The following is a 57,671-nucleotide window of genomic DNA, read 5'->3' as shown; positions in this document are numbered from 1 at the left end:
AAGTCGTGTAATATAACCCTTGTTGCTTGTCGAATACTCTTGGTTTGTAAAATATATAAAACATAAAACCACCAGCTCCAGCAAATATTAACCCAAAAAGGATGAGAAACCAATTGATGGAAATGGATTCTGAATTTCCTTTAAATAATGGAACGAGATTAAAAAATAAAACACCTAAACCAACAGCTAAAAATATAAAACTGAAGATGGCGGCTCCAATAGAAGGTTTGTAAATTAATTTTGAAGGAGATGCCTGAATTAAAACATGCGTTTTAAAACTGGCTCCACCAGGTTTCAAAGGAGACGTTGAAACTTTAGATTCTGTACCATGAGTATTACTAAGCGCATTTTCTCTAGCTTCAATAACTTCGTTATGAAAACCTTCGGGTAAATCCATCTTATAATTTTTCTTTTAGATATTTTCCTGTAACCGAATTCTTATTTTTCACAATGTCTTCAGGAGTGCCTGCCGCAACGAGTTGTCCGCCATGTTTTCCTCCTTCAGGACCTAGATCTATAATATAATCGGCACACTTTATTAAATCAATATTATGCTCAATCACTATAATAGAATGACCTTTAGCAATTAAAGCTTGAAATGATTTGAGTAACTTTTTTATATCATGAAAATGAAGCCCAGTTGTAGGTTCATCAAAGATGAAAAGCGCATTATCGCTTTTACTTCCTTTGCCTAAAAACGTCGCCAGTTTTATACGCTGCGCTTCTCCACCAGAAAGGGTAGAAGAGGATTGTCCTAAAGTAACATAGCCTAAACCAACGTCTTGAAGCGGTTGTAACTTGCCTTTAATCTTAGTTTCTTTATGAGTCTCAAAGAAATCGATAGCATCATCTATTGTAAGATTTAAAATGTCATCGATAGATTTGCCTTCAAACTTAACTTCTAAAACTTCTTTTTTAAAGCGTTTACCACCACAGGTATCACAGGTTAAATGCACATCGGCCATAAACTGCATTTCAATAGTAACTTCTCCTTCTCCTTTACAGGTTTCACAACGACCACCATCGACATTAAAGCTAAAATGCTTGGCAGCGTAGTTTCTAATTTTACTTAATTTTTGAGAGGCAAATAATGCACGAATATCATCATAAGCCTTAATGTAAGTCACTGGGTTGGATCGCGATGAACGCCCAATGGGATTCTGATCTACAAATTCTACATGTTGAATATTGCTATGATTGCCTTTTATTTCTGAAACCTGACCAATTTTATCACTAAATCCTGTGAGTTTCTTTTGAATGGCAGGAAATAGAATCTTTTTAACTAAAGTACTTTTCCCACTTCCAGAAACACCTGTAATAACCGTTAGCATTTCTAATGGAAAATTAACCGTTACATTTTTTAAGTTGTTTTCGCGTGCACCAACAATTTCAATATTATATTTTGAAGTTCTTCGTTTTTTAGGTACTTCTATTTCTAAGTCACCATTTAAGTATTTAGCGGTGAGTGTATCTGCAGATAGAATGTCCTCAAAATTACCAACAGCAACGACTTCACCACCTAAAGTTCCGGCTTCTGGACCAATATCAATAATGGCATCTGCTGCTTTCATAATGTCTTCATCATGTTCTACAACGATAACTGTATTACCTAGATCTCGTAAGGATTTTAAAACGTCTATTAAACGCTCGGTATCTTTTGGATGCAAGCCAATACTTGGTTCATCTAAAATATACATAGAACCTACTAAGCTACTTCCTAAAGAAGTGGCTAGGTTTATACGTTGACTTTCACCGCCAGATAAGGTATTCGATTTTCGATTCAGGGTTAAATAACTTAAACCTACATTAGATAAAAACTCTAATCGTGTATTGATTTCTGTTAGAAGGCGTTTTGCGATTTTAGCATCACTTTCGCTTAGCTTTAAGTTTTTAAAAAAGACTGTGAGTTCGTCTATAGGTAAATCTACTAAATCAGTGATAGTTGCATGATTGATTTTTACATAACTGGCTTCTACGCGTAGGCGCTTACCTTTACAAACATTACATTTTGTTTTACCACGATAGCGCGATAACATCACACGATTTTGAATTTTATAGGCTTTCGATTCTAATTCTGCAAAGAAATCATCTAAACCTTCAAAGTATTTATTCCCTTTCCATATAAGTGCTTTGTGAGCATCACTTAATTGAAAGTAAGGCTTGTGAATAGGGAAATCGAAATGGTGAGAGTTGTTTACCAACTGATCTCTGTACCAACTCATACTTTCTCCTCTCCATGGAAAAATAGCGTTTTCAAAAACAGATAAAGCCGTGTTGGGAATCACTAAATCATCATCAATACCAATAACATCACCATAACCTTCACATTTAGGGCAGGCTCCATAAGGATTGTTAAAGCTGAATAAATGTGCATTTGGTTCCAAAAAAGACATGCCATCAAGTTCAAACTTATTGTTGAATATGGTTTGTTTTTTGTCTGAAAGAGATTCTATTATGCAAGTGCCAACACCTTCGTAGAAAGCCGTTCCTACAGCATCTGCTAATCGGTTTAAAAAGTCTTCATCGTTTTTAAAGACAATTCTATCTACAACTAGGAATAAATCATCAGCTGAAGAAATATTTTGTTTTAAGGCATCATCAATTCTAACAACATCATCTTTTACTTTTATACGTGCATAACCTTGTTGTTGTAAGGTTTGAAGTTTGTTTTCTAAAGTTCGGCCTTCTTCTAAGATAATAGGAGCTAAGAGTAATAATTTGGTGCGCTCTTCAAACTGAGAAATAAAGTTTATAACATCAGAAACTGTATGTTTTTTTACTTCCTCACCAGAAATAGGAGAGTAGGTCTTTCCTATTCTAGCAAATAATAATTTAAGATAATCGTAGATTTCAGTTGTGGTACCAACCGTTGATCGTGGATTTGTAGAATTTACTTTTTGCTCAATAGCAATAGCAGGAGCAATACCTTTTATGTAATCTACTTTGGGTTTGTTAAGTCGACCTAAGAACTGACGTGCATAACTACTTAAACTTTCTACATAACGTCTTTGACCTTCTGCATAAAGTGTATCGAATGCTAAACTAGATTTTCCTGAACCAGATAAACCTGTTATAACGACCAATTTATTCCGAGGAATAACCACATCAATATTTTTAAGATTGTGCAGTTTTGCGCCTTTTATAATAATATTTTCCTTTGGGCTAACGTCTAAAACAGTAGTATTCATAGGTTACTTTCGGTGTGTAAGTTTGCAAAGATACTACAATAGCAAGTAAAGATTAAAATATGTGATATAATTCGCTAAGGATGCTATAATCCTAAATAATAACATTCAATTATTACTGATTTAACAGTTATTTTATCCATTAAAGGAACTTTTTATTCGATAAAATGTTAAATTTTAGTGCTATTTTTTGTTTATTCGGAATGATTGTTGTTATATTTGAAACTTATTCATTTAAAAAAAAATCGCGTATAGCATAATATTACTTTAAAAAAAACAGCTTTTTAACCCCAAACTTTAGTAGGCAACTGCTAAGTTTTAAAGTAATTATTATGAAAACAGAACTTATCCAAGACGCGGAATTAGTAACCAACTACATTAATGGTAACGAAAGTGCACTTTCAGTATTAATAGAAAGGCATAAGCAGAAAATTTACAGCTTTATTTATTCTAAGGTGTATGATAGAGATGTTACTGAAGATGTTTTTCAAGACACATTTATTAAAGTAATAAAAACGCTAAAGCGTGGAAAATATAACGAAGAAGGTAAATTTTTACCTTGGGTAATGCGTATTGCTCATAATTTGGTTATAGATCATTTTAGAAAGAATAAGCGTATGCCTAAGTTTCATAACACTGGTGAATTTAGTATTTTTTCTGTGTTAAGCGATTCTACATTAAATGCAGAAAAAGTGCTTATAAAAGATCAGGTAGAAACTGATGTAAGACGTATTATTGAAGAGTTACCAGAAGATCAAAAACAAGTGCTTTTGATGCGTATGTATCAAGATATGAGCTTTAAGGAAATTTCAGAACGAACAGGTGTGAGTATTAATACAGCTTTAGGAAGAATGCGTTATGCACTTATTAATATGCGTAAAGTAATTGAGCAAAATAATATTGTTTTAACTAATTGATACAATATAGTATATAAAGTTGCGTTTTTGCTATATATAAACTCATAAAACAAAAAAATGGCAAAAATTTACTCTAACGCTTCCCCAAAACAACATAACCTAAATCCAAAAGATGAAACTATAAGTTTCCTTTTGAATTATTCTAAGGCTTTAAGTGTTATAAATTATAATAAATTGAAGTTTGAAGCACTTCTTAATTAAATTGGAAAGAAAATCTTGATCTTAAAACGTCAGGATTTTTTTGTAAAAAGTAACTCTTCATAGTTTTGAGTGGTTAGATATTCGTGTTTTAAATCTTTTAAATATTGAATGGTCTTTTCCTTTAAAGGATGCTTATCTCTTAAGCAGTTTGTTATGTTTTCATCATAAATAGTTATGATAAGATACCAATGACCGGTTCTACTGGAATAATGCCCCTCAAACAAGCGAGAATTTCCGTTACTTTCTCTTTTAGCATCGATTAAAGCGAGAGGAAGGTTTACACTTTCGTCTGTGCGTTCTGCTTCATAATACGACAAATAAAGGCTTTGATTATTGAGTTGAAAAGGTACATTAATACCAACATCAATATCATTTAGGTTGTACTTTTTATTAATATAGTTATAGAATTCACCTGCGTCTTTAGGGTCTTTAAATATAAAAGATGTTTCTCTGGGCATTTTGCGCTGAAACTTCTTTGCTTGCATTATTTTGTAATCTTCATTTTTGAATCTTGGTGCAATTTTTACCGGAATACAAGATAGTGTAGCAAAAGCCAAAAGTAACATGGTGAGTTTTTTCATGGATTGATGAATTTAAATTCATACATCAATAACTATTCCATAGCATTCTATTTTTTCTTTTTATAATAGTCATCTAACACCGATTTTCTACCAATAGTCTTGGTGATAATATCTTTATCTAAATCCCAACCACGAGCAGGCGAATATTCTCTACCATACCAAATAATTTGAAGATGTAAATCGTTCCAAAGTTCTTCTGGAAATATACGTTTAGCATCTTTCTCGGTTTGGACAACGTTTTTGCCATTAGTTAAGTTCCAACGGTACATTAAACGATGAATATGTGTGTCTACAGGGAAGGCCGGAATACCAAAAGCTTGTGATAAAACTACAGCTGCCGTTTTATGTCCAACAGCTGGTAATGCTTCAAGTTCCTCGTAAGTTTGAGGCACTTTTCCGTTATGTTTATCAATTAATATATGCGATAGGCCGTGAATACCTTTGCTTTTCATTGGAGATAGACCAACAGGTTTTATGATATCTCGTATTTCTTCAACACTAAGTTTAATCATATCATAAGGATTGTCTGCTTTTTCAAAGAGTAAAGGAGTGATTTTATTGACACGAACATCTGTGCTTTGTGCAGACATTAAAACGGCAATTAGTAATGTGTATGGATCTTTATGATCTAATGGAATTGGAATTTCTGGATAGAGCTGATTTAACGTATTTATAACAAAATCTACCTTTTCTTGCTTAGTCATTCATTGTATTTTTACAGAAATACAAATTTACATAATATGACACACTTAAAGGCAGGAGATAAAGCTCCAGATTTTGCAGCTTTAGATCAAGATGGAAATACAATCACACTTAATGATTATAAAGGAAAGAAGTTAGTTTTGTTTTTTTACCCAAAGGCAAGTACTCCAGGTTGTACAGCAGAAGCTTGTAACTTAAATGATAATTACGAGCGTTTTACAGCAAACGGTTATGAGATTTTAGGAGTTAGTGCAGATAGTGCCAAAAGGCAGTCTAATTTTAAAAATAAATATACATTTCAGTATCCTTTATTAGCAGATGAAGATAAAGCTGTTATTGAAGCTTTTGGAGTTTGGGGACCAAAGAAATTTATGGGGAAAGTGTATGATGGTATTCACCGTACGACATTTGTTATAGATGAAAACGGTATTATTGAAGATGTTATTTCAAAAGTAAAAACAAAGGCTCATTCTGAGCAGATATTAGGAGAATAATACAGAATTAGAATAAAAAAAAAGCGACCATTACACTATGTTTAGTAGGTAAATGGTCGCTTTTTTACTTTATATATAATATCAATTTTTATGCAGTACTTCTTCAGATTCGCATCCAAATAAGCTCTTTTCTTTTATCAATTTAGAAACCCCTTCAGGTAACATTGTTTCCCAACCGTTTTCATTATTTGAAATCATTTTAAGAACAGTTCTAGAGAAAACAGACAAGTTAGAGCTGTCGTAATCTGATATATCTACAACTTTGCCATTGTATTTAAAGAATTTATAGAGTTCTTTCATACGTGGATGTACTTTAAGATTTTCGCTGTTGGTTATGCTACCATCTTTGTTTTCCATAGGATATAGATAAACACGTAAATCCTTGTAAAATAGTTTTCCAAAGGCCTCTAAAATACCACCACTTAAATGGCGGTAATATTTCTCGTCAAAAATGTCTACAAGGTTATTTACTCCCATGGCTAAGCCCATTCTTGCTCTAGAATATTGAGAGAAATATTCAACTAACTTGTAATATTCTTGGAAGTTAGAAATTAATACCGTTTGTCCTAAAGAACATAGTAATTTAGCACGATCCATAAAATCTTGCTCATCAATTTTACCTTCAGCTCTTAAGTTAGATAATGTGATTTCGAAAATAACTTGTGTTTTTTCTTTATCTACTTTATTTTCTTTAATGAACATTTCGTAAGATTTCTCAAACATGTCCATATTTACTTTAGTAACAGGTCTAAAGCTTCCTCTAAGGGTTAGTATATTTTTTTTGTATAACACACGAGCAGGTAATACATTATTACCATCTGGTGCAAACATTACGGCATCTGTCATTCCGTTTTTAACCAGTTGTAAACTCATTAAACGGTTATCTACATCTTCAAATACAGGACCAGAGAAATTAATAGTATCAATTTCTAATTGATCTTTATCTAAATGGTCATATAAATAACGTAATAATTTTCGGGGTTGATTGTATTTATAGAAAGCACCATAAATTAAATTTGTACCTAATTTACCTAAAGTTTCTTGTTGTAAACGTGCATCTGTTTCCTTAAAACGGATATGAAGTACAATCTCATTGTAATCTTCTCCTGGGCCAACTTGATATTTTATACCAACCCAACCATGGCCTTTGTATTTTTTAGCAAAATCTATGGTTGCAACAGTATTAGCGTAAGAGAAAAATATTTTATTTGGATGTTTATCTCTTGTGATACGCTTTTCCATTAAACCAACTTCGTGATTTAACATTTTACGAAGCCTAGCTTCTGTAACATAGCGTTTATCATCTTCAATACCATAAATAGCATCACTAAAATCTTTATCGTAAGCAGACATAGCTTTAGCAATGGTACCAGAAGCACCTCCAGCTCTAAAAAACTGACGCACAGTTTCTTGTCCTGCTCCAATTTCAGAAAAGGTACCATAAATATCTGCATTAAGGTTAATCCGTAAGGCTTTGTCTTTTAGAGACGGAATATTTTCAAAATCCGAGTCGCCTGTATACGTTATGTCCTTCATAGAATTGGGTTTATATCGTTAAAGCAAAGGTACAGTTTTACTATTGTAAACAAAAAAATAAGTTTATTTTTGTTGGACGATATTCGAATTGAAAATACAGTAATTATATTGGGTATTTTTTTTCATTATTCTATTTATAGAAAGTGAAAAAAACGGTTTTTTACGATTATAATAATTTCAATCATATTACTAATATAATAGTTTTGAAAATCACATTTTTAGGTACAGGTACATCGCAAGGAATTCCTATAATAGGAAGTGATCATCCTGTATGTTTGAGCAATAACCCAAAGGACAAAAGACTTCGTGTTTCAGTTTTAGTAGAATGGGAGAAGTATACTTTTGTTATAGATTGTGGTCCAGATTTTAGGCAACAAATGCTCAATGCTAAAGTTTCTAGAATAGATGGTATAATTTTTACACATGAGCATGCAGATCATACCATGGGCTTAGATGATATTCGACCGTTTTTTTTTAGACAAGGTGATATTCCATTGTATGCACATCAACGCGTTTTTAAAGCTTTAGAAAAACGTTTTGATTATATTTTTACAACCGAAAATAAATATCCAGGAGTTCCAAGTGTAACTAAAATTGAAGTTAAGAATGAACCTTTTTTAGCAGGAAACCTTAATGTTACTCCTATTGAGGGCTTACATTATAGGCTTCAGGTTTTTGGATATCGATTTCATAATTTCGCATATTTAACAGATATGAAAACGGTTGAAGATTCCGAAATTGAAAAACTTCAAAATTTAGATGTCTTAGTGGTAAATGCATTACGAATAAAGCCACATATGTCGCATTTTAATTTAGAAGAAGCACTCGAATTTATTAAAAAAGTAAAACCAAAGCGTACTTATCTAACACATATTAGTCATCTGTTAGGTTTTCATGATGACGTGCAACAAAAATTACCAGAAAACGTTTTTTTAGCTTACGATAACTTACAAATTACCATTTAGATATGAAGAACAAAATTTTAATGTACTTATTTATTTTTTCAGTATTGTTACTTATTTTTCAGTATGTAAATTCTAAAAACATCATTGACAAATACGAAAAAGATATTGTTACAATGAAGTCTAAGCTTTCAAAAAGTGAAAAAAAGATAGAAGCTTTAGAAGAACAAAATTTTGAACTCAATTATTTCAATATTGATAAAAATGAAGATGCTTTAACTTATTTTGAAGCTCAAGGTTACGATACAGAACAGTTAATACCTGCAATTTTGGATGGTCTTTATGATATGAACATATATGAAGGCGAAGAACACCCTATTGTACCTTATGTGTCTATGACAGATTCTAAATTATTAATTAATAAAGCTAGAATTTTAAATCATAAATGGATTATAGCCAACTTTACAGATGGCGAATTTTGGGGTGAAATTATTGTGTCTTACACTATTGATGAGAAGCACAATCTTAAATATGAATTGGTAGAGTATTTAATGTACCCTTCAATTAATTAATGTGTTTAGACAGCCAGTCTTTTAGATCATAGAAGTTTTGTGGCGCAACACCATGTCCTACAGGATATTCTGAATACTCACAATTAATATTTAAAGCTTTTAAAAACACTGGTGCTTTTTGAGCCCAATCTACAGGAATCACTTGGTCAACAGTACCGTGAGAACAGAAAAAGTTTAGATGTGAAACATCACTTTCGTTTATAGATTCTGGTAAAATATCTTCATTGATATAACCACTTAAGGCTATAATATTTTTAACTTTCTCAGGATAAGTTAATGCCACAGCATAGCTTAATATAGTACCTTGACTAAAACCTAATAAGGTTACATTTTTAGAATCAACAGCGTATGTGTTACAAGCATAATCAATAAATTCTGCTATTAAATTTACCGATTGTTTTGCCTGTTCATTATCACTCCATTTACCTTTGTCTGCATCAAAATTTATAGCATACCACGCATTTCCATAAGGTTGCATAGCGTAAGGTGCTCGTAAAGAAATAATCATTAATTCTTCTGGCAATTCTGAAGCAAAGGAAAATAAATCATTTTCGTCACTTCCATAGCCATGGCACATTATTAAAAGTGGTGCGTTTTCTTTAAGAGAAGAAGGTCTTGTGATGTAGTGTAATTTCGACATAATTATTGTCCAATGGTATTAAAAATTTTTTGAAAAAAATCACCTAGTAGAGGTATCTTATTTAGCTTGCCTGTTATTGCGCCATATATGGCATAGAGGTATAACACAGAAAAGAAAATCCAAAAGGACATGCTAATCATCATACTGTCTAAACTACTGATAACAAATGCAATTAGAATGTAAGTAAAGCCTAATCCTAAACCTTGTCTAATATGGAAAGCCGTAAATGGATTTCGCTTGTCTTGGTTCATGAAAAAGGCAATTAAAGTACCAAACAACGTTAAATAGGCTACTAAACCTAAAGTTTTTCCTTCGTTTATAGTATTCTGATCCATTATTTTAAAACAATTTTGTTATTGGCAATAATCCCATAGGTTTCGCCTTTAAGTTTTAAGCCTAAAAACATACTATTTTTAGATCGTGACAAAATATGAGTAGTGTTAAATTTGTAAGTTGTATCTGGATTGAACAATGTTAAATCTGCCAATTCTCCTTCGTTTATAGACGTTTCAGAAACGCTAAATCTAGATTTACCTTGTGTTAAAAGACTAACGGCTTTTTTTGTGGTAAAGATGTTTTGTAAAGCTCCAAATGCAGATTCTAAGCCAATAGTTCCGTATTTAGCGTAATCGAATTCAATTTTTTTATGCTCAATGTCAATAGGATTGTGGTCTGTAGTCACCATATCAATTGTACCGTCTTTTAAGCCTTCAATTAAAGCATTGCAATCGGATTGTGTTCTTAGTGGTGGGAGCACTTTATAATTGGTGTCAAACTCTTGTAAAACATCGTCTGTAAATACTAAATTATGAATAGCAACACTACAAGTTACATTTAGTTTCTTTGCTTTAGCTGCTCTAATCAATTCTACCGATTTAGCAGTTGAAATTGTCGGAATATGAAGTTTACCTTCTGTATATTCTAATAAGAATAAATCTCTAGCCACTTGTAGTTCTTCCGCTAAAGCCGGATTTCCTTTTAAGCCTAACTTAGTACTATTAATATGTTCGTTTACGACACCAAGTCCAGAAATTTTGGATTCTTGAGGAAATGAACATACTAAACCATCAAAATTACTTGCGTATTGCAATGCAATTTTCATCAAATTTGGATTAGAAATTGGCTTTTGATAATCATAAAATCCAACAGCTCCAGCATTCGTCATATCAAACAACTCTGCTAAATCTTCACCTTTACTCATTTGCGTTAATGCTCCAATAGGATAGAGGCTAACGGCGTGGTCATTGGCTTTTGATTTTACTAATGTAATATCAGCATAACTATCTATTACAGGATTAGAATTGGCATTTAAAGCCACAGAAGTAAAGCCAGAATTTGCAGCCGTCTTTAAACCGTTGGCAATGGTTTCGCGTTCTTCGTAACCAGGTTCGCCAAAAGAGACACTACTGTCAAACCAACCTTGCGATATATGCAAGTTGTCTCGTTTTATTTCTTTGTAATTGTTGGAGTTGGCGATGTGTTTAGAGATCTTAGAAATACGACCTTTTTCAATTAAAATATCAACCGTTTCATTGTGAAAATCACTTTTAGAATCAACGATGGTTGCAGATTTTATGAGTGCGTTCATTTAAGATATTTTAGAAGTAACATTTCAATTATTAAAAATGCTAGTGCAAAAATAACAAACCATTTCCATAGCGCATTAACATTTGTGCTACTTTTTATATTGTTAATTGTGTTTGCTAAACTGGATTCAATATTTGCGTTAGTTAAAGTATTTAAATCGTAATAACTGAGATTGCTTTCTGATCTGTTATAGTTGAAACTTAAATTTTGAAGTGTATTTTCTTTATTTTTTACACTTAAAATTCCAGCCGTATTCGGGAAGTCTTCCGTTTCTAAAACCACAGACTTACTGTAAGTTTTTTGAAGAGGGATTACAGAAGTATCTTCAGAATCTAAGGTTAAAATATCGTCTTGCCCAATGGTCGTTTGAATAGCAATTGAATTAGACTGACCAATAGTGTAGTATAATTTTGAAAATTTCAAACTCTGCAATCCCATATTATACAATACGGGAATTATTAATTGTGAATTATTAAAGTTTGAATTATCCGAATTTAAGGCAGAAGAAAAGGCATAAGTATTGGTGTTGCCAACTAAAAAAGGACTGCCATCTTCATAGGATAAAACATGATTTGAATTTGAAGAAAAGCGATACGATGTTTCAACTTTAGGATATTGAAAATTTGTAACTTTAGAGTAAAATGCATTTGCTAAAAGGGGATGGTTATAGTTAATGCTTGTAATACGCTTTTCATTTGTATTTTGATTAGAAAAAGAATTAATATTTAAATCTTTAAATGCTTGGTTGTAAGTGTTTATGTCGATTTCGTTTGAAGGAATAATTACTAGTTTTCCACCATCGTTTTTAAAAGCGACTAAAGCTGTTTTTAAGGCATTTGAAATGGTGTTTAACTCATTAAGTATAATAAGGTTTTGATTAGGAATTAAATTAAAATTGAGTGCATTTAGTTTAAAGCTTTTATAGTCAAATTCATCATCTGTATAAATCCGATTTAAGAACGAATCATCGGCAGATTCATTAATGGCTAAAACTTTAATTTTTGGTTTAGAATTAATGTTAAAATAGAATGTGTTGTCATATTGTAAACCAGCATCATCAATCATTAATTTTCCATTAAGCACTTTATTATTAGGAATGGTAAATGTAGCTTCAGCTTCTTTGTCTATATCAATAGCACTTTTAGTTAGTAAAACATCATCATTAAATAAAGAAATAGTAACATTATCAATGGGTTTTGATTCGTTAGATAGTTTTACAATAAGATCTAAAGTTTCGGCTGTTGTATTAGAAACAAAAATACTATCGATGCTAATATTAGACACTAAAGTAGATTTTGGTTGCACCAATTTAAGTTGAATGGTAGAGTCTGTTTCAAAATTTAAAAGATTTTCTTTTTGTTGAAAATCGGAAACCAAAACTAAATTTTTAGTGGCACCACCTTGATTTGAAAATAATTGCTTTCCTTTTAAATAAGCAGCATCATAATTAAGCTGTGTAGGAGAATGTGTTAGCTGGATTAAATCATTTTTTAAGGCTTTAACCGTAGTGTTTCTATAGGTTTTATTATTTGTAAATAAACTTATGGTTTCGTCTTCTGGTAACGTATTTATAACGTCTTGAATTGCTTCATTTAGTAAAGTTCCGTTACTGCCTTTAGCTTCCATGCTAAAAGAGTTGTCTAAATAGATAACGGTTTCTTGGGTTTCGTTAAAATCTTCTGTATTAGGGATAAAAGGTTGTGCGAATGCAAAAATTACACAAGCCAACAAGAGCATCCTCGTTAGCAAAGTTATCCACTTTTTAAGTTGCGAGCTTTTACGAGTTTGAAGTTTAACAGATTTTAAAAACTTAACATTGGTAAACTCAACTTTTTGAAAACGACGAAGTTGAAATAAATGTATAAGGATAGGAATAACCAGCAAAAATAAGGCGTAAAGTAATTCGGGATTTTTAAACTGCATTCTTTATTTTTTACAGACCTGTCAGGTTTTTAAAACCTGGCAGGTCTTTATGCTTCAAATATAGAAAATGCAAAACGATAAAGAGATTTTGATTTTGAGAATTTTAACAGAAAAAGAAATAATCAATCATAGATTGCATGTTTTGTTTTTTAAAATAACGGGTTATCTCTTCTTGAGCTTTAGTATTAGCAACGGTCACAATACTTTGAGGTTGCTTAAGTTTTGATAAATAATCAAAATTATAAAGTTCTTGGTCGTAAATATGTTTGCCTATTTTTTTAGGGTTATCGCAAATCCAATAAAATGGAATATTTTCCTTTAAAAGAATTTTGGCAAGTGTTTTTCCCTTGTGTCCTGCTCCCCAAATTGTTAAAGGACGAGAAGCATCATAATTTAACTCTAAAAAATAGTGTACTTTAAGGTCTAAGAACGAATTTTCGGCATAATGCTCGTGCGTTCTAGATGTTCGTGTACTGTAATCTCGCCAATGGAGTAGGACATCATTACAAGGAATACAAGTATAACCCGCTTTATAAAACCGGAATGCCAAGTCGTAATCTTCTGGATAAATATTCAAATTAAATCCTCCACAAGCATCTAAATCATTACGATGAAGCATCCAACAAGGAGAAGGAATAACACATTCTTTATAAATTTCAGAATAATTATTGCCTGTAACGGTCAATTTATTCAGCCATTGCTCGTAACGTGAAAACCCATCGCTTAATCCATCTGCTCTAAAGTATTTTACTTGTCCAACAGCTAAATGTTTTTTGCCATGCTTTTCAAGATTACTAACCATAACTTCAAGTCGGTTTGGCGTCATTATATCGTCGCTATCCATTCTTGTAATATAATTTCCAGAGCTGTGTTTGTAAGCTGTTCTTAAAGCTTCTATAATGCCGTTACCCTCACTTTTATAAAGTTGTATTCTCGTGTTTTTTTTGGTATAATTTTTAACAATGTTATAAGAGTTATCATTAGAGTTGTCATCAACAAAAATAGCTTCCCAGTTGGAATAGGATTGCTTCAGAATTGTGTCTAAACATTCAGAGATAAATACTTCTGTGTTTTTAAAAGGAACTAAAATGCTAACTAATGGTTTCAACATATTGCGAATTTAACAAAACCTTTAGGTTTTTAACAGTAACAGATAGTAGATTTGTGCGTCTAAAAAAATAAAAGTATAAACATGAAGAATTATTTAGCCATTCTTGGCTTGAGTGTCGTTTTAGTAGGCTGTGGATCTGCAAAACCAACAGTAGATGATTTGGCAATAAGCAATCCTATTGAAACTGTTCTAGATTTAACAGCTGTAAATAATGATAGAGTCCCAGTGACCATTAATCCCGGTCGCTTTACCACTGAAACTGTAACATACAGATTGCCAAGAGTAGTGCAAGGAACCTATTCTGTAAGTGATTTTGGTAAATATGTAGACGATTTTAAAGCTTTAGATTACGACGGAAATGAGTTAACAGTAACTAAAGTTGATGATAACACATGGACAATTGCAGAGGCAACTAAATTAGATAAACTTCAATACTATGTTAACGATACATTTGATATTGAAACCAATGGTGGAATAGGTGGAGAGCAGCCGTTTTCTCCTGCAGGAACAAATATAGAAGAAGATAATTATGTTTTAAATCTTCATGGATTTATAGGTTATTTCGATTCTTTAAAGAACAGTCAATATGCTTTGGATGTTACAGCACCTGCAACTTTTAAAAGAACATCTGCTTTAGAAAATAAAGGGATGAAATCTAGTGCAGATGGTACAGCTATAACGAGTAGTTATTTTGCACAACGTTATTTTGATATTACAGATAACCCAATGATGTATGGTAATTTGGATGTTGAAGAATTTATGGTTGGAGATATTAAAATTGTTTTAAGTCTTTATTCTCCTACAGGTAAACACACTGCGGCTAGTTTAAAAGAGACGGTTTATAAAATGATGGAAGCTCAAAAAAACTATTTAGGAGATGTAAATACGACTCCGCGTTATGATATTTATGTGTATTTATCTAAAGGGGACGAAACATCTCCAAAAGGTTTTGGTGCCTTAGAACATCACACCTCTACAGTTGCTGTTTTTAGTGAAAATAGTTCTTTAGAAGGACTTAAAGCCTCAATCATTGATGTTGTTGCTCACGAGTTCTTTCATATTGTAACACCATTATCTGTACATTCTGAAGATATACATTATTTTGATTATAATAAACCAACATTCTCTAAGCATTTGTGGATGTACGAAGGTGTAACAGAATATTTTGCACAACATTTTCAAGTGTATGAAGGTTTGTCAGATGAAGCTACTTTTTATAATACTATGATGTCAAAAATAGCGACATCTACACAGCATTTAGATGATGCCATGAGTTTTACCATTATGAGTGAAAATGTTTTAGACGAACCTTATGCGTCTCAATATTATAATGTATATATGAAAGGTGCGTTAATAGGAATGTGTATTGATATTTTAATGAGAAAGGAAAGTGATGGAAATAGAAGTATGTTATCTTTAATGAAAGAATTATCTGCAAAATATGGTAAAGAAAAACCTTTTGTAGATGATAACCTTATTGCTGAAATTACTGCAATGACTTATCCAAGCGTTGGTGAATTCTTAAAAACACATGTAGAAGGTGATGTGCCAATTAACTACAATGAATTTTTTGAGATGGTTGGTTTAACAAAAGGTGAAACTCAAGTTGAAACTAATTATATTTTTGCTGGTGGACAGAATATTATTTTTGATGGAGACCAGGAGAAAGGCACTATTTTCTTTTCACCGATGGCATTAAAGAACTCGTTTTGGAAATCGCAAGGAGTTCAGGCAGGCGACGTGATTAAAAAAGTTAATGGAACAGATTTAACTTTAGCTAATGCGCAACAAATTATTGGTGGTATGTTTGGATGGAAAGAAGGTCAGGAAATTACAATGAATTTAGAACGTGATGGTAAGCCTGTTGAAATTAAAACAACCTTGACTAAAGCATATGCTGCAGACGAATCTATTGTTGAAGATGAAAATGCAACAGAGGCTCAAAAAGCATTAAGAGCAGCTTGGTTAAAAGGCTAACTTAGTATAATTAAGATAACAAAAAAGGCTTCCATATTAGGAAGCCTTTTTTTTTGTTTTTTAACTTATTCCGTTTAATACCTTAAACGATTTAATATTTAGCCGATTTGCCTTTAGAAAGTGAATGCTCAATAAACTCACGTAAATCGTCATTAGCTTTAATTAAATCCTCATTTCGCAAATACATCATGTGTCCACTTCTGTAGCCTTTAAATGAAAACCGATCTTTCATTTTTCCACTAGGATCAATTTGCCATTGAGAATATTTAGCGGCAAAATAGGTTGTAGCTCCATCGTAATATCCAGATTGGGTCAACACTTTTAAATAAGGGTTTTGTGCCATAGCTTGACGTAAATCATCTCTAGTGTTATCATTAGAATCATCCCAACGCCCTGTATTGCCAAAAACGTTATATTTTACGTCTGTTTTAAAGCCTAATTCATTCTGAATATAATAATTTATAGCAGGTGTAAAAGAATGTAACCAAGAAGTGAGTTCAGCATTGTAATCAGGACTGGTGCCTGTTTCTACCTTATCTATTCCAATATATCTAGAATCTAGTCGTCCTATGGTTTCTCCGGTTTTATCACGAAGTAGTTCTTTCCAGAAAAAACGTGTTGGGACATCTAAATTTTGTTGTAAGATTACTTTTTCAGATAAACCAGAATACTTACTCATTTGTTTAGCGATGGCTTGTTTTTCTGCATCTAAAATAAAGCCACCTTTTGCAATAGCAGGCATTAAATCATTAATTGCAAAATGTTCTACTTCGGGTAATATTTCTAACAAATCTTTACGCTGAAGCTCAGGGCTAAGCATTTTATGGTACCAAGCAGCTGCTGTGTAATACGGTAAATTTAAACTAGAAGATAATGGTCCTCCAACTCTTAAAACTTTATAGTCTGCAGGAGATACCATGATGACACCATTTAAATACATCCATTGTCTATTTTGAAGTTCTAAGGATAAGCCCATAACACGAGTGCCTCCATAACTTTCACCAATAATATATTTAGGGGATTGCCATCTGTTTTGCCTTGTTGTAAAAGTATTCATCCAACTTGCTAAATATTTTATATCTGCATTAATACCAAAAAACAATTTGTTATCAGGCATTTTACCATCTTTATCTGCTACTTTTCTAGAATAACCTGTATTTACAGGGTTTATAAATACAATATCTGCAACGTCTAAAATAGAATTAGGGTTGTCTTTTACTCCATAAGGTTGTATTGGGTAGCCCTCATCATCAATATTAAGAACTTTTGGTCCCGTATAAGCAATGTGCATCCAAAGTGAAGCAGATCCTGGACCTCCATTAAACGAATAAATGATAGGTCTGTCATTTCCTTTTGGATCATTGGTACGTTTGTAATAGGTGTAGTAAAGTGATGCAATTATTTTACCATTGTTATCCCAAACAGGTTGAAACCCTGTTTCAGCTTTGTAATTAATTTGTTTTCCTTTAATCGTAACAGAATGGTTGGTAACGTATGCAGTATCTGTTGGGATTTTTAAGTCTTGAGAAAAGCTAATGGTAAAACTAAGACACAAAAGGATAATAAGACGGTTTTTCATATGGATTGGAATTTAGTTGAAAAGTTTAAAGATACTAAAATGAACCTTGAATTTGGAATGCTTTTAATATGCCTAAACTAAAAGTGTATCTATGGTATATGTAAAAACAGTTTAACCATTGTAAACCTGGTTTTCTTGCTCAGCAACACGAATAAACGTTGTACGTTTGGTTAACTCTTTTAAACGTTCTGCGCCAACATAGGTGCAAGTACTACGTAAGCCTCCTAAAATATCTTGTAAAGTAGCTTTAACGTCACCTTTGTAAGGAACTTCTACGGTTTTGCCTTCACTAGCTCTGTATTCTGCAACACCTCCAACATATTTATCCATAGCAGTAGAAGAACTCATGCCGTAAAATTGTTTGAATTGCTCACCGTTTCGTGATATAAGTTCACCTCCACTTTCGGTATGGCCAGCAAACATACCTCCAAGCATTACAAAATCGGCTCCAGCTCCAAATGCTTTAGCAACATCACCAGGTGTGGCACAGCCACCATCGCTAATAATTTGTCCGCCTAAGCCATGAGCTGCGTCGGCACATTCAATAATTGCAGATAACTGAGGATAACCAACTCCTGTCTTAACACGTGTGGTGCACACGCTACCAGGACCAATACCAACCTTTACAATATCTGCACCAGAGAGCAGTAATTGTTCTACCATTTCGCCAGTAACAACATTGCCTGCTATAATTACTTTATCAGGATATTGTTCTCGTGTTTGTTGTAAAAATTCCACAAAATGCTCAGAGTAACCATTAGCAACATCTATACATATAAATTTTAACTCTGGGTGATTTTCAAATACTGTTTTCAGTTTTTTAGAATCCTCTTTTCCCGTTCCTGTACTTATAGCGATATAGTTGACAATATCTTTGGGAGCTGTATTTAAAAAAGTATGCCATTGTTGGGTAGAGTAGTGTTTGTGTATTGCTGTGAATAGTTTTTGTTGAGATAAAACTAGAGCCATTTCAAAAGTGCCCACAGTATCCATATTTGCAGCCATTATAGGTATACCAGCCCAAGTTGATTTGCTATTTAAAAAAGTAAAATTGCGCTCTAACGTGACTTGAGATCTGCTTTTTAATGTAGAACGTTTTGGACGAATCATGACATCTTTAAAGCCTAATTTTATATCGTGTTCTATATGCATCTTCGAGGAATATTTGGTTATATCCAAAAATACAAGTTCTTTGAAAAAGGAAGTTTAGAATTGTGTTTGTCTTACAATGTTTTATTAACAATTGTTTATAGTAAGGTCTTGATGTAGAGCACCTGTCAAATGATTTTATAGACGTAATGTTGTATTCTACAGTTGTTTTTTTGAATAGTTTCTAGGTTTAAAAGCCTTCAAAAACCCCTAGACCAAATAAGGCAAAATCATATTTTACAGGATCTTTAGGGTCTAATTTTCGTAAGGCTTTATCCAATTGGGCTAAAGCTTTACCATCATTTTGTTTACGATTAAGAAGTTTTAATTTACGAGCCACGTTACCAGAATGTACGTCTAAAGGACAGCTTAACTGTGAAGGAGATAAGGATTTCCAAATTCCAAAATCTACTCCAGCATTATCGTTTCTTATCATCCAGCGTAAAAACATGTTAATACGTTTTGCGGCTGAGTTTCTAAGAGGATCACTAACATGTTTTTGTGTGCGTTCTAAATGCGGAACTTCGAAGAATACTTTTTTGAACTGATGAATACTGTTTTGAAGCGAATCTTTTTCAGCATACTTCAAAAACAGGGCTTCTAAGCCATTATGGTTTTTGTATATGTGTTGTAAGCTTTCAACAAACTGCATAAAATCATTCCCATTAAATGTACGGTGAACAAAAGGCTTTAAACGCTCTAAATCGGTGTCTTGGTGTTGAGTGATGAACTCAAAAGGGGAGTGATCTAGCAAATCCATCATCTTATTTGCATTTTTAATGATGCTTTTTCTATTTCCCCAAGCAATAGTTGCTGTTAAAAATGCTGCAATTTCAATATCTTCTTTTTTAGAAAATTGATGTGGAATCTGAATAGGGTCGCTATCAATAAATTTAGGATTGTTGTAGAGGACTACCTTTTCATCAAGGAATTCTTTTAGTTCTGATTTTTTAAGCTTCAAGGAGGTGAGTAATTTTAAAATTAAAAATAAAGTAATTAATTTTATATACGTAAAACTACGTATTGTTTTTTTATGTTAGCTTAATTACTTTTGATGACATTTTAAGACTTAATGTTTTCTCGTGACTTTTCGTCTTAATGGTAATTATGTGATTCTATTGTTATTATGTTAAATAAAAAATCGAAGTCTCGAATAGAGTGGGTAGATACAGCTAAAGCCATTGGAATGTTTTTGGTTTTTTATGGACATTTTGTTAAAAACCTATATTCTGAAACTAATGATATTGCTTTTCTGCAGCACAAGTATATTTATGCATTTCATATGCCTTTGTTCTTCTTTATCTCGGGATTTTATTTTAAACCAGTTACGAGTTTTAGTTTAAAATTTAAACAGCTTTTTCTTAGACGATTACTACCAGTATTTGCTTTTGCATTATTGTCATTGCCACTATGGTTGATTTATAATTTTATTAGTTATGATAGTCTAAAGTTAGGAACTATTGTAAAACAAATATTGAGTTACGGTAGAGGTAATCCACAATTAAATATTATTACATGGTTTTTAGTGTGCTTATTTGTTGCAGAGGTTATAATCGCTGCAATTACGACGATATTTAAAAAACCATTTGCTCTATTTATTATTGGGCTTGTGTTTCTTGTGAGTGGTGTTATAATTAGTAATAGAATAGAACAATTTTCGGCTTTAACAGGTGTTGATAAAAATGTGTGGTTTATTCATACTGCAATAATTGCAATTGGTTTTTATCTATTAGGATATGTGGTATACCCATATATAAATAAGCTTGTGAATACGGTTAAATGGGCATTTATACCATTAATATTCGTAGGTTTTGTAGGGTTGTTTTTTACTTATAATATTAATAGTCCTTTTGAGGGGTTTAATGTTAATATGATTTATGCTCAGTATGGAAGTTTATTGTGGTTTTTAGTTTCATCGTTTTTAGGGATACTTGGTATTATTAGTTTATCTATAATATTGAAATCTAATAAAGTATTTGATTTTATTGGAAAAAACACACTTATTTTAATTGGTCTAAATGGTATTTTTTATGCGTTTCTTAATAAATTCTTAGGTAGTTTATATCCAGATAATGGCATATGGTGGCAAATTACAGGTTATGCATTAGTTATTTCAATACTATCTTTATTGGTGTGTTATCCAATAATAAATGCGTTAAATAAGTATGTTCCGCAATTATTTGGAAGACCAAGGCAAGAAGGACCATTACTTCCAAATTTAGAAGCTATAAATTGGAGAGCGTTTTTTAGAAAAAAACTAAGACAATAAGCGCCTCAACAGATACTATCAATTAAAGGAGATTAAATATTATTTAACAGCAATCATGCTAATCTCAACATTAACAAACTTTGGTAAATTAGCTACTTCAACAGTTTCTCTTGCAGGAGCAGTTGCTTCTTCAAAATATTCACCGTAAACCTCATTTATTTGTTTAAAGTTATTCATGTCACTAATAAATATTGATGACTTAATTACGTTTTTAAACGTCATGTCTGCAGCTTCTAAAACGGCTTTCATGTTTTCCATAACTTGTCTGGTTTCGGTTTTAATATCATCTAAAACCAATTCCATAGTATCAGGATCTAAGGCTATTTGACCAGAGGTATATAATGTGTTCCCTGTTAATACGGCTTGATTATATGGTCCTATTGGTGCAGGTGCTTTGGTAGTGTTTATTATTTTTTTCATTTTATACTAAACTTATTTCAATATTTTTTTAGAAACTGAAATCTTATTAAAGGTTGAACAATAATTCAAATTTAATGTTTTTTATAAGAATAAAATTGCTGCGGTTATAAAAAAAAATAAGCTATACAATGGTTAAAAAAATGTAAGAAGCATTTTAATTAAAATGGGTATTATACCTTTTTTTTGTAGCTTAAAATGAGTTGTTTAAGTGTTTAAAGTTGTTGGTCAGGCCTTTTACGTTGGTCGTATTTTAAATCTTTAAGTAGACTAGATTTAATACCTATAAAGAAATTCCATGAGCTACGATCACTAAAAGGGATCCAAGAAAAATTCATACGCCAACTTAATAAGTCACGTTCAAAACGCAATTGAGTATATGTAAATCCTTTGTTTAAGAAATCATAACCAGAAGAGGCTCCAACACTCCAGCGTGGAGATAAATCTACATCGCCAGAAAACATTAACGAATGTGAAGATATTTTGTCTTCACGTCTTGTATTAGTATAGTTGGCAGAGTAGGCTAATCTAAGACTCCATGGCATCTTATAGTTGTAGAATTCATTATCTTCTTCCTTATCGTCTTTGTTTTTATCTCTATCTGAAAGGCGTTGATCTGCAAAATCTTGAGATTTTCCAAATAAATCATCTGTTCGTCCTCCAGAACGAGCAGACTCTTGGGCAGAGGCTTTGTCACTGTCAGACTCAGTACCAGAAAAACTATCATTAGATAAGGTGTAGCTCATGTTTACATTAGCAGAGGTTAGTCTAAATAAACTTCCGCCATTGTCAATATTAAATGTGTTAATAACATTGTTGTTACTGTCTAAAGCATAGGGGTTAAGTGTCATCCCAAAGTTAATACTCATTTTTTTGTTTAAAATTTGAGTACCACCACTTACACGAACCGGACTCCATTTTAGTGAGTCTGCGGCAATGTCATAATCTGTTGAAAAGTTAAGATTATTTAATATAAATATTTTTTCAGGTTCTGTTTTTGTAGAATCCTTAGCACGTATCTTAGCTTCAAGATTATTGCCTAAAGAAAGACCAACACGACTAGAGTAAGTGTTTCCTGGCCTCCCATATAAGGAGTTTTCAAATCTTGTATATTCTACTTGGTCTGTTGTTGTTCCGTCTGCATCTATGACGTCGTAAGTCTCGTAATATTGGTTAAAAGCCGGACTAATAGAGTAGCTTATAGAAGGTCGCATGACATGACGGATTGCTTTTAGCTTTTTATCCTCACCTTCTTCTTCAAAATTATACATACCATAAATCGTAGTTCCAACACTAGCACCAACATTATATGTTAAAAAACGGTCAAAACCATTTTGGTCTATAGATACAGCCTTTTCTAAAGATTGATCGTAGATTTTTTTTACGGTTTTAAGGGTCCAATTTTCTTCGAAATTAGCATTAGCACTAACACTAAAATGATTAAATACTTTAAAATTTGTAGTGACAGGTATGCTATGTTTTATTCCTGTTATGGCATCATCAAACATTTCGCTTTTACCAAATATAGTATCGTTGGTTTTAATACTGTATTCTCCTCTAGTGTTTAATTGAAAGTTAATGTTGTGAATAGCTCCTTTTTTTGTTCCAGTTTTGGGTGCGAAAGGATAAATTCTACCCATAGAAACCTGCATGGTTGGCAATGTTAAATCAATGTCTCCTGTATTAGTGTTTTGTCTATGCGTAGCTGTTAGACTAACGTTTACTTGAGGGTCACCTTGTAGTGTTTTAGAATAAGATACAGAAGAAGCAAGTGTGTTATTTAAAAAACTAGATTGGTTTAATTGATTTATAGATTCTTGGAAATAAGAGCTACTTCCTAAGTTAACAGATGCAGAAAAACGCGAATTCGGGTTTGCTTTTGTGTCTTGACTATGCGACCATCTAATATTGTAAACCGTACTTTTACTAAAGTCTGGGAATCCACGTTCGCTACTTAATAAGTTTTCGTATCTAAAACTTACATTACCTCTGTATTTGTAACGCATTGCATAGTTGTTTTCCACACGCAAACCATAACTACCATTAGTGTAGTAATCTCCAAGAACAGCTAAATCTAAATAATCGCTAATAGCAAAATAATAACCACCATTTTGTAGGTTGTAACCTCTATTATTGTCTTCGCCAAAAGAAGGAAATATAATACCAGAGGTTTGTTTTTTTGTCATCGGAAAAAAGGCAAAAGGCAAGGCTATAGGTGTTGGTACACCATAAATTTCCATGTAAGTAGGACCAACAATTACTTTTTTGTTAGGTACCATTTTCATTTTAGAAGTTACAAACTGGTATTCAGGATCCTCCTCATCTTCGGCTGTTGTAAAGCGTGCATTAGCCATAAAATAAGTAGAGTCATTTTCCTTTTTTGTTTTTGGGGAATAGACTTTAAAACCTTGTTGTTCAGTTCTAGAGTTAAAAACTAGAGCTTTTTTAGATTCGGTATTAAAAACAATGGAGTCTGGTTCAATAATATTTTCTCCTTGCTTAAATACAGGACGTTGTGAATAGCCGGTTGAGTCCTTTATACGACCAGCATACACCAAATTTTTACTATAATCAATTACTATAACGCCAGACTTAATTTCCATGTCTTGGTACAACACTTCGGCTTCATTATATAGATATATTTTTTTTTGCTTTTGATTTAAAGAGACATAGTCCTTAGCTTTATACTTTACCGCATCAGTTAAAAAGCTTTCCTTTTTTGTAGAATCTTTTTTAGTAGAGTCAATCTCTCTTATATTTATAAGTGGCTTAACAATAGAATCTATGACTATTGTTGTAGAGTCCTTGCGTTGCTCAGCAGGAATTGAGCCGTTCTTTTTAGGTAATTCCTGGGCGAAGCTAAAAGTGTTGATAAACACTGTAAAACTCAAGGTAAAAAGTATGTAAAAGCTATTTGTACGCAATCCTTTTAAATGTATTTTTGTAAAAGTATGGCTCGGTTTTTGAAACGCCAAAAGTACAGTTATTTTTTTGTGATTAAATTATTAAAATCATAAAGTTGAAAAATACTCGGTAACAAATAGTAATGTATAATAAACCGAGAAAATAAAACGTTAAAATTAAATATGCAAACGAAGCAAAATCCCCTAATAGTATTTTTAGGCCTTTTATTTATAACTACTTTAACATCTTTCACGGCTTTAAATGCGCAAGATAATAAGTTTGTAGTGGTTTTAGATGCAGGTCATGGAGGGCATGACTCTGGTAATGTTGGAAATGGACATAGTGAAAAAAATATTGCACTAAAAGTAACTTTAGAAGTAGGAAAAGAGTTAGAGAAAAATCCAGATATAAAAGTCATCTATACACGTAAAACTGATGTTTTTGTTGAGTTACACGAACGTGCTAACATCGCCAACAAAGCCGATGCAGACTTATTTGTGTCTATACATTGTAATGCGCATAGCTCACAAGCTAGTGGAACAGAAACATTTGTATTAGGAGAAAAGAATACAGGACGTAATTTTGATGTAGCAAAACGTGAGAACGAAGTAATTTTTCTAGAAGATAACTACGAAGAAAATTATGCGGGGTTTGATCCTAGCTCTCCAGAATCTACTATAGCTATTGGCATTGAACAAGAAGTATATGTAGAGCAGAGTATTGTTTTAGCTCGAAAAATTGAAGATAATTTTATTCATAAAGCTAAGCGTAAGAGTAGAGGGTTAAAGCAAGCAAGTTTATTGGTTATTCGTAATACATATATGCCAAGTGTATTGGTAGAAGTTGGTTTTTTAACCAATAAAAGTGAAGGGAGCTATCTTAATACTAAGGCTGGGCAAACTAAAATGGCAACTGCAATTAAAACTGCTATTCTAGAATATAAAAAAGAACTTGACCAAAATGTTGGTAGCCATATCTTTGTTGGAGAGCAAACCGAAACAAAGGTCGATGAAGTTATTACTCCTAGAGTTATAGAGGGTGTAACATTTAAAGTACAAATAGCTGCAAGTTCTAGAGAATTAGAGGCAAAATCGTATAATTTTAAGGGGCTTGATGAAATTTCGAGAGAAAAAATAGGGAATATTTATAAATATTATAGCGGAAATACTTCCGATTATAATAAGATTATTCAACTACAAGAAGACGCTAAAAAGAGTTATTCAGGCGCATTTATTGTAGCATTCAAAGGAGGTAAAAGAATTAGTATGACAGAAGCCTTAAAATCTGCTTCTAATTAGAAACATTATTAATATATTTATTCCTAATTTTGTTTTAAACCAAAGTAAAGCCCATTGAAAGTCTCAAGAGAAGTTAAAACAGCCATATTAGTCTTATCTGGTATCGCTCTTTTTATATATTTATTTTCATATTTAAAAGGTGAAGATTTATTTTCTAATACCCAAACCTATTATACAGAGTTTAATTATAATGCCTTAAGTGCATCCTCTCCTGTTACTGTTAAGGGAAATAAGATAGGCAAAATTGAAGATATTTCTTATGATTTTGATTCTGGTAAAACCCGTGTGTCTTTTTCGGTTAATCCTAAATTAAAATTTTCTAAAAACAGTAAAATTAGATTGTATCCAACAGGTTTAATGGGCGGCAATGCCTTAGCTATAATTGATGCTGCTGATGGAGAAATTGCACAAGCAGGTGATTTTATTCAGTCAGAGGTAAAAGAAGGCTTAATCACTTCTTTAGGTGATGATTTTTCGGATATTAGTAAAGATTTAGGAACAACACTGCGTTCTACAGATACTTTAGTTGGGAACTTAAATACCTTGGTGACTGATGAGTCTGAAGAGGGTTTAAAACAAACTATAGCAGAACTCAACGCAACATTAAAGTCGTTTAAGAGTGTCGCATTTTCTGCGAACAACCTTATAAAAGCAAATGACGAAAAATTAACGTCAGTATTAGATAATTTTGATAAAACCAGTGCAGAATTAGCTATTTTAATCAAAGATCTTAATGAAGCAAAACTTTCTAATACCATTAAGAATGCAGATGAAATGCTTTTAAAATTTAATCAGTTAGCAGCTGGCTTGGAAGCAGGGAAAGGTTCTATGGGTAAATTGTTAAAAGACGATGCTCTTTATGATAATCTAGAAAAGGCATCTAAAGAATTAGAATTATTACTTTTAGATATTAAATTACATCCTGCGAGATACAGACGTATTTTATCCAAAAAGGAAATTCCTTATGAGGCGCCAACGCAAGAGCAATTAAATAATAATTAGACCTTTCTAAGATATGGAATACTTACCAAATATCATTTTTGCCATAATTTTAATTTCAGGTATCGGCTATTTTGCAAGCAACGTAAAAAAGCTAATTCGTAATATTAAATTAGGACATAAAGTAGATGCTAATGATAATAAATCTGAGCGCTGGAAAAACGTTATTAATATCGCTTTAGGCCAAAGTAAATTGGTAAAAAGACCTGTTTCTGGGTTTCTTCATGCCATTGTTTATGTTGGTTTTATTATTATCAATATTGAAGTTTTAGAAATCATTATCGATGGGCTTTTTGGAACACATAGAATAGGTTTATCTGTTTTACCAGAATCTGTATATGGGTTTTTAATTGGATCGTTTGAAGTTTTAGCGGTTTTAGTTTTAGTGTCTGTAATAGTGTTTTGGATACGAAGAAACGTTATTAAAATAAAACGATTCCTAAGTTCAGAAATGAAAGGTTGGCCAAAGAGTGATGGTAATATTATTCTTTATTTTGAAGTGGTTTTAATGTGTTTATTCTTAATAATGAACGCTACAGATACTACATTTCAGAATATTGAAGCAGGAAATGTAATTTCACAATTCATTGCACCATGGTTCAACGGTCTTTCAGAAGGTACACTTTCTGTTATAGAAAGATCTGCTTGGTGGTTACACGTTGTAGGTATTCTAATATTCTTAAACTATTTATACTTTTCAAAACATTTACATATTCTTTTAGCATTTCCTAATGTGTACTTTGGGAAAGTGGTACCAAAAGGAAAGTTTAATAATTTAGAAGCTGTTACTGCGGAGGTAAAATTAATGATGGATCCAGATGCCGATCCCTACGCCGTACCTCCTGAAACTTCTGAGGATGAAGTACCTGCTAAATTTGGTGCAAGTGATGTCATGGATTTGAGTCAGGTGCAGCTGCTTAATGCATATACATGTACAGAGTGTGGGCGTTGTACAAGTGAGTGTCCTGCAAACCTTACAGGAAAAAAATTATCTCCTCGTAAGATTATGATGGATACGCGAGATCGATTAGAAGAAGTTGGTAAAAATATAGATGCGAATAACGGCGAATTTAAAGACGATGGTAAACAACTTTTAGGAGATTATATTACAAACGAAGAGCTTTGGGCTTGTACAACTTGTAATGCTTGTGTAGAAGCTTGTCCAGTTAGCATAGATCCGTTATCAATTATTATAGAAATGCGTCGCTATTTAGTTATGGAGCAAAGTGCTGCACCAATGGAATTGAATACCATGATGACTAATATAGAAAATAACGGTGCACCTTGGCCTTACAACCAAATGGATCGTTTAAATTGGAAAGACGAAAATTAAAAATAGTTTAAAGGTTTAATACAATTTATGATTGCTAACACTTTTTTTAAGTAAAACCCAAAAACGATTAAATTTAATAGAATGAGCGAGCAACTTAATGTGCCAACTATGGCAGAAATGATGGCAGAAGGCAAGCAACCAGAAATTTTATTTTGGGTTGGTTCTGCTGGAAGTTACGATGATAGAGCAAAGAAAATAACAAGAGCTTTCGTGAAAATTCTAAATAAAGCAAACGTAAATTTTGCTGTATTAGGAACTGAAGAAAGTAATACTGGTGATGTCGCTAAGCGTGCGGGCAATGAATTTTTATTTCAGATGCAAGCGGTTATGAATATTGAAGTTTTAAACGCTTACGACGTAAAACGTATTGTGACATGTGATCCTCATTCCTTTAATTGTATCAAAAACGAATATCCAGGTCTTGGTGGTAACTATGAGGTTATTCATCATACACAATATATAGAAGAACTTATTAAATCCGGTCGCTTAACATTAGATGGCAATACCTATAAAGGTAAGCGTATTACTTTTCACGACCCTTGTTATTTAGGAAGAGCTAATAGTGTTTATGACGCACCAAGAGATGTACTAAAAAAAACCAATGCAACTTTAATAGAAATGAAGCGACATAAAGGAACTGCTTTATGTTGTGGAGCAGGAGGGGCGCAAATGTTTAAAGATGCAGAACCAGGAAATAAGGAAATTAATATTCTTAGAACAGAAGATGCTTTAGAAACCCAACCAGAAATTATTGCCACTGGTTGTCCGTATTGTAATACCATGATGACAGATGGTGTAAAGTTTAAAGAAAAAGAAGCTGACATAAAGGTGATGGATATTGCTGAGTTAATTGCTAATGCATAAAACAATAAAGTTGTGGAAAACAATATTGAAAAACTACCGTTAAAAAAGAGGGTTATTTCAGGTATTGGCACTGGTTTGTTATATGCTTCATTAATGGCAGGTTTAGATTATTTTACAGACCAACCATTTTCTTTGCTAAAGTTTCTATTTAATGCTTTCTTTTTTGGACTTGTAATGAGTTATGCCTTTAGGTATAAAATCACAAAAAAGAAAGATTAATAATATGTTTAAACAATGAACTTCACAAATCTTCAAATTCAAACAGAGCAATTACCTAAAGTTGAGGATGTCGTTTTAAAACCCATTTCAAAATCATACCTAAAGATTATTCTGCTAAACAAATTAGCTCTTTATACAGGGTTAATAGGATTAGTATTTGGGTTAAAATACATTATTGAGAAAAAAGAAGAGGTTCAACTTAATTTATGGTACATGCTATCTGCTGTAGTGGTGTTCTGTATTTTTAATTTCATAGTTAGTTTATTAGCATTTAAAAAGCGAAAATACGCTATGCGAGAACACGATGTTGTATATGCTAAAGGATTGCTGGTGCATTCTATAACTACAGTTCCTATATCTAGAATCCAACACGTAGAAGAATCTCGAAGTTGGTTAGCAAGACATTTTGGTTTAGCTACACTTAAAATATTTACAGCAGGAGAAGCTGGTAGCGACTTAAGCATTAAAGGGTTACCGTATATTGAAGCCAAGCAGATAAAAGAAATAATTAGCGACAAGGTTAATGGAAACAACTGATTTTTCGCAACCGATAAGGCAGTCTTCTAAAGGTATTATTATCATTTTTGCATTTAATGCTTTTTCATTTTTTAAAAAGTTTTTTGTGCTTTTTATAGCATTTGGTGTTTCTATAATGCGTAGAAAATCTTTTGGTGGTATAACACCAACAATGATGCTATTAGCTTTGTTGGGAGTTCTAATTATTATATTAGTTATTGCCATTTTAAAATATCTTAATTTCAAGTTTCATCTTAGTAAAGATGATTTTCATTTGGCTACCGGAATTATAAATAAAGACAATACTATTATTCCAAAGTCTAAAATCCAGAATGTATACATAAAACAAAATTTTCTACAACAAATTATAAATGTGGTCTCTGTTAAAATTGAGACAGCAGGCGATAAAAAGTCTGAAATTGAAATTAGCGCCCTAGATAAGCCAACAGCGTTATTGTTAAAGAAAAAGTTATTCAATAAAGCCAATGTTGAAAATGAACATGCAGAGCAAATAGACACTATTGAAGCATCAGAAGTATTCTTTAAAGTTACACCTAAACGTTTGTTATTAGAAGGTATATCTCAAAATCACTTTAAGAGCTTTTTACTGATACTAACTTTTGCTTATGGGATATATAGTGAATTCAAAGACTTTTTAAAAGATTTAGAATTAGAAAAACACGTTGAAGGTTTAGTGAAATTAGACGAAGACACAATTTTAAATCTAATAATCACTAATGTCGTAATTATTCTTGTGGTTGTATTGTTTTCATTTTTATTCTCAATAGTTACAACGTTTATCATCAATTTTAATCTCGAAGTTGTTGAGCATCAAAAAACGATAGAAATTAACAAAGGACTTTTTAATAAAGTATCCCTGAGTTTAACACCAAGCCGTATTCAGAATTTGGTTATTAAAACCAATCGTGTAAAGCAATATTTTAACTTGCATAGCTTATCTGTAAAACAAGCGATGGTAAATGCTAAGCAACAAAAGAATTTTAAAATTGTTGCTTTAGAAAAAGAACAGCTTAATCATCTTATAAATAAACTATTAATAAATTATAATAACGAAGGAGAAGTTGCCAAACCAAGACCTTACTTTATACGAATTTCTGTACTAGAAATGTTAGCTTTTGGAATTGTAATTAATGCTTTGTCTCTATTTTTATTTGGTATAGAGATGTTGTGGATTAATGTTGTCTTTGTGCCTTTTGCAGTGTTATATGTTTATTTTGCGTACAAGAAAGCCTATTATAAAATTTCAGATAATTTTTTAACTATAGGAAGTGGTGTAATTGATACGACCACAAATATTCTTGAAATTCATAAAATACAAGAAGTTGAATTAAAACAAACACTGTTTCAGCAGCGAAGTGACATTGCTTCTCTGGTTATTTCAACAGCATCAAAATCGGTTACTATTCCTTATGTTTCAAAACTAGAGGCTTTATCTATTTATAATTTCTTGTTATATAAGGTCGAATCTCAGGATAGAGATTGGATGTAAAATCGTATTTTTGCATTCAGAAATAAGAGAAATTTATGCTAGTCGATTTTAATACCTTACCAGAAGAATCCAGAGTTTGGATTTACCAAGCTAATCGTTCGTTTTCAGAAGAAGAACTAGAGCAATTAAAAAGCCAATTAGATACATTTATTGAAGCTTGGACAGCACATGGAAAAGATCTAAAAGCAGGTTATAAATTAGTTTATAAACGATTTATCGTTATTGCTATGGACCAAAGTTTAAATAGTGCAACAGGTTGTTCAATTGATGCGTCTGTCAATTTTATTCAACAATTAGAGCAGCAATACAATGTAGATTTAATGGATAAAATGAATGTATCTTACAAACAAGGAGAATTCATTGCGTATAAACCATTAACGGACTTCAAAAAAATGGCACAGCAAAAAGCCGTGTCTAAGAATACTATTGTTTTTAATAATCTAGTAACTAATATTGCTGAGTTTAATGAAAACTGGGAAGTTCCAGCAAGTGAAAGTTGGCATAATAGATTTATTAAATAACACTTTGTCTAAAAAACTTTTATATTTCAGATAGAATAGTCACTTTTACGTTCTACAAAAACGACAAACTTTAAATTGTGGCTACAGACATTTTTTTATTAAATATTTCAGGACAAGATAAACCGGGTTTAACATCATCTCTTACTAGTGTTTTAGCAGAATATGATGCTAAAATTTTAGATATTGGTCAAGCTAATATTCATGATACCTTATCCTTAGGAATCATGTTTGAAATAAAATCAGGTAAAAAATCGTCAGCAGTTCTTAAAGATTTATTGTTTAAGGCCTACGAACTAGGCATCAAAGCGAAATTCAAACCAATATCGCTTGAAGATTATGAGAACTGGGTAAATCAACAAGGTAAAGATCGTTACATCATAACTATTTTAGGCGAAAAATTGGCTGCAGAACAAATCTCTGAAGTCACTAAAATAATTTCTGAAAAGAATTTAAATATCGATTCGATAAAACGATTAACAGGGCGTTTATCTCTCGTTAAAAAAGAAGAATACCCAAGAGCATCCATTCAGCTATCCATTAGAGGAAAAATAGGAGATAAGACCGATTTTACTCAGAAATTTATGGAAATTTCAAGAGAATTAGATGCTGATATAGCTTTCCAAGAAGATAATATTTTTAGAAGAAACAGACGTTTGGTTTGTTTTGATATGGATTCAACTTTAATTCAAACCGAAGTTATTGATGAACTAGCAGAATTAGCAGGAGTAGGTGACGAGGTAAAAGCCATTACCGAATCTGCGATGCAAGGCGAAATAGATTTTAACGAAAGCTTTAAAAGACGAATGAAACTCTTAGAAGGTTTAAGTGAAACTGTTTTGCAAGAAGTTGCCGAACGTTTACCAATTACAAAAGGAGCTAAACGTCTAATAGACACATTACACTATTACGGTTTTAAAACCGCTATATTATCAGGTGGTTTTACTTATTTTGGACACTACCTTCAGAAAAAATTAGATATCGATTATGTGTTTGCTAACCAGTTAGAAATTAAAGATGGAGTTTTAACAGGAGGGTATTTAGGCGACATTGTTGATGGAAGCAAAAAAGCGGAATATTTACAACAATTAGCAGATGAAATGGGAATTGATATTAGTCAAACTATAGCTGTTGGTGATGGAGCAAATGATTTGCAAATGCTTAACCTTGCAGGTTTAGGAATTGCGTTTCATGCCAAACCAAAAGTAAAAGACAGTGCACAAAGTTCTATTTCTAGTATAGGATTAGATGGTGTGTTGTATTTGTTGGGTTATCATGATCGTCAAATTGATTTGCTTTCTTAATTTTTAAAAATTAAAATGTTTATCGCCTAGTTTATAAAACTATCTTAAAGTCTTTTTACTTACTGCTAAATATGCTATTTTGGCATAATATTCGTTATCACTTTGTGTACTTAACCTAAAACGATAAAAGATTGCTAATGCGTTATTTTGCCCTTATTCTTATATGTGCTTGTTTTCAAATAAACTTTGCACAAGACCTTTCTGCTAATCCACTTCAGTCTCAAGATGTTGTTCAGCAACAGAAATGGGTTGATAGTCTTTACGGTTCTATGTCTATAGAAGAAAAAATAGGACAATTATTTATGGTACAAGTGTTTTCAGACAAGGGAAAAGCACACGAAAATAGTATAGCAAAATTAATTACAGGTCATCATATAGGAGGTTTAATTTATTCTAATGGCGGACCAATACGCCAAGCCAAATTAAACAACGAATTACAAGCCGCTTCTAAAATCCCTCTATTAGTAGGAATGGATGCAGAATGGGGTTTAAGTATGCGTTTAGATTCTACTTATGCGTTCCCATGGAATATGACACTTGGAGCAATTACTGATAATAAATTAGTAGAGCAAACAGGAAGACAAATAGGTGAACATTGTAAACGATTGGGCGTGCATTTTAATTTTGCGCCTGCTGTAGACATTAACACCAATCCTAAAAATCCAATTATTGGAAATCGTTCTTTTGGGGAAGATAGAGACAATGTTACAGAAAAAGGCTTAGCATTTATGAAAGGTATGCAAAGTGCAGGAACTTTAGCCAATGCCAAACATTTTCCAGGTCACGGAGATACTGAAGATGATTCTCATTTAAAATTACCAACCATTAATTTTAGTGCTAAACGAATCGATTCTATAGAGTTGTATCCTTATAAGAAATTAATAAAACAAGGTTTGGCAAGTGTTATGGTAGCACACTTAAATGTACCAAGTTTAGAATCGCGAAGAGATTTTCCTTCATCATTATCTAAGCATATTGTAACAGATATTTTAAAAGAACAATTAGGCTTTAATGGCTTAATTTTTACAGATGCCTTAACCATGAAAGGTGCTGCAGATTATGTAGAGAAAGGTGTAGATGGAACTAGAACAAAAAGTTTAATCAAAGGAGGAGAAATTGATTTAATGGCATTTTTAGCAGGTAATGATGTGATGCTTATGTCTGAAGATCCAGCTAAGGGAATTGCTAAATTTGTTGAAGCTTATAATAATGGCACTATAACAGAGGAACGATTAGCACATTCTGTTAAGAAAATTTTAATGGCTAAATACAAAGTAGGACTCAATAATTATTCGCCTATTGGAATCTACGATTTAGAAAAAGACTTAAACAGACTTAAAGACGACGCCCTCTATGAAGAACTCATGGAAAATGCCATTACAGTGGTTAAAAATACCAATGATATATTACCATTAAGAGATTTAGAAACTAAGAAAATTGCCTATGTATCACTTGGTGATGATGATGGTTCTGCTTTTTTAGATGAATTAAAAAAATACACAAAAGTTCACGAGATAACAGCAGATAAATTAGATGGAGTTATAACGAAGCTTCATAATTATAATACGGTTGTTATTGGTTTTCATAAGTCTAATGCCAATCCATGGAAGGGCTTTAAATTCTCTCAAAAAGAAATGGCATGGCTCTATGAAATTGCGAGGACCAACACTGTAATCTTAGATATCTTTGCAAGACCTTATACCTTAAATGATTTACTATCAATAGAAAATATTGAAGGCATTGTAATGAGCTATCAAAACAGTAAAATCGCTCAAGAAAAATCAGCACAACTTATTTTTGGAGCGATTCCAGCAAAAGGAAAATTACCAGTAAGTACAGGTCAGTTTTTTCCAGTTGGTACAGGTATAACTTATAATAGTTTACTGAGCTTAAGTTATGGACTGCCAGAACGTGTTGGGATGGATTCTAAGTTATTAAGCCGAATAGATTCTGTAGCAAATCACGCTGTAAACGGGAAAATGACACCAGGAATTCAACTTTTGGTAGCACGAAAAGGTAAGGTAATTTACAATAAGAATTTTGGGTATCACACTTATGATAAAAAAAATAAAGTAGATTTTGACGATATCTATGATGTAGCGTCATTAACTAAAATACTAGCCACACTTCCTGTTTTAATGGAGTTAGAAGAACAAGGTTCTTTATCTTTAGATGATAAGCTAGGGGATTTAATGGTAGAATATAAAAATACAAATAAGAAAAATGTAACCTTAAAGAAAATGTTGTCACATTATGCGCAACTTAAACCTTGGATTCCTTTTTATTATGCCACTTTAGATACGGTTACAAAAAAACCAGACCCTAAGTATTACAGAAAAACTAAAACCGCAGGATTTGAAGTAGAGGTAACCAATACGCTTTTTATGCGAAATGATTACAAAGACTCTATTCAAAAAATTATTAGAGAAAGTGATTTGCTATCTAGTTTGCGTTATAGATATAGTGATTTACCTTATTATATTCTTAAAGATTACCTCGAAGGATTTTACGATAAGCCTTTAAATGAAATTACAGAAGATAGGTTTTATAAATCTCTTGGTGCGAATTACACAACTTATAATCCACGAAAAAAATTCAGTTTAAAAGATATTGTACCAACAGAAATAGATAATTATTATCGCTATAAAAAAGTACATGGTTATGTACATGATATGGGAGCTGCTATGCAAGACGGAGTAGGTGGTCATGCAGGTGTTTTTAGTAATGCTAATGATGTTGCTAAAATAATGCAGATGTATTTGCAGAAAGGGTTTTATGGTGGAAAACGTTATCTAAAAAGTGAAACCATAGATAAATTTAATTACTGCTATTATTGTGGTAATAATAATCGTCGTGGTATTGGGTTTGATAAACCACAATTAGGAGAAGAAGGCCCAACTTGCGGTTGTTTATCTATGACCAGTTTTGGTCATTCCGGTTTTACAGGGACTTATGCTTGGGCAGATCCAGAAGAAGAAATTATATATGTCTTTTTGGCAAATAGAACGTATCCTCAAGCAGGTAAGAATTTGTTACTTAGAGAGAATATTAGAACTGAAATTCAGCGTTTAATTTATGAGGCGATTATTGAATAATTTAATCGTTTAAAAAATGTAAGGATTTTAGAATGTATGAGACTTTATTTTAATTAGAATCATAGATTATGCATAATCGGAATTAACTTCGTTTTAAATTTTAAAAGTTTTCCGACTGTACTCAAGAAAACATCATTAATAATAGTTTTTATACACATGAAAATAGGAATAGTTTGTTACCCAACATTTGGCGGAAGTGGAGTTGTTGCTACGGAATTAGGTTTAGAGCTTTCAAAACGTGGTCACGAGATTCACTTTATTACTTACAGTCAGCCTGTTCGTTTAGAATTGTTGAGTAGTAATGTACATTTTCACGAAGTTCATGTGCCAGAATATCCCTTATTTCATTACCAGCCTTATGAATTAGCTCTATCTAGTAAACTGGTAGATATGGTAAAGTTGTATGGTATAGAATTGTTGCACGTACATTACGCTATTCCTCATGCTTATGCAGCTTATATGGCTCAGCAAATGCTTAAAGACGAAGGGATTTATATTCCTATTGTAACGACACTACATGGTACAGATATTACTTTAGTAGGAAGCCATCCGTTTTACAAACCTGCAGTAACTTTTAGTATAAATAAATCTAATGCTGTAACTTCTGTGTCTGAAAGCTTAAAGAAAGATACGATGCGTTTGTTTGATATAAAGAAAGACATTTATGTTGTGCCTAACTTTATAGATTTAGAAAAACATGAACACAATTTTACAGATTGTCAACGTGGTATGATGGCAGATGATGATGAGCGCATTATAACACACATCAGTAATTTTAGAGAAGTTAAACGTATTCCAGATGTAATTAAGATTTTCTATAACCTTCAAAAGGAATTACCAGCTAAGTTAATGTTGGTTGGTGAAGGACCAGAAAAAGAAGGTGCAGAACGCTTGGTTGAAGAATTAGGGATTTCTGATCGTGTAATTTTCTTCGGAAATAGCCATGAAATCGATAGAATTCTATGTTTTAGTGATTTGTTCTTGTTGCCATCTAAAACAGAAAGCTTTGGCTTAGCAGCTTTAGAGGCTATGGCAAGTGGAGTTCCTGTAATTTCAACTAATACTGGTGGTTTGTCAGAGGTTAACGAAGATGGTTTTTCTGGCTATTTAAGCGATGTTGGAGCTGTAAAAGATATGTCGGCAAATGCCATAAAAATCTTATCAGACGTAGAAACCTTAAAGCAGTTTAAAGCCAACGCAAAAGCACAGTCTCAAAAATTTGACTTGAGAAATATTGTACCTATGTACGAAAGTGTATATGAAAAAACGTTAAAGCAATTTATGGTTCATTAAGTTGTCTTTAAACTTAACAAATAATAACCTACCACATTTCACTAACTTCTTCTTTAATAAAAGCCAGTGCTGCATTACTAGGCGCAGGTTTATCCATAAGATCTGTTAAAATGACTTCGCGAAGCTTGTTTGCCGTATCTGTTTGCTCTTGTATAGTAGCCTTTCTAATCAACTGTATCGTTGCGTTTTTTGCGGCTTGAGTAATAGACCAACATTGGTCACTAACATAAATTTGTTGTGATAAATTGTGCTCAAACTCTTGCTCAATCGTGGCTATAAGTAAACTTTCGTAATCTTCTTTGTTAGAAGAGGTTGGGAGTACTCTAGTAAGCAGTTTAGAAGGAGATGTGCGTTCTAAAAAAAGAGTCATACGTTCATAAGCTTGTAAGCGTAAAGGAAAGCTTTCTTTTTGTAAATCTTTTTGTAATAAGAAGCGTCTCATACGGTTTTCATTTTCAATATGTTGCTTAAAAAAGTAATAGGCAATAGTACCAACAATTACTGCAGGAGCAATACTAAAAAGAAGTTCTATAATATTATCAATATCCATTAAAATTGATTTTTTTGAGTTAAGATTAATTTGTTATTGGTTAAGAATGACATAGTCTTATATGTAAATTCAATATCCAATCTGTAAAGTTAATTTATTTTAAAGATTTTGAAAATTTATCACTAAAACTATGAGTCGTAAACAAAAAAAAATAGGAATTATTATTGCCATTGTTTTATTGGTAATTGTAGCATCAACCTTTGCATTGAATTTAATTATTGAAAACAAAATAGCAACAGTTATTGATGACTTACCTAAATCTGTAAAGGTAGAGTACCAATCAATAGACGTTAATGTTTGGACAGGAAATTTAGAATTAGCATCGCCAAAAGTAGTTGTTTCAGGAAAAACTACTAATAAGACCATTTTAGACGCAACGCTTAAAACTATTGAAATTAATAATTTGGGATATTGGGATTACCTTTTTAATGATAAGATTTCAGTAGAAACGTTAATTATTAATCGGCTAGTGGCAACATATAAACACAATCCAAAGGTGAATAACGACGACTATGAAAAGGGGTTTCTAAATCAAATAAAACAAATTATTGCTGTTGAAAAAATAGCCATCACTAATGCAGATGTGTTAATAACCGAATATGATACAGATAGTACGCTTTTAAGTATGCCTAAATTTAATTTTGAATTAAACGATGTTCAAATTAATCCTAAAGCCTCAAAAAAGGATAAGAAAATTAGGTATGGCAATTTTACCTTGGCAGCTAAGAACCTAAAATGGACAATAAATGAGTTTGATGATTTATGGGTAAATTCAATTCAGATTACTAATGATAATGCGACTTTTAGTGATTTTAAGCTCAAAACAAAATATGATAAAGCGGAATATTCAGAAATTCTTAAAACGGAACGCGATCATTTCGACCTTCATATAAACGAAGTGAAATTTTTAGACATGAATTTTGGGTTTAATGATGATAAAACGTTTTATTTTAAATCGGGAAAAGTACTTTTAAATTCACTTAAAGCAGAAATTTATAGAGATAAGTTAGTTGCAGATGATGAGACTTATAAAAAATTATACGGCACCTTGCTCAGGGATTTAGATTTTGAATTGGGATTAAATTCAGTTGAAATTCGAAACGGTAAAGTTTCATATTTAGAAAAAGTAAACGTAGACGAAAAGGCAGGACGACTAGATTTTACAGCTATGAATGCAATAATGACTAATGTCGGTAATACATATCTTAATGAAAGTACTTTAATAAAAGTGAATTCAACTTTTATGGAAAATTCATCAATCGAAGTCAATTGGAATTTCAAAGTCGCTGATACTACAGATCAATTTGTATTTAAAGCCGATTTAGGATTGTTTGAAGCTGTAACTATGGATCAGTTTACAAAACCTAACCTTAATGTAGATCTTAATGGAGAGTTACAACAAACTTATTTCACAATTAGCGGCAACCCAAGTACATCTAGAATAGATATGAAAATGAAATATGATGATTTTGAAGTTTTGATCTTAAAAAAAGATGGAAAAGAGAAAAATAAATTTCTATCAACTATCGTTAATTTGTTTATATCAAAAGACAGTGACGACGAAAAAAAAGTATTTCGTTATGGGCAAGCAGAAGGTGTAGAGCGCGATGTTACCAAATCTGTATTTAATTATGTTTGGTTAAATATAAGAAGCGGTTTACTTTCTGTAATGACAGGAGATGGAAAGAAGGAAAACTAATTAATATATAGCCATTAAAATATTGTTTGTAATTTATCGGATTTAGATGCGGAAAACTATAAGAGTATCCGTAATTTTACTCCTTCAAAAATTTTTAGTTTGGAAAAGTATCTCAGTCAACTTAATGACGCACAATTAGAACCTACAATTCAGGTCGATGGACCAATGATTATCATTGCTGGTGCAGGTTCTGGTAAAACACGTGTGCTTACGTATCGTATCGCTTATTTAATGAGTAAGGGTATTGATTCTTTCAATATTTTAGCCTTAACCTTTACTAATAAAGCGGCCAAAGAAATGAAAAGTAGAATTGCTGATATCGTTGGCGAAAGTGAAGCAAAAAACTTGTGGATGGGAACATTTCACTCTGTTTTCGCTAAGATATTACGTTTTGAAGGTCATCACCTTGGTTATCCAAGTAATTTTACAATATACGATACTCAAGATTGCCAAAAGTTAATCGGTGCCATTATTAAAGAAATGGGACTCGACAAAGATATCTACAAAACGAAGCAAGTGTTTAGTAGAATTTCATCGTATAAAAACAGTTTAGTTACTGTTAAGGCTTATTTTAAAAACCCTGAACTTATGGAAGCCGATGCCATGGCAAGGAGACCTAGAATGGGTGAAATTTACAAAGAATATGTAGACCGCTGTTTTAAAGCAGGTGCCATGGATTTTGACGATTTGTTATTGAGAACAAATGAGTTATTAACGCGTTTTCCTAATGTATTGGCACAATACCAAGATAAGTTTAGATATATTTTAGTGGATGAGTATCAAGATACCAATCATTCGCAATATTTAATTGTTAGAGCCTTAGCAGACCGTTTTCAAAATATTTGTGTGGTAGGAGATGATGCTCAGAGTATCTATGCCTTCCGTGGTGCGAATATTAATAATATTTTAAATTTCCAAAAGGATTACGATGGTGTAAAAATGTTCCGATTAGAACAAAATTACCGTTCTACTAAAAATATTGTTGGTGCCGCCAATTCGGTTATAGAGCACAATAAAACCAAATTAGATAAAATTGTTTGGACAGCAAATGACGAAGGAGAGAAAGTAATAGTTCACCGAGCATTAACTGATGGTGATGAAGGGAGATATGTCGCTAGTACTATTTGGGAAACTAAAATGAACGAACAATTACACAATAGCGATTTTGCTGTGTTGTATCGTACCAATGCACAATCTAGAGCCATTGAAGATGCTTTGAGAAAACGTGATATTCCATATCGAATATACGGAGGTTTATCGTTTTACCAACGTAAAGAGATTAAAGACGTTACGGCTTATTTGCGTTTAATTTTAAATTCTGCAGATGAAGAAGCTCTAAAGCGTGTTATCAATTATCCGGCAAGAGGAATTGGTCAGACGACAGTAGATCGTTTGGTTGTTGCGGCCAATGCTACAGGAAAAACCATGTATGATGTAATGAAGGATATTGATTCGGTTAATATCAACATTAATAATGGTACAAAAAATAAATTACGCGATTTTGTAACACTTATAGAGAGTTATAAGGTGATGAATCAGACCGCAAATGCATTCGATTTAGCCGAGCATGTCTCTAAAACCAGTGGACTAATTAGAGAGCTTGGCAAAGATGGAACACCAGAAGGTGTAACAAAAACAGATAACGTTCAAGAATTATTAAACGGTATTAAAGATTTTGTTGAAGGACAAATGGAATTAGCTGATGCAGGTGATTCTCTAGCCGAATTTTTAGAGGATGTGGCATTGGCAACAGACTTAGATGGCGACAAAGGAGATCCAGACCATGTGGCTTTAATGACGATTCACTTAGCAAAAGGTCTAGAATTTGGACATGTATTTATTGTTGGTATGGAAGAAGATTTATTTCCAAGTGGCATGAGTATGAATACAAGAAGCGAGCTTGAAGAAGAACGTCGATTATTTTATGTAGCTTTGACAAGAGCCGAAAAACAAGCGTATTTAACTTATACATTATCTAGATATCGTTGGGGAAAATTGATAGATGCAGAACCAAGTCGATTTATCGAAGAAATTGATGATGAATTTATAAATATTACAACACCTTTAAAAGAACGACATAATCCAATGTTAGATGCCTCCATATTTGGAGATATAGAGCCGAATCGTGTTAGATTTGCAAAACCAAAAACTGCAAAAATGCCAAAAAAGAAGACAAAAACGAAACCAGAAAATTTTGAAATCAGTGCACCTAAAAAAATGGTTCCAGTAAGTGAAGCAGAAAGCGACACTGATTCTTTTGATAAAAAATTAGAAGTTGGTAATAAAGTAAATCACCAACGTTTTGGTAGAGGAGAAGTAATTAAAATTGAAGGTAAAGGTGCAGACGCCAAAGCCGAAATTAAATTTCAAAAAGGAGATACAAAAAAGCTATTATTGCGTTTTGCTAAGCTCCAAATAATGCGATAATTTATGGACACTCATTATGGCAGAATTTATTAAAATATATCCTGAGAATCCGAATCCTAAAGAGATTCAGAAAGTTGTTAAAGTACTTAAAAGTGGTGGTTTAGTCATATATCCAACAGATACTGTTTACGGATTAGGTTGTGATATTACTAATATAAAAGCCTTAGAACGTATTGCTCAAATTAAGGGTGTAAAGTTAGAAAAATCTAATTTTTCATTTGTTTGTGAGGATTTAAGTAATCTAAGTGATTACGTAAAACAGATTGATACAACAACATTTAAGATTCTGAAGCGCGCATTGCCAGGGCCCTATACCTTTATTTTACCAGGTTCTAAAAACTTACCAAATCCTTTCAAAAAACGAAAAACGGTTGGTATTAGGGTCCCAGATAACTCTATAGCTTTAGCCATAGTAGCTGCTTTAGGTAATCCTATTGTTTCAACATCTATAAGAGATGATGATGATGTTTTAGAGTACACAACAGATCCTGAATTAATCCTTGAAAAATGGGATAATTTAGTAGATATTGTTATCGACGGCGGTTATGGAGACAATGAAGCATCAACCATTGTAGATTTATCTGTAGATCCTCCAGAGGTTGTTAGAGAGGGTAAAGGTGGTTTAGAAATTTTTTAAACCTTGTTCAGGTTTTCTCTTACAGGTTTCTTTACACTGTAAAATAAAATTAGACCTATAACACCTGTTACTAAAAAACCTATAAATAGAGGTAATACAGAAGTTTTTATAAAACTACCAATAAAGTTCGCTATTGGTACAGCCATAACGGTAGAAATAAATCCGTTTAGGGCAGCTCCAACTCCTGCAATATGTCCCATAGGTTCCATAGCTAAAGCTCTATAATTTCCAAATAAGAACGCAACACTTGCAAATTGAAGCATTAAGAACACCATTAAAATTTCTATAGGAGGGTTTACACCAGACCAGAATAATATCACATATATAAGAGCGTTAACAACAAATGCGATTAAAGCAATGTTAACCAAATTCCACATACCAAACCGAATTACTATTGCGCTATTTAAAAACGTAGCAAGACCAATAGTAATAGCCAAACTAGCAAAAATATAAGGAAACAAATCTCCTAGATTGTACTGCACTTGAAAGATGTGTTGCGATGTACTTAAATACACCATAAAAGAACCCGTAATTAAACCAGAAAGCAATGTGTAAACAATGGCAGACTTTATTCTAAAAAAGGTGGTTACACCAGATTTAAAATTTGATAATTTAAATGTCTTTTGATATTTTTCATGAAGTGTTTCTGGTTGTCGCCTCCAAAACCATAGCATTACTAACAATCCAAAAGCTAAGTTTACTGTAAAAATTGAGTGCCATCCAAAATGGTTCAATAAAAACTGACCTAACATGGGAGCAATTACTGGTACTAAAATAAAGGTCATGGTAACGATAGACAAAATTTTTGCCATATGGTCACCACTATAAGAATCTCTAACTATAGCAGTACTCATGGTTCTTGGTGATGATAAACCTACACCTTGTAAAACTCGTCCAAAAAGCATCATTTCAAAGTTTCTTGTCGTGATACATATAATAGAGGCAATAACAAATACACCAAAGCCAAAATAAACCATGGGTTTACGTCCAAAACTATCAGACAGTGGACCAAAAATAAGCTGACCAAAACCTAAGCCTAAAAAAATAGCTGTGATAAGCTTCTGATTTTCTGTTTCATTTACACTGCTTAAATATTCACCAATTTTAGGTAAAGCAGGTAAAACTGCATCTATTGAAAGTGCGACAATAGACATTAACGCGGCCATTAATACCACAAACTCTAATTGAGACCTTTTTTGATTTTGCATTGGGCAAAAGTAAGTGAATTATTATCTACTTTTGATGAGAAATAATACTAATATTTAATAAATGTATAGATGCTTACAGATACACTAATAACGTTATTTAAAAGAGATCTTAGTAAATTAATTGAAGAGATTAATCAATATAAGGATGCGTCTAATCTATGGAAAATAGATGGTTTAGTGAGCAATTCTGCTGGAAGTTTATGTGTGCATCTTATAGGAAACTTAAATCACTTTATAGGTTCTGTTTTAGGGCATTCAGGATATATAAGACAACGCAATTTAGAATTCTCATTAACAGAAGTTTCTAAATCTGAATTGATAAAACAACTTGAAGATACTATTAGTATTGTAGAGAATACTTTACAAAATTTAACTGTTGAAGATTTACAAAGTGCATATAAACTTCAGGTTTTTAATGCACCTATGACTACAGAGTATTTTCTAGTTCATTTAAGTACGCATCTTGCATATCATTTAGGACAGGTGAATTATCATAGACGGTTAATTGAAAAATAGCAGATAAAAAAAAGACTTCACAGATTTTATAACCTGTGAAGTCTATAGAATAAGTGTGCCTTATTGCTTACAAAGGGATGTTCCCGTGCTTACGATTAGGCCTTACAATATCTTTATTTTCAAGCATGCTAAAGGCTTTAATTAATTTACGTCTTGTGTTTTGTGGTAAAATGACATCGTCTACAAAACCACGTTCGGCTGCGCTATAAGGGTTGGCGAATAACTCAGCATATTCAGCTTCTTTTTCTTTCCATTTGGCTTCTTTATCTTCAGCTTTAGAAATCTCACGTTTAAAAATAATTTCGGCAGCACCTTTTGCACCCATAACTGCAATCTCTGCATTTGGCCATGCAAAATTCATGTCAGCTCCAATGTGTTTAGAATTCATTACATCGTAAGCTCCTCCATAAGCTTTACGCGTAATAACGGTTATTCTAGGCACTGTAGCTTCACTAAATGCATATAATAATTTTGCTCCGTTTACTATAATTCCATTCCATTCCTGATCTGTTCCTGGTAAAAATCCTGGGACATCTTCTAAGACCAGTAGCGGAATATTAAAACAATCACAGAAACGTACAAAACGTGCTGCTTTTTTAGAACTATCTACATCTAAAACACCAGCCAAAAACATTGGTTGATTGGCAACAATACCTATAGATTTTCCACCTAAACGCGCAAAACCTACAATAATATTTTCTGCGTAGTCTTTATGAATTTCATAAAAAGAGTCGTTATCTATAATGCCTTCAATAACTTGATGCATATCGTACGGCTTATTAGGATTGTCAGGAACAATAGTTGCTAACGATTCTCTAACTTCTTCTTTAAGTTCAAAAGGAAGATCATCTGCTTTTTCTTTATTGCTTTGTGGTAAATAGCTTAGTAGTTTTTTGATGTCTTCTAAGCATTCTACATCATTAGTTGCTGTCTTGTGGGCTACGCCAGATTTAGAAGAATGTACACTTGCGCCTCCAAGTTCTTCACTTGTTACTTCTTCATTAGTTACTGTTTTAACAACGTTAGGGCCCGTAACAAACATATAGCTTGTATCTTGAACCATAAGTGTAAAATCTGTCATAGCAGGCGAATAAACGGCTCCACCTGCACAAGGTCCCATAATTGCAGAAATCTGAGGGATTACACCAGAGGCCTGAACATTTCTATAAAATATATCTGCATAACCCGCTAAAGAACGGACACCTTCTTGAATTCGTGCTCCACCAGAGTCGTTTAATCCAATTATAGGAGCACCAACGTTAACGGCCATGTCCATAATTTTACAGATTTTTTCGGCATGAGTTTCTGATAATGAACCACCAAAAACAGTAAAATCTTGAGCGAAAACGTAAATTAGTTTACCGTTAACCGTTCCGTAACCTGTAACTACACCATCGCCATAAAATTGTTGGTCAGCCATGCCAAAATCTTTAGTTCTATGGGTAACTAAAGCACCAATCTCTTCAAAGGAACCTTCATCTAAAAGGTAAAGAACACGTTCTCTTGCTGTTAATTTTTTATTTTGGTGTTGTTTGTCTATTCTAGCTTGTCCACCTCCTAATTTGGCTAAGGCTAGTTTTTCATTAAGTGTTTTTATTTTAGAATCCATAATTTTTTTGTTTTGTCATTCAGTATTTGATTCAGAATCTAATTGGTAATGTGGATTAGTTTATGCTGAATCTTTAATTTATATATACGGTTTAGAATGACAGTGTTAATTCGGTACTCGTAATAATTTTTGTGCCTTTAAGTAATGCTTTAAGGCAATTTTTGCAGCAATCTCTGCTTCTAACTTTTGCTGTTCTTCTAAAAGGCTAGGTGAGTAGTACTTTTTTACAAAATGTGTATCAAAGTTTCCGCTTTTAAAAGCATCATGTTCAAAAACAAAACGACCAAAGGCTAAAGTAGTTTGTACTCCTTTTATATGGTAATTGTCAATTGCATTTACCATTACTTCAATTGCTTCTTCACGTGTTTTACCGTAAGTAATTAGTTTTGATAGCATTGGGTCATAGTAAATTGGGATGTCCATACCTTCTTCAAAGCCATTATCTACTCTAATATTATTACCTTCAGGTAGTTGGTATATTTCTAAATTTCCTACGCTTGGAAGAAAATCGTTCATAGGATCTTCGGCATAAACTCTGAGTTCTAAAGCATGACCATTAATTTTTAGATCCTCTTGCTTTAGATCTAATTTTTCGCCTCTAGCAACGCGTATTTGAAGTTCTACCAAATCTACTCCAGCAATCCATTCAGAAACAGGATGCTCAACTTGTAACCTTGTATTCATTTCTAGGAAATAGAAATTCAAATTTTCATCTAGAAGGAATTCTACAGTTCCAGCACCTATATAATCACAAGAACGCGCAACATTAATAGCTGCTTGCCCCATTTTTTCTCTCAATTCTGGTGTTAAAACCGCTGATGGTGCTTCTTCAACTACTTTTTGATGACGTCGTTGAATAGAACATTCACGCTCAAATAAATGGATGACATTACCTTGTGTGTCTGCCATGATTTGGATTTCGATGTGTCTTGGCGATGCAACATACTTTTCAATAAACACAGAGCCATCTCCAAAAGCATTAGTAGCTTCACTAATTGCTCTGTCCATTTGTGATTCAAATTCGGCTTCTTTTTCAACAATACGCATACCTTTTCCACCTCCGCCAGCAGAGGCTTTAATAAGAATAGGAAAACCGATATCTTCGGCTATTTTTTTAGCTTCAGGAATATCGGTAATGGCTTCATCTGTACCAGGAACCATAGGAATATCATAAGCTTTAACGGTTTCTTTTGCCGCTAATTTGCTTCCCATTACTTTTATGGCTTTAGAACGTGGACCAATAAATATAATGTTATTTGCTTCACATAATTCTGCAAAATCGGCATTTTCACTTAAAAAGCCATAACCAGGATGTATAGCATCTACGTTAAGCGATTTAGAAACTTCTATAATTTTATCTCCTCTTAAGTACGATTCGTTAGAAGGTGCTGGGCCAATACAAACAGCTTGATCTGCATATTTTACATGAAGAGCGTTTCTATCAGCTTCTGAAAAAACGGCCACTGTTTTGATGCCCATTTTTTTTGCTGTTTGCATTACTCTTATGGCTATTTCACCTCTGTTTGCTACTAGTAGTTTTTTCATATTATTCAAATTCTATTAAGAGTGCATTTTTATCGACAGTTTCACCTTGTTTAACTTCAATAGCTTTTATAACGCCTTCTCTTGGTGAGGTTAATACATTTTCCATTTTCATAGCTTCTAAAATTAGAAGATCATCATTTTCTTTAACTTCATCGCCAACATTAACATTGATTTCTAAAATTAATCCAGGCATTGGTGCTTTTACATCATTAACTTGTTTTGAAGCGCCTATTTCAAAACCTAGAGCTTCAATTTGTTGATCTAACGCATCATAAATATCGACGTCATAAGCCGTGTTATTTACTTTTATAGTATAGGTTTTCTGATTAAAATCAGTATTTAAAATTTCTGCTTTTATCGTTGTATTATCTTGAAGTATATGGTATTTATTGGTTGATGTTTCTATAACATCTAGTTTTTCCATGCTTTCTTTAGTGACATCAAAAGTATGAGAAGTATTTACTTTTATTTTATACATAAAATTGAGTTTGTTAATGATTAGCAGTTTGTAATTTTCCTGCAAAATATGAAATTATTAAGGTTTATTTTATCTATTATCTGAATTTTATAAAGATTTAAAGTTTGAATTTTCCTGATGTTTTTTTATCGCTTTTTTCGAAAGAATGATACCAACAGCTAAAGAAACAAATGCTCCGATTGAAATGCCTGGAACGAAATTAATAAACAAGAAAAAGTCATAGGCGCCATGAAATAAAACGGCTAATAATAAGCCTGTTAAATTGAATAAGGTGCGGTTTTTTGAAAATTTTGCTTTTCCCATATAGAAGCCCATCAATACACCAAAAGTTGCATGAGCAGGTATTGCCGTAAATGCTCTTAAAATAGCAGTTTGATAACCTCCTTCTATGACATACATGATGTTTTCTGTACACGCAAACCCCATAGATACCATAACGGCATAGATGATCCCATCATAAGGTTCGTTGAATGCTTTTTTGGGTTGTGCGTAGTATTTTACAATGACATATTTGCTAAATTCTTCTGACAAGGCAACGACTATAAATGCTTGGATAAATTGTTGCCAAATGCTATAATTATCAGTAATAGGAATAAATCTTCCGGTGAAAAAGTATAGAATAAAGACAATAATTATACTAACAATAGCTCCAAATAGAAAACTAGAAATTAGTATGCTTTTGGGTTCCTTTTCATACTTATCTTGAATATAAATATATAGAAGAATGGCAAAGACAGGAGCAACAGCTAGTAAGAGTAGATTCATTCAAAAATTTGATTATAGATTTCCCCAGCTATGTAATGGTAGTAATCGCTATTACTTTCAACAAAATGCATGTTTTTAGAACTATTAAAAACTAATTCTGAAAATACGTCTAATGATACCAATTTAAGCGCTTCAACTTCATTTGGTTGTGGAGCTAAGTTTTTAAGAGGTACTTTTAATTCTGAGATAAAAATGTGATGAAACTCATTATCTTGAATAGCTCCGTTATTATAAGACCCTTCATGAAAATGTGTGGCAATCCGTCTTAAGTCGTTGGCATGAATATTTAAACCAATTTCCTCTTTCGTTTCTCTAACAGCTGCTTCTTCTATGGCTTCACCAGCATCAACGTGTCCAGCAACAGATACATCCCAAAGTAGTGGACAAATGAGTTTTTTGTGTGAGCGTTGTTGTAAAAGAATTTCGCCTTCTAAAGTATAAAACCACACATGAATAGTATTATGTAGCCAACCCTTTTTATGCACTTCAGATTTTAAAGCTGTTTTTCCTGTTGGTCTCCCTTTTTTATCTACTATGTCAAGATATTCGTCCATATATAAATAGACCTGCTAGTTTTTATGCTAACAGGTCTTTTTGGTTTTTATTTAAAATAACTAAATGTTTCTCCGTCTTCTATTTTAAGTAATGTTTCGTAAATTAACTTAATAACGTTTTCTACATCGTCTTTATGAACCATTTCTACCGTTGTATGCATGTAACGCAACGGTAATGAGATTAAAGCAGAAGCAACACCGCCATTACTATATGCAAAAGCATCTGTATCTGTTCCTGTAGCTCTAGATAATGCGGCACGCTGAAAAGGAATTTTCTTTTCTTCGGCTGTATCTGTAATTAAATCTCGTAGTTTTTGCTGTACAGCTGGTGCATAGGCAACAACAGGACCTTTTCCAATTTCGGCATAGCCTTGTGTTTTTTGCTCTATCATTGGTGTGGTTGTATCGTGTGTTACATCAGTAACAATAGCCACATTTGGTTTAATGGTTTGTGTAATCATTTCGGCACCACGTAAGCCTATTTCTTCTTGTACCGAATTGGTAACATAAAGTCCAAATGGTAATGTTTTTTTGTTTTCGTGTAGTAATCTTGCTACTTCAGCAATCATAAAACCACCCATTCTGTTATCTAAAGCGCGACATACAAATTTGTCTTTATTAAGAATGTGGAATTCATCTGGGTATGTTATAACACAACCAACATGCACTCCCATTTTTTCAACTTCAGCTTTATCTTTAGCTCCAACATCAATACATATATTATCGGGTTTTGGTGCTTGTTCTTTAGCTTTACTTCTTGTATGTATTGCAGGCCAACCAAAAACACCTTTTACAATGCCTTTTTTGGTGTGAATGTTTACAATTTTACTAGGAGCAATTTGGTGATCGCTACCTCCATTTCTAACGACATAAATTAAACCATTGTCAGAAATATAGTTGACATACCAAGAAATCTCATCAGCATGCCCTTCAATCACTACTTTAAACTTTGCTTTTGGGTTAATTACAGCAACAGCAGTTCCATATGTGTCAGTTATAAATTCATCAACATAAGGTTTAAGGTAATTCATCCAAATTTTTTGCCCTTCCCATTCATAACCTGTAGGAGAAGCGTTATTTAAATATTTTTCTAAAAAGTCCATAGACTTTTTGTTCAGTAATTGTTTTTTTGCCATCTGTTTAAATTTTCAATAAAAATAATAATATTAATACGATTTTAAGGTTATAGGCTTTAATATTATTAATTTTGGAATGGTTTTGGTACAGTTGTAATAGATGAAATATATTATTTACATAGCCTTGTTTTTTTCAGTGGCAATTTTTGCTCAAGAAAACCCTATTAAACAAGATTCTACAGAAGTACATTACATGTATATTGAAGGAGATTCTATACCTGTAACCTCTGTAGAGTTAAACGAAGTTTTGGTACTACCTAATTTAAAATTTGAAACTAAAGAGGCACGAATTAGATATCTAATTTTAAGACGAAAAACCTTAAAAGTATATCCTTACGCAAAACTTGCGGCAGAACGTTTAGAAGCCTTACAAAAACGACTCGATGGCTTAGAGCGTAAACGTGATAAAAAACGTTATGCTAAGATTATTCAGAATTATATTGAAGATGAATTTTCAGCGGAACTAAAGAAGCTAACTAAAACCGAAGGTCAGATTTTGGTGAAGTTAATTCATAGGCAAACGGGAAAAACAACTTTTGATCTTATTAAGGAGTTACGGAATGGTTGGCGAGCTTTTTGGTTTAATAGTACAGCCAGTTTGTTTGATATTTCTTTGAAGAAGGAGTTTAGTCCTATTGATGATGAAGAAGACTATTTAATTGAAGATATTTTGCAGCGTGCGTTTCAGAATGAACGTTTAAAACGGCAAGAACCTGCTTTTGAAATCGATTTTTATGAAAGCTTAAATAAATGGTCCAAACCCAAAACACCAAAGAATTCAAAAGGTTAAACAATGCGCGCTCAAACAAAATTAGAAGAACAATTAAATGCTTGGACACATGGTTTTGGTGCACTCTTAGGAGTCATAGCTTTAGTGTTATTGATTGTAGATGCCAATCACTTAAAACCTTGGAGTTTATTTAGTGTTATTGTTTACGGACTATCTATAATTATTCTTTTTTTAGCCTCAACATTTTACCATGCAGTAGAAGGGGAGAAGCGTAAGCATTATTTTAGAATTGTAGATCATATCAGTATTTATTTACTTATTGCAGGTACTTATACGCCTGTTTTACTCATTTCACTAACTGACAGTTTAGGCTGGCTTTTGTTTTGGGTTGTATGGGGAATTGCGGGTTTTGGTGTGGTGTTAAAACTCTTTTTTACAGGAAGGTTTGAAGTTTTTTCAACATTATTATATTTGGTAATGGGTTGGCTTATCGTGTTTGACTTTACAAATGTGTCTGAAGCTCTTGGATCAAATGGAATATTGTGGTTATACGCAGGAGGTTTATTTTATACTGTCGGAATTGTTTTTTATGCCATTCGTAGAATTCCTTACAATCATGTGATTTGGCATTTATTTGTTTTAGGCGGAGCCATTTGCCATTTTTTTATGATTTATCTTCATGTGATATAATGTCATTTAAGACATTATTAGATTTTATTTTGTAGTCGCACAGAAACAACATATTAGGATTGTTTCTAATTGTTTAATCTATTTTATTGTTAATCGTTGCCATAGACAAGATCTATAAAATCAGACTTTTCTAATGTGCCAAAATAATTTTCTATGGCAACATTTTGTAGCGCTTTATTAATTTCATGCTTATCATAAGGAATGCCAATAAGTAAGTCTTCTAGATCTGAGATGGGCTGTCTTCCAAAAAAATCACCAAAGACTTTAAAGTCTGAAATATGACCTTTTTCTACAAAAATACGAAGGTCTATTTCGCCAATAGCGAATCGTTTATTGCGTTGGATATTAAATTTAGGTGAACGTCCAAAATTCCAATCCCATAAATCATATTTTTCGGCTTTTAAATCGTGTACAGCTTTCCATTCAGCTTCCGTTAATTTATAGGTTTCAAAAGGCTCGCTAGCTTCGTATAAACCTGTGAGTAATTGCTTTTTAAAATGTGCCATTGAAATAGGTTGTTCTAAAAATTCACTAATATTTGCGACACGACTTCTAACAGATTTATGACCTTTAGATTGTATTTTACTCATTTTTACTTGTAGGGCTTTAGCAACTTCACCCATATCTGTATCAAATAATAAAGTCCCATGACTTATCATGCGTTTTCCTGTAGAAAATTGAGCTGTTCCAGAAATTTTCTTCTCATCAACCAAAATATCATTTCTCCCTTTTAATTCGGCAGAAACACCCATAGCGTTTAATACTCTAATCACAGGCGCTGTAAACTTCTTAAAGTTGCTAATGCTTTTTCCATCGTGATTAGTAATAAAACTAAAATTTAAATTCCCTAGGTCATGATAAACAGCTCCTCCGCCAGAAACCCGACGTACGACATGAATATTGTTAGCTTCTATATATTCTTGGTTAATTTCCTCTAAGGTATTTTGATTGCGTCCTATAATAATAGAGGGCTCATTAATGTAAAACAGTAAATAATCTGTAGAAGCATCAAAATGTCTTAAAACATATTCCTCTAAAGCTAAATTTAATTTCGGATTTGTGTGGCCTTCATTATCAATAAAAATCATAGAAACTCTAGTATTTGTTGTTTACAAAGGTAACGAAATTGAGTATAATGCTGTCGTTGTCAAACCATCATTATTCTAAATATAGTAGGTGTGATGCTGTTATATATGTAGCTACAAGCCTTAAATTCATATCAATAAATTAAAAATTAGCAATGTGTTTTTTTTGGGCTTGATTTGTGAAAATTGATGTAAAAGTATAGCTGCCAGAGTTCTATAAAAATAATGATAAATTATTATTATTTTTATTTGGAATAAATATAAATAAGAATAATTTTGTCAAAAATTTAGACGTGTTCCAATTCAAACTATTTTTTATTTACGTATTTCTATTTTTTAGCATTTTAGGCTTTGGCCAAAGTGGAAATTTTTACGGAAAGGTGAAATATGATTCTAATGAACCTGCGGTTTCTACATTCATTGTATTAAAGGGGAATGCTATAACTAAAGAAACCAACTCCAATATAAATGGAGCTTATAACTTTAAAGATCTTCCTTACGGGACATATACAATAGCATTTTATTCATTAAATGACCTTCCTAAAACCGTTACAGTTCAGTTAGAAGAAAAGAACAAAGAGGTCAATGTTACTCTGGAAGTTGCAGCATTAGACGAAGTTTTTGTGAAATCTAAAACGGTGCAGCAAAAAATTGAAGAAAAAGGATTTGCGGTTAATGTTATAGAAACGAAAGAAGCTGCAATTCAATCGATACAAGTTAATGAATTACTAGACCAATCTGCTGGAGTTAGAGTTCGTCAATCAGGTGGTTTGGGCTCGCATGCACATTATAACCTTAATGGGATGACAGGTAATTCTGTTAAGATTTTTATTGATGGTGTGCCTATTCGGAATTTTGGACCTTCTTTTTCATTAAACAGTATTCCTCCATCTTTAATTAAACGGATTGAAGTTTATAAAGGTGTTGTACCTCCGCATTTATCTGATGATGCTATGGGTGGAGCGATTAATATTGTGTTAAACGACATTACTAAAAATGAATTAAAAGTGTCTGTTTCTGCAGGATCTTTTGGAACCTACAGAACGGACGTTAATGGTGGTTATAGAAATAACAAAAACGGTTTTACGGCAAGAGGTTCTGCTTTTGTGAATTATGCCGATAACGATTATGAAGTTTGGGGAGACCAGGTGGCTGTAGCGCTTTCTGCAGGAACACCAGATGTGTATATCAAAGCCAAACGCTTTCATGATCGCTATAGATCGCAAGGAGGAAAGGCCGAGTTTGGTTATACTCATGTATCTTGGGCAGATAAATTATTGGCTGGTGTTTTACTCTCTAATATGGATCAACAGATTCAAACAGGTGCTACTATGGAAATTGTATATGGTAACCGATTTACAGAGCAAAGCACTAATATGTATAGTTTAGAGTATGCAAAAAAAGGTATTGCTAAGAACTTAGATGTGAGTGCATTTGCGTCTTATTCTCGTCTTAACAGAAAAACCATAGATACTATTGCGACACAATACAGTTGGTTAGGTCATCCTACAAGTTACTATAACGATCCCGATGTTTGGGCTACAGGCGCAGAAGCAAGTGTCCCAACACTTCAAAAAGATATTGATCAAACTATTAATATGCGCTCTAATGTCGCATACCATATTAATGATAATAATACCATTCAGCTAAATCATTTACTAAACACATTTACACGAGATTCTGATGACCCAATGCTTCCTGCTGCAGAAAACGCATTAAGAGAAGAACGCGGCTATTTAAAATCTATATTAACACTTTCATATGAAAATAGTGCTTTTGATGAAAAGTTGAGGACTTCAATTTTTGGTAAATCGTATTATATGGACAGAACTTCAAAATTACGCACGCGAAGTTCAAACACTTCAGAGTCAACTATATTTATTGAGGAGAATAACATCAACTCTAACGATTTTGGTTTTGGCGGATCAATTTCGTATTCCTTCTCTCCTAAATTTTCTGTATTTGGTTCTGCAGAAAAAGCGATTCGTTTACCAGAGGCCAATGAGGTTTTTGGTAATGTCGCAGCTAATTTAAATGCTTCAGTTAATTTAAAACCAGAGCACAGTAATAACTACAACTTAGGGTTTACGTACGATAATTTACAGTTTAAAGAACATACGTTTGGCGTGACTACCAATGTGTTTATTAGAGATACAGAAGATTTAATTATGCCTTTTCCTACAGGTAGCAATGAAGAGTTTTTTGAGAACTCTAACGTCGGTAAAATTTATACAGAAGGTATCGATTTTACATTAAATTATAATTATAAAGAGCGTTTGTTTTTTAGTGCAAACACATCCTTTTTTAATGCTAGAGATCACAATGTTACGTATGATGTGAATGGAAATCCTATTACACCAACCTATGAAAGATTAGCCAACACTCCTTATTTTACGATGAACTATAATCTAAAATATAAGGTACAGGATTTTATTCAGAAAGGAGCACGTTTATCAACTTATACCAACTTATTATATGTCCACGAGTTTTTTAGACACAGTAGTGTCCTTGGTGGCTCAGGAAAAACAGTCATTCCTGCTCAAGTTTCTTTAGATGCAGGTTTTGCTTTTACATTTCCAAAAAACAAGGTATCACTAAGCTTTGATGTAAAAAACATATTAAATAATCAGTTATTCGATAATTATGCCCTTCAAAAACCAGGAAGAGGGTTTTATGGGAAACTTACTTTTTCAATTTTATAAATCAATTAATTTAATACTTATGAATTTTAAATATTTATCTCGTATTGCTTGTTTATCAGCTTTATCTTTAATGACGTTTTCATGTAGTGAAGACGATACACCGTCATCAGATCCATCAAATACATCTGATTACAGACCATATCATTTGGTAATAGGTTCTAGCCCAACTGGTGAGTCTGAAACGTACATACAAGGGACTACAGTAGAAGAACTTAATGACCCAAATAAAACGTTTACTTTTAATGGGTATGGCCGAGAAGTTCCGTCAACTCGTACAGCACGTTTATATACCTCTGATGATGGTGAAACGGTTTACAATTTAAATTATGGAGGTGGTGATATTGCTAAATATAATTATATCAGTGGACAAAATTACGACTTAGTTTTAACAACAGATATCCAAGCAGTGATGGGAACAGCCTATCCACGTTGGACAAAGATTGATGATAATTATGCTATGTTACACAATGTAACTACAGAAAATATCTATGAAAATCCAGATGAAGAAACATCGCCTTACGTAAGAACTAAAGCCACTGTTACTTTAGCTCGTGTAGATTTAAATACAATGAGTGTATTAGAAAATACTTCTTTTGAATTTCCTTATAACGAAGATAATTCTGGCGATGGTATTCATACTTTTCGTATTGATGCCCCAGTAATTGCTAACGGAAAACTTTACTACGGAGTTGCAAAGCGTTTTTATGATGCTTTAACAGGAGAAAATGGTACTATGGTTTATGATAATGTAGAAACTCTAGTTGTAGATTACCCTTCTTTAGAAAATGAAACTACAATTGTGTCAACCTTAGCACAAGGTTCTACAAATGGTTATAGAACACCTGTTGCACATAAAGATGAATTAGGTGATACTTACCAATTAATAACATCTGGTGATGCTTCAATTATGAAAATTAGCAATGGTGCTTATGATACAGCTTATGGTAAATTTGATATTAAATCGCTTTTAGGTCATAATGCCGAAGCAAATACAGGTTGGTTTTATGTAGGTAACGGTATTGGTTATGTACCTGTTTTAAATACAGATTTAGGGGACAGTGCAAGTTCTAATTGGTATATTGTAAGAGTTGATGTTTACAATAAAACAGCAGTGAAAATGAATATTCCTATAGATTTATGGTTGCGTCAATACCAGTGGGCAAGTGTTATTGATGGTAAATTATATATGGCTTTAGCTTCTTTAGGAGGTGTAGGTAATGTTTATATTTTTGATCCTAGTTCTACTAGTGCAGATGGTTACACTACAGGTGCTACATTACAAACAGGAACAACTGATGCTTCTTACATTGGGTTATTTTAAAATTTAAAAGAACCTAAGCCTATCAGCTTAAAATAATAGGTTAAATATTTCAATAAAAAACCAGAATATATCTATGTTCTGGTTTTTTTTTGTGTCTATATACATAATAGCGTTGCTGTAATAGGTGTTTTTTTGAAACCTACTTTATAAACGTATTTATTGTTTCAATTTTATTTCATACATCTCATTATCTAAAGGCTTGTATGGATTGTATTTTAATATTTTAAATTTTAAATCATCATCTGATATTTCTAAGCTGACTTTTCTGGTGTCAATCGTAACATCTTTAATTTCTTTAGACCCTAATAAAGCCTTTTGTATGGTTATATTGGTAGATGCTTTATTTTTAAAATCGATTAAAATTTTGTTGTTTTTAAAATCTATTCTGATTTCAATAGTGTTAATGGGTAACGCTTTAAACTCA

51 protein-coding genes (2 of these 51 running past the window's edge) are annotated in these 57,671 nt (G+C 32.5%); 26 read left to right on the top strand and 25 right to left on the bottom strand.

Annotated features, from left to right (window positions below; genetic code table 11):
• Together VDP25_RS02370 and uvrA are read right to left on the bottom strand one after the other, a co-directional pair.
• Window positions 1-397, bottom strand: partial view of a hypothetical protein gene (locus VDP25_RS02370; RefSeq protein WP_334466383.1) — the 5' portion only. Its footprint begins 266 nt before the window's first position; the window shows 397 of its 663 coding nt (coding positions 1-397); its start codon is at window positions 395-397; the stop codon falls past the left edge of the window.
• Between the two features lies 1 nt (window position 398).
• Complete coding sequence (uvrA, locus tag VDP25_RS02365) at window positions 399-3,188, bottom strand: excinuclease ABC subunit UvrA (protein ID WP_334466380.1); 2,790 nt, start codon at window positions 3,186-3,188, stop codon at window positions 399-401.
• Window positions 3,189-3,517: 329 nt separating this feature from the next.
• Here uvrA and VDP25_RS02360 point away from each other — a divergent pair, with 329 nt between their 5' ends.
• Window positions 3,518-4,102, top strand: coding sequence for an RNA polymerase sigma factor (locus VDP25_RS02360; protein WP_215925879.1), 585 nt, complete (start codon window positions 3,518-3,520; stop codon window positions 4,100-4,102).
• A gap of 57 nt (window positions 4,103-4,159) precedes the next feature.
• Window positions 4,160-4,303, top strand: a complete 144-nt coding sequence (locus VDP25_RS02355; protein WP_334466376.1) for a hypothetical protein — start codon at window positions 4,160-4,162, stop codon at window positions 4,301-4,303.
• A 29-nt stretch (window positions 4,304-4,332) separates the two neighbouring features.
• Here VDP25_RS02355 and VDP25_RS02350 read toward each other — a convergent pair whose 3' ends face one another.
• Together VDP25_RS02350 and VDP25_RS02345 are read right to left on the bottom strand one after the other, a co-directional pair.
• A complete protein-coding gene (locus tag VDP25_RS02350; RefSeq protein ID WP_334466373.1) occupies window positions 4,333-4,884 on the bottom strand; it encodes a hypothetical protein in 552 nt (183 codons plus the stop codon).
• Window positions 4,885-4,931: 47 nt separating this feature from the next.
• Window positions 4,932-5,588 (bottom strand): endonuclease III domain-containing protein, encoded by a 657-nt coding sequence (locus VDP25_RS02345; protein ID WP_334466370.1) that lies wholly within the window; start codon window positions 5,586-5,588, stop codon window positions 4,932-4,934.
• A gap of 36 nt (window positions 5,589-5,624) precedes the next feature.
• Between VDP25_RS02345 and bcp the strand changes: the two genes are divergently transcribed.
• Entirely contained in the window at window positions 5,625-6,080 is a 456-nt protein-coding gene (bcp, locus tag VDP25_RS02340) for a thioredoxin-dependent thiol peroxidase (RefSeq protein WP_334466367.1), read from the top strand.
• Window positions 6,081-6,161: 81 nt separating this feature from the next.
• Here the strand turns inward: bcp and VDP25_RS02335 are convergent, their stop codons facing one another.
• The gene (locus VDP25_RS02335) at window positions 6,162-7,616 is read right to left on the bottom strand and encodes a TonB-dependent receptor (RefSeq protein ID WP_334466364.1); all 1,455 of its coding nucleotides are present in this window, start codon (window positions 7,614-7,616) and stop codon (window positions 6,162-6,164) included.
• Window positions 7,617-7,819: 203 nt separating this feature from the next.
• Between VDP25_RS02335 and VDP25_RS02330 the strand changes: the two genes are divergently transcribed.
• Window positions 7,820-8,581, top strand: a complete 762-nt coding sequence (locus tag VDP25_RS02330) for an MBL fold metallo-hydrolase (protein WP_334466361.1) — start codon at window positions 7,820-7,822, stop codon at window positions 8,579-8,581.
• Between the two features lie 2 nt (window positions 8,582-8,583).
• Entirely contained in the window at window positions 8,584-9,090 is a 507-nt protein-coding gene (locus VDP25_RS02325; RefSeq protein WP_252723646.1) for a hydrolase, read from the top strand.
• On the opposite strand, the gene VDP25_RS02320 is transcribed toward VDP25_RS02325, so the two are convergent.
• The 5 genes from VDP25_RS02320 to VDP25_RS02300 form a co-directional block, all read right to left on the bottom strand.
• Window positions 9,083-9,730 carry an alpha/beta hydrolase gene (locus VDP25_RS02320; protein WP_334466358.1) on the bottom strand — a complete coding sequence of 216 codons (648 nt, stop codon included), beginning with the start codon at window positions 9,728-9,730 and terminating at the stop codon, window positions 9,083-9,085. The genes VDP25_RS02325 and VDP25_RS02320 overlap by 8 nt on opposite strands.
• A 2-nt stretch (window positions 9,731-9,732) precedes the next feature.
• Window positions 9,733-10,065 carry a hypothetical protein gene (locus VDP25_RS02315; protein WP_215925871.1) on the bottom strand — a complete coding sequence of 111 codons (333 nt, stop codon included), beginning with the start codon at window positions 10,063-10,065 and terminating at the stop codon, window positions 9,733-9,735.
• A complete protein-coding gene (locus VDP25_RS02310) occupies window positions 10,065-11,318 on the bottom strand; it encodes a dihydroorotase (RefSeq protein ID WP_334466355.1) in 1,254 nt (417 codons plus the stop codon). The genes VDP25_RS02315 and VDP25_RS02310 overlap by 1 nt, the downstream gene beginning before the upstream one ends.
• Window positions 11,315-13,240 carry a BatA domain-containing protein gene (locus tag VDP25_RS02305; RefSeq protein ID WP_334466351.1) on the bottom strand — a complete coding sequence of 642 codons (1,926 nt, stop codon included), beginning with the start codon at window positions 13,238-13,240 and terminating at the stop codon, window positions 11,315-11,317. Before VDP25_RS02305 ends, VDP25_RS02310 begins: the two co-directional genes overlap by 4 nt.
• A 103-nt stretch (window positions 13,241-13,343) precedes the next feature.
• The gene (locus VDP25_RS02300) at window positions 13,344-14,351 is read right to left on the bottom strand and encodes a glycosyltransferase family 2 protein (protein ID WP_334466349.1); all 1,008 of its coding nucleotides are present in this window, start codon (window positions 14,349-14,351) and stop codon (window positions 13,344-13,346) included.
• Between the two features lie 81 nt (window positions 14,352-14,432).
• On the opposite strand from VDP25_RS02300, the gene VDP25_RS02295 reads away from it, so the two are divergent.
• Window positions 14,433-16,328: a M61 family metallopeptidase gene (locus tag VDP25_RS02295; RefSeq protein ID WP_334466346.1), complete on the top strand. Its 1,896-nt coding sequence runs from the start codon at window positions 14,433-14,435 to the stop codon at window positions 16,326-16,328.
• Window positions 16,329-16,419: 91 nt separating this feature from the next.
• Here the strand turns inward: VDP25_RS02295 and VDP25_RS02290 are convergent, their stop codons facing one another.
• The 3 genes from VDP25_RS02290 to VDP25_RS02280 form a co-directional block, all read right to left on the bottom strand.
• A complete protein-coding gene (locus VDP25_RS02290) occupies window positions 16,420-17,907 on the bottom strand; it encodes a S10 family peptidase (RefSeq protein WP_334466344.1) in 1,488 nt (495 codons plus the stop codon).
• A 111-nt stretch (window positions 17,908-18,018) separates the two neighbouring features.
• Complete coding sequence (locus tag VDP25_RS02285) at window positions 18,019-19,059, bottom strand: GMP reductase (RefSeq protein WP_334466342.1); 1,041 nt, start codon at window positions 19,057-19,059, stop codon at window positions 18,019-18,021.
• Window positions 19,060-19,246: 187 nt separating this feature from the next.
• Entirely contained in the window at window positions 19,247-20,017 is a 771-nt protein-coding gene (locus VDP25_RS02280) for a TIGR02757 family protein (protein WP_334466338.1), read from the bottom strand.
• A gap of 165 nt (window positions 20,018-20,182) precedes the next feature.
• Between VDP25_RS02280 and VDP25_RS02275 the strand changes: the two genes are divergently transcribed.
• Window positions 20,183-21,325 (top strand): acyltransferase family protein, encoded by a 1,143-nt coding sequence (locus VDP25_RS02275; protein WP_334466335.1) that lies wholly within the window; start codon window positions 20,183-20,185, stop codon window positions 21,323-21,325.
• A 39-nt stretch (window positions 21,326-21,364) separates the two neighbouring features.
• Here VDP25_RS02275 and VDP25_RS02270 read toward each other — a convergent pair whose 3' ends face one another.
• Together VDP25_RS02270 and VDP25_RS02265 are read right to left on the bottom strand one after the other, a co-directional pair.
• Window positions 21,365-21,745, bottom strand: coding sequence for a RidA family protein (locus VDP25_RS02270; RefSeq protein WP_334466332.1), 381 nt, complete (start codon window positions 21,743-21,745; stop codon window positions 21,365-21,367).
• Between the two features lie 212 nt (window positions 21,746-21,957).
• The gene (locus tag VDP25_RS02265) at window positions 21,958-24,717 is read right to left on the bottom strand and encodes a putative LPS assembly protein LptD (protein ID WP_334466329.1); all 2,760 of its coding nucleotides are present in this window, start codon (window positions 24,715-24,717) and stop codon (window positions 21,958-21,960) included.
• A 111-nt stretch (window positions 24,718-24,828) separates the two neighbouring features.
• On the opposite strand from VDP25_RS02265, the gene VDP25_RS02260 reads away from it, so the two are divergent.
• The 11 genes from VDP25_RS02260 to bshA all read left to right on the top strand — a co-directional run bounded on the left by VDP25_RS02260 (window position 24,829) and on the right by bshA (window position 37,595).
• Window positions 24,829-25,944 carry an N-acetylmuramoyl-L-alanine amidase gene (locus tag VDP25_RS02260; protein WP_334466326.1) on the top strand — a complete coding sequence of 372 codons (1,116 nt, stop codon included), beginning with the start codon at window positions 24,829-24,831 and terminating at the stop codon, window positions 25,942-25,944.
• A gap of 54 nt (window positions 25,945-25,998) precedes the next feature.
• Window positions 25,999-26,946 carry an MlaD family protein gene (locus VDP25_RS02255; protein WP_334466323.1) on the top strand — a complete coding sequence of 316 codons (948 nt, stop codon included), beginning with the start codon at window positions 25,999-26,001 and terminating at the stop codon, window positions 26,944-26,946.
• A 13-nt stretch (window positions 26,947-26,959) separates the two neighbouring features.
• A complete protein-coding gene (locus VDP25_RS02250; protein WP_334466320.1) occupies window positions 26,960-28,276 on the top strand; it encodes a (Fe-S)-binding protein in 1,317 nt (438 codons plus the stop codon).
• Between the two features lie 81 nt (window positions 28,277-28,357).
• Window positions 28,358-29,140: a (Fe-S)-binding protein gene (locus tag VDP25_RS02245; RefSeq protein ID WP_215925856.1), complete on the top strand. Its 783-nt coding sequence runs from the start codon at window positions 28,358-28,360 to the stop codon at window positions 29,138-29,140.
• A 12-nt stretch (window positions 29,141-29,152) separates the two neighbouring features.
• Complete coding sequence (locus VDP25_RS02240; protein ID WP_334466316.1) at window positions 29,153-29,359, top strand: hypothetical protein; 207 nt, start codon at window positions 29,153-29,155, stop codon at window positions 29,357-29,359.
• Window positions 29,360-29,374: 15 nt separating this feature from the next.
• On the top strand, window positions 29,375-29,896 hold the full coding sequence (locus tag VDP25_RS02235; protein WP_334466313.1) for a PH domain-containing protein: 522 nt from the start codon (window positions 29,375-29,377) through the stop codon (window positions 29,894-29,896).
• On the top strand, window positions 29,883-31,385 hold the full coding sequence (locus VDP25_RS02230; RefSeq protein ID WP_334466311.1) for a PH domain-containing protein: 1,503 nt from the start codon (window positions 29,883-29,885) through the stop codon (window positions 31,383-31,385). The genes VDP25_RS02235 and VDP25_RS02230 overlap by 14 nt, the downstream gene beginning before the upstream one ends.
• A 35-nt stretch (window positions 31,386-31,420) precedes the next feature.
• A complete protein-coding gene (locus VDP25_RS02225; RefSeq protein WP_215925852.1) occupies window positions 31,421-31,906 on the top strand; it encodes an ABC transporter ATPase in 486 nt (161 codons plus the stop codon).
• 77 nt (window positions 31,907-31,983) lie between these two features.
• Complete coding sequence (gene serB, locus VDP25_RS02220; RefSeq protein ID WP_334466306.1) at window positions 31,984-33,207, top strand: phosphoserine phosphatase SerB; 1,224 nt, start codon at window positions 31,984-31,986, stop codon at window positions 33,205-33,207.
• A 137-nt stretch (window positions 33,208-33,344) separates the two neighbouring features.
• On the top strand, window positions 33,345-36,302 hold the full coding sequence (locus tag VDP25_RS02215) for a glycoside hydrolase family 3 N-terminal domain-containing protein (protein ID WP_334466305.1): 2,958 nt from the start codon (window positions 33,345-33,347) through the stop codon (window positions 36,300-36,302).
• A gap of 156 nt (window positions 36,303-36,458) precedes the next feature.
• Window positions 36,459-37,595, top strand: a complete 1,137-nt coding sequence (gene bshA / locus VDP25_RS02210; RefSeq protein WP_334466303.1) for an N-acetyl-alpha-D-glucosaminyl L-malate synthase BshA — start codon at window positions 36,459-36,461, stop codon at window positions 37,593-37,595.
• Between the two features lie 28 nt (window positions 37,596-37,623).
• Here the strand turns inward: bshA and VDP25_RS02205 are convergent, their stop codons facing one another.
• On the bottom strand, window positions 37,624-38,145 hold the full coding sequence (locus VDP25_RS02205) for a DUF7935 family protein (protein WP_334466301.1): 522 nt from the start codon (window positions 38,143-38,145) through the stop codon (window positions 37,624-37,626).
• Window positions 38,146-38,275: 130 nt separating this feature from the next.
• Here VDP25_RS02205 and VDP25_RS02200 point away from each other — a divergent pair, with 130 nt between their 5' ends.
• From VDP25_RS02200 to VDP25_RS02190, 3 genes are all read left to right on the top strand, one after another.
• Window positions 38,276-39,844, top strand: a complete 1,569-nt coding sequence (locus VDP25_RS02200; protein WP_334466299.1) for a hypothetical protein — start codon at window positions 38,276-38,278, stop codon at window positions 39,842-39,844.
• 99 nt (window positions 39,845-39,943) lie between these two features.
• Window positions 39,944-42,271: an ATP-dependent helicase gene (locus VDP25_RS02195; RefSeq protein WP_334466297.1), complete on the top strand. Its 2,328-nt coding sequence runs from the start codon at window positions 39,944-39,946 to the stop codon at window positions 42,269-42,271.
• Window positions 42,272-42,287: 16 nt separating this feature from the next.
• Complete coding sequence (locus VDP25_RS02190; protein WP_334466295.1) at window positions 42,288-42,908, top strand: L-threonylcarbamoyladenylate synthase; 621 nt, start codon at window positions 42,288-42,290, stop codon at window positions 42,906-42,908.
• Here the strand turns inward: VDP25_RS02190 and VDP25_RS02185 are convergent.
• On the bottom strand, window positions 42,905-44,116 hold the full coding sequence (locus VDP25_RS02185) for a multidrug effflux MFS transporter (protein ID WP_334466293.1): 1,212 nt from the start codon (window positions 44,114-44,116) through the stop codon (window positions 42,905-42,907). The genes VDP25_RS02190 and VDP25_RS02185 overlap by 4 nt on opposite strands.
• Window positions 44,117-44,185: 69 nt before the next feature.
• On the opposite strand from VDP25_RS02185, the gene VDP25_RS02180 reads away from it, so the two are divergent.
• Window positions 44,186-44,632 carry a DinB family protein gene (locus VDP25_RS02180; RefSeq protein WP_334466291.1) on the top strand — a complete coding sequence of 149 codons (447 nt, stop codon included), beginning with the start codon at window positions 44,186-44,188 and terminating at the stop codon, window positions 44,630-44,632.
• Window positions 44,633-44,699: 67 nt separating this feature from the next.
• Here VDP25_RS02180 and VDP25_RS02175 read toward each other — a convergent pair whose 3' ends face one another.
• The 6 genes from VDP25_RS02175 to VDP25_RS02150 all read right to left on the bottom strand — a co-directional run bounded on the left by VDP25_RS02175 (window position 44,700) and on the right by VDP25_RS02150 (window position 50,719).
• Entirely contained in the window at window positions 44,700-46,241 is a 1,542-nt protein-coding gene (locus tag VDP25_RS02175; protein ID WP_334466290.1) for an acyl-CoA carboxylase subunit beta, read from the bottom strand.
• Between the two features lie 105 nt (window positions 46,242-46,346).
• Window positions 46,347-47,786, bottom strand: coding sequence for an acetyl-CoA carboxylase biotin carboxylase subunit (gene accC, locus VDP25_RS02170; RefSeq protein ID WP_334466288.1), 1,440 nt, complete (start codon window positions 47,784-47,786; stop codon window positions 46,347-46,349).
• A gap of 1 nt (window position 47,787) precedes the next feature.
• Window positions 47,788-48,264 carry an acetyl-CoA carboxylase biotin carboxyl carrier protein subunit gene (locus VDP25_RS02165; protein WP_334466287.1) on the bottom strand — a complete coding sequence of 159 codons (477 nt, stop codon included), beginning with the start codon at window positions 48,262-48,264 and terminating at the stop codon, window positions 47,788-47,790.
• A gap of 87 nt (window positions 48,265-48,351) precedes the next feature.
• Window positions 48,352-49,029 (bottom strand): PrsW family intramembrane metalloprotease, encoded by a 678-nt coding sequence (locus VDP25_RS02160; RefSeq protein ID WP_215925839.1) that lies wholly within the window; start codon window positions 49,027-49,029, stop codon window positions 48,352-48,354.
• Complete coding sequence (locus tag VDP25_RS02155) at window positions 49,026-49,583, bottom strand: NUDIX hydrolase (protein WP_334466286.1); 558 nt, start codon at window positions 49,581-49,583, stop codon at window positions 49,026-49,028. The genes VDP25_RS02160 and VDP25_RS02155 overlap by 4 nt, the downstream gene beginning before the upstream one ends.
• A gap of 47 nt (window positions 49,584-49,630) precedes the next feature.
• Window positions 49,631-50,719, bottom strand: a complete 1,089-nt coding sequence (locus VDP25_RS02150) for a M42 family metallopeptidase (RefSeq protein ID WP_215925837.1) — start codon at window positions 50,717-50,719, stop codon at window positions 49,631-49,633.
• Between the two features lie 100 nt (window positions 50,720-50,819).
• Between VDP25_RS02150 and VDP25_RS02145 the strand changes: the two genes are divergently transcribed.
• Window positions 50,820-51,509 (top strand): DUF4294 domain-containing protein, encoded by a 690-nt coding sequence (locus tag VDP25_RS02145; RefSeq protein WP_215925836.1) that lies wholly within the window; start codon window positions 50,820-50,822, stop codon window positions 51,507-51,509.
• 3 nt (window positions 51,510-51,512) lie between these two features.
• Window positions 51,513-52,139, top strand: a complete 627-nt coding sequence (trhA, locus tag VDP25_RS02140) for a PAQR family membrane homeostasis protein TrhA (RefSeq protein WP_334466281.1) — start codon at window positions 51,513-51,515, stop codon at window positions 52,137-52,139.
• Window positions 52,140-52,228: 89 nt separating this feature from the next.
• Here the strand turns inward: trhA and VDP25_RS02135 are convergent, their stop codons facing one another.
• Window positions 52,229-53,227 carry a lipoate--protein ligase gene (locus VDP25_RS02135; RefSeq protein ID WP_334466280.1) on the bottom strand — a complete coding sequence of 333 codons (999 nt, stop codon included), beginning with the start codon at window positions 53,225-53,227 and terminating at the stop codon, window positions 52,229-52,231.
• A 290-nt stretch (window positions 53,228-53,517) separates the two neighbouring features.
• Here VDP25_RS02135 and VDP25_RS02130 point away from each other — a divergent pair, with 290 nt between their 5' ends.
• Complete coding sequence (locus VDP25_RS02130) at window positions 53,518-55,926, top strand: TonB-dependent receptor (protein WP_334466279.1); 2,409 nt, start codon at window positions 53,518-53,520, stop codon at window positions 55,924-55,926.
• Window positions 55,927-55,945: 19 nt separating this feature from the next.
• A complete protein-coding gene (locus VDP25_RS02125; RefSeq protein ID WP_334466278.1) occupies window positions 55,946-57,247 on the top strand; it encodes a hypothetical protein in 1,302 nt (433 codons plus the stop codon).
• A 156-nt stretch (window positions 57,248-57,403) separates the two neighbouring features.
• Here VDP25_RS02125 and VDP25_RS02120 read toward each other — a convergent pair whose 3' ends face one another.
• Window positions 57,404-57,671: the 3' portion of a hypothetical protein gene (locus VDP25_RS02120; protein WP_334466276.1), read on the bottom strand. It continues 848 nt past the right edge of the window; only the last 268 of its 1,116 coding nucleotides appear in the window; the start codon falls outside the window, past its right edge; the stop codon is at window positions 57,404-57,406.

Origin of the sequence: Winogradskyella sp. ECml5-4 (assembly GCF_036903175.1) — a bacterium.
Lineage (GTDB): Bacteria > Bacteroidota > Bacteroidia > Flavobacteriales > Flavobacteriaceae > Winogradskyella > Winogradskyella damuponensis.
This window is presented reverse-complemented; position numbering and strand designations above follow the sequence as displayed.

Excerpts from the sequence above, each read along its gene's own strand:
- VDP25_RS02310 (WP_334466355.1), bottom strand. The coding sequence starts at position 11,318 with ATGAACGCACTCATAAAATCTGCAACCATCGTTGATTCTAAAAGTGAT.
- VDP25_RS02205 (WP_334466301.1), bottom strand. The coding sequence starts at position 38,145 with ATGGATATTGATAATATTATAGAACTTCTTTTTAGTATTGCTCCTGCA.
- VDP25_RS02235 (WP_334466313.1), top strand. The coding sequence starts at position 29,375 with ATGAACTTCACAAATCTTCAAATTCAAACAGAGCAATTACCTAAAGTT.
- VDP25_RS02345 (WP_334466370.1), bottom strand. The coding sequence starts at position 5,588 with ATGACTAAGCAAGAAAAGGTAGATTTTGTTATAAATACGTTAAATCAG.
- VDP25_RS02360 (WP_215925879.1), top strand. The coding sequence starts at position 3,518 with ATGAAAACAGAACTTATCCAAGACGCGGAATTAGTAACCAACTACATT.
- bcp (WP_334466367.1), top strand. The coding sequence starts at position 5,625 with ATGACACACTTAAAGGCAGGAGATAAAGCTCCAGATTTTGCAGCTTTA.
- VDP25_RS02145 (WP_215925836.1), top strand. The coding sequence starts at position 50,820 with ATGAAATATATTATTTACATAGCCTTGTTTTTTTCAGTGGCAATTTTT.
- VDP25_RS02225 (WP_215925852.1), top strand. The coding sequence starts at position 31,421 with ATGCTAGTCGATTTTAATACCTTACCAGAAGAATCCAGAGTTTGGATT.
- VDP25_RS02295 (WP_334466346.1), top strand. The coding sequence starts at position 14,433 with ATGAAGAATTATTTAGCCATTCTTGGCTTGAGTGTCGTTTTAGTAGGC.
- VDP25_RS02165 (WP_334466287.1), bottom strand. The coding sequence starts at position 48,264 with ATGTATAAAATAAAAGTAAATACTTCTCATACTTTTGATGTCACTAAA.
- VDP25_RS02300 (WP_334466349.1), bottom strand. The coding sequence starts at position 14,351 with ATGTTGAAACCATTAGTTAGCATTTTAGTTCCTTTTAAAAACACAGAA.
- VDP25_RS02185 (WP_334466293.1), bottom strand. The coding sequence starts at position 44,116 with ATGCAAAATCAAAAAAGGTCTCAATTAGAGTTTGTGGTATTAATGGCC.
- VDP25_RS02215 (WP_334466305.1), top strand. The coding sequence starts at position 33,345 with ATGCGTTATTTTGCCCTTATTCTTATATGTGCTTGTTTTCAAATAAAC.
- VDP25_RS02245 (WP_215925856.1), top strand. The coding sequence starts at position 28,358 with ATGAGCGAGCAACTTAATGTGCCAACTATGGCAGAAATGATGGCAGAA.
- VDP25_RS02305 (WP_334466351.1), bottom strand. The coding sequence starts at position 13,240 with ATGCAGTTTAAAAATCCCGAATTACTTTACGCCTTATTTTTGCTGGTT.
- VDP25_RS02355 (WP_334466376.1), top strand. The coding sequence starts at position 4,160 with ATGGCAAAAATTTACTCTAACGCTTCCCCAAAACAACATAACCTAAAT.
- VDP25_RS02150 (WP_215925837.1), bottom strand. The coding sequence starts at position 50,719 with ATGGCAAAAAAACAATTACTGAACAAAAAGTCTATGGACTTTTTAGAA.
- bshA (WP_334466303.1), top strand. The coding sequence starts at position 36,459 with ATGAAAATAGGAATAGTTTGTTACCCAACATTTGGCGGAAGTGGAGTT.
- accC (WP_334466288.1), bottom strand. The coding sequence starts at position 47,786 with ATGAAAAAACTACTAGTAGCAAACAGAGGTGAAATAGCCATAAGAGTA.
- VDP25_RS02270 (WP_334466332.1), bottom strand. The coding sequence starts at position 21,745 with ATGAAAAAAATAATAAACACTACCAAAGCACCTGCACCAATAGGACCA.
- VDP25_RS02290 (WP_334466344.1), bottom strand. The coding sequence starts at position 17,907 with ATGAAAAACCGTCTTATTATCCTTTTGTGTCTTAGTTTTACCATTAGC.
- VDP25_RS02325 (WP_252723646.1), top strand. The coding sequence starts at position 8,584 with ATGAAGAACAAAATTTTAATGTACTTATTTATTTTTTCAGTATTGTTA.
- VDP25_RS02275 (WP_334466335.1), top strand. The coding sequence starts at position 20,183 with ATGTTAAATAAAAAATCGAAGTCTCGAATAGAGTGGGTAGATACAGCT.
- VDP25_RS02285 (WP_334466342.1), bottom strand. The coding sequence starts at position 19,059 with ATGCATATAGAACACGATATAAAATTAGGCTTTAAAGATGTCATGATT.
- VDP25_RS02350 (WP_334466373.1), bottom strand. The coding sequence starts at position 4,884 with ATGAAAAAACTCACCATGTTACTTTTGGCTTTTGCTACACTATCTTGT.
- VDP25_RS02320 (WP_334466358.1), bottom strand. The coding sequence starts at position 9,730 with ATGTCGAAATTACACTACATCACAAGACCTTCTTCTCTTAAAGAAAAC.
- VDP25_RS02315 (WP_215925871.1), bottom strand. The coding sequence starts at position 10,065 with ATGGATCAGAATACTATAAACGAAGGAAAAACTTTAGGTTTAGTAGCC.
- trhA (WP_334466281.1), top strand. The coding sequence starts at position 51,513 with ATGCGCGCTCAAACAAAATTAGAAGAACAATTAAATGCTTGGACACAT.
- VDP25_RS02180 (WP_334466291.1), top strand. The coding sequence starts at position 44,186 with ATGCTTACAGATACACTAATAACGTTATTTAAAAGAGATCTTAGTAAA.
- VDP25_RS02250 (WP_334466320.1), top strand. The coding sequence starts at position 26,960 with ATGGAATACTTACCAAATATCATTTTTGCCATAATTTTAATTTCAGGT.
- VDP25_RS02335 (WP_334466364.1), bottom strand. The coding sequence starts at position 7,616 with ATGAAGGACATAACGTATACAGGCGACTCGGATTTTGAAAATATTCCG.
- VDP25_RS02260 (WP_334466326.1), top strand. The coding sequence starts at position 24,829 with ATGCAAACGAAGCAAAATCCCCTAATAGTATTTTTAGGCCTTTTATTT.
- VDP25_RS02155 (WP_334466286.1), bottom strand. The coding sequence starts at position 49,583 with ATGGACGAATATCTTGACATAGTAGATAAAAAAGGGAGACCAACAGGA.
- VDP25_RS02175 (WP_334466290.1), bottom strand. The coding sequence starts at position 46,241 with ATGGATTCTAAAATAAAAACACTTAATGAAAAACTAGCCTTAGCCAAA.
- VDP25_RS02190 (WP_334466295.1), top strand. The coding sequence starts at position 42,288 with ATGGCAGAATTTATTAAAATATATCCTGAGAATCCGAATCCTAAAGAG.
- uvrA (WP_334466380.1), bottom strand. The coding sequence starts at position 3,188 with ATGAATACTACTGTTTTAGACGTTAGCCCAAAGGAAAATATTATTATA.
- VDP25_RS02230 (WP_334466311.1), top strand. The coding sequence starts at position 29,883 with ATGGAAACAACTGATTTTTCGCAACCGATAAGGCAGTCTTCTAAAGGT.
- VDP25_RS02200 (WP_334466299.1), top strand. The coding sequence starts at position 38,276 with ATGAGTCGTAAACAAAAAAAAATAGGAATTATTATTGCCATTGTTTTA.
- VDP25_RS02125 (WP_334466278.1), top strand. The coding sequence starts at position 55,946 with ATGAATTTTAAATATTTATCTCGTATTGCTTGTTTATCAGCTTTATCT.
- VDP25_RS02160 (WP_215925839.1), bottom strand. The coding sequence starts at position 49,029 with ATGAATCTACTCTTACTAGCTGTTGCTCCTGTCTTTGCCATTCTTCTA.
- VDP25_RS02135 (WP_334466280.1), bottom strand. The coding sequence starts at position 53,227 with ATGATTTTTATTGATAATGAAGGCCACACAAATCCGAAATTAAATTTA.